This is a genomic window from Pseudolabrys sp. Root1462, from assembly GCF_001426945.1.
Classification (GTDB): domain Bacteria; phylum Pseudomonadota; class Alphaproteobacteria; order Rhizobiales; family Xanthobacteraceae; genus Pseudolabrys.
Genome location: NZ_LMFS01000001.1, coordinates 2,973,835 through 3,029,230 on the forward strand (window position 1 = coordinate 2,973,835; position 55,396 = coordinate 3,029,230).

58 protein-coding genes, 1 tRNA gene and 1 pseudogene (1 of these 60 cut by a window edge) are annotated in these 55,396 nt (G+C 62.2%); 37 read left to right on the top strand and 23 right to left on the bottom strand.

Annotation, left to right across the window (positions count from 1 at the left end):
* The 3 genes from ASD45_RS14410 to ASD45_RS23520 all read left to right on the top strand — a co-directional run.
* Positions 1-1,069 carry the 3' portion of a TIGR04372 family glycosyltransferase gene (locus tag ASD45_RS14410; RefSeq protein ID WP_162249429.1) on the top strand. Its footprint begins 1,052 nt before the window's first position, so 1,069 of the gene's 2,121 nt are visible here — the last part of the coding sequence; its start codon lies off the left edge, out of view; it ends in the stop codon at positions 1,067-1,069.
* Positions 1,070-1,209: 140 nt separating this feature from the next.
* On the top strand, positions 1,210-2,145 hold the full coding sequence (locus ASD45_RS23100) for a sulfotransferase family 2 domain-containing protein (RefSeq protein WP_082540844.1): 936 nt from the start codon (positions 1,210-1,212) through the stop codon (positions 2,143-2,145).
* A gap of 155 nt (positions 2,146-2,300) precedes the next feature.
* Complete coding sequence (locus ASD45_RS23520; protein WP_156380854.1) at positions 2,301-3,332, top strand: hypothetical protein; 1,032 nt, start codon at positions 2,301-2,303, stop codon at positions 3,330-3,332.
* Positions 3,333-3,439: 107 nt separating this feature from the next.
* On the opposite strand, the pseudogene ASD45_RS14425 reads toward ASD45_RS23520, so the two are convergent.
* Both ASD45_RS14425 and ASD45_RS14435 read right to left on the bottom strand, forming a co-directional pair.
* Positions 3,440-4,532 (bottom strand): annotated as a pseudogene (locus ASD45_RS14425) (IS3 family transposase).
* Positions 4,533-4,698: 166 nt separating this feature from the next.
* Entirely contained in the window at positions 4,699-6,039 is a 1,341-nt protein-coding gene (locus ASD45_RS14435) for a hypothetical protein (protein WP_162249430.1), read from the bottom strand.
* Between the two features lie 599 nt (positions 6,040-6,638).
* Here ASD45_RS14435 and ASD45_RS14440 point away from each other — a divergent pair.
* The 4 genes from ASD45_RS14440 to ASD45_RS23525 all read left to right on the top strand — a co-directional run bounded on the left by ASD45_RS14440 (position 6,639) and on the right by ASD45_RS23525 (position 10,054).
* Positions 6,639-7,136: a siphovirus Gp157 family protein gene (locus tag ASD45_RS14440; protein WP_056912115.1), complete on the top strand. Its 498-nt coding sequence runs from the start codon at positions 6,639-6,641 to the stop codon at positions 7,134-7,136.
* Positions 7,136-8,128 (top strand): Rad52/Rad22 family DNA repair protein, encoded by a 993-nt coding sequence (locus ASD45_RS14445; RefSeq protein ID WP_056912116.1) that lies wholly within the window; start codon positions 7,136-7,138, stop codon positions 8,126-8,128. The genes ASD45_RS14440 and ASD45_RS14445 overlap by 1 nt, the downstream gene beginning before the upstream one ends.
* Positions 8,129-8,247: 119 nt before the next feature.
* A complete protein-coding gene (locus ASD45_RS14450) occupies positions 8,248-9,216 on the top strand; it encodes a hypothetical protein (protein WP_156380855.1) in 969 nt (322 codons plus the stop codon).
* 541 nt (positions 9,217-9,757) lie between these two features.
* Complete coding sequence (locus tag ASD45_RS23525) at positions 9,758-10,054, top strand: hypothetical protein (protein WP_156380856.1); 297 nt, start codon at positions 9,758-9,760, stop codon at positions 10,052-10,054.
* A gap of 135 nt (positions 10,055-10,189) precedes the next feature.
* Here the strand turns inward: ASD45_RS23525 and ASD45_RS23530 are convergent, their stop codons facing one another.
* A complete protein-coding gene (locus ASD45_RS23530; protein ID WP_156380857.1) occupies positions 10,190-10,747 on the bottom strand; it encodes a hypothetical protein in 558 nt (185 codons plus the stop codon).
* A gap of 249 nt (positions 10,748-10,996) precedes the next feature.
* Between ASD45_RS23530 and ASD45_RS14460 the strand changes: the two genes are divergently transcribed.
* The gene (locus ASD45_RS14460) at positions 10,997-11,320 is read left to right on the top strand and encodes a hypothetical protein (protein WP_056912119.1); all 324 of its coding nucleotides are present in this window, start codon (positions 10,997-10,999) and stop codon (positions 11,318-11,320) included.
* A 123-nt stretch (positions 11,321-11,443) separates the two neighbouring features.
* Here the strand turns inward: ASD45_RS14460 and ASD45_RS14465 are convergent, their stop codons facing one another.
* Entirely contained in the window at positions 11,444-11,608 is a 165-nt protein-coding gene (locus ASD45_RS14465; protein ID WP_200949677.1) for a hypothetical protein, read from the bottom strand.
* Positions 11,609-11,728: 120 nt separating this feature from the next.
* Between ASD45_RS14465 and ASD45_RS14470 the strand changes: the two genes are divergently transcribed.
* A complete protein-coding gene (locus ASD45_RS14470; protein WP_156380858.1) occupies positions 11,729-12,433 on the top strand; it encodes a hypothetical protein in 705 nt (234 codons plus the stop codon).
* An 11-nt stretch (positions 12,434-12,444) separates the two neighbouring features.
* Here ASD45_RS14470 and ASD45_RS23535 read toward each other — a convergent pair whose 3' ends face one another.
* The 6 genes from ASD45_RS23535 to mnmA all read right to left on the bottom strand — a co-directional run bounded on the left by ASD45_RS23535 (position 12,445) and on the right by mnmA (position 16,394).
* Entirely contained in the window at positions 12,445-12,909 is a 465-nt protein-coding gene (locus ASD45_RS23535) for a hypothetical protein (RefSeq protein ID WP_156380859.1), read from the bottom strand.
* 98 nt (positions 12,910-13,007) lie between these two features.
* Positions 13,008-13,559, bottom strand: coding sequence for a helix-turn-helix domain-containing protein (locus ASD45_RS23540; protein ID WP_156380860.1), 552 nt, complete (start codon positions 13,557-13,559; stop codon positions 13,008-13,010).
* 325 nt (positions 13,560-13,884) lie between these two features.
* Positions 13,885-13,961, bottom strand: a tRNA-Met gene (locus ASD45_RS14485).
* A gap of 114 nt (positions 13,962-14,075) precedes the next feature.
* On the bottom strand, positions 14,076-14,429 hold the full coding sequence (locus ASD45_RS14490) for a hypothetical protein (protein WP_082540847.1): 354 nt from the start codon (positions 14,427-14,429) through the stop codon (positions 14,076-14,078).
* 64 nt (positions 14,430-14,493) lie between these two features.
* Positions 14,494-15,168: a class I SAM-dependent methyltransferase gene (locus ASD45_RS14495; protein WP_056912125.1), complete on the bottom strand. Its 675-nt coding sequence runs from the start codon at positions 15,166-15,168 to the stop codon at positions 14,494-14,496.
* A 41-nt stretch (positions 15,169-15,209) separates the two neighbouring features.
* Positions 15,210-16,394 (bottom strand): tRNA 2-thiouridine(34) synthase MnmA, encoded by a 1,185-nt coding sequence (gene mnmA / locus ASD45_RS14500; protein ID WP_056912126.1) that lies wholly within the window; start codon positions 16,392-16,394, stop codon positions 15,210-15,212.
* Positions 16,395-16,609: 215 nt separating this feature from the next.
* On the opposite strand from mnmA, the gene ASD45_RS14505 reads away from it, so the two are divergent.
* From ASD45_RS14505 to ASD45_RS14550, 10 genes are all read left to right on the top strand, one after another.
* Entirely contained in the window at positions 16,610-18,148 is a 1,539-nt protein-coding gene (locus tag ASD45_RS14505; protein WP_056912127.1) for a flagellar hook-length control protein FliK, read from the top strand.
* A gap of 22 nt (positions 18,149-18,170) precedes the next feature.
* Entirely contained in the window at positions 18,171-18,866 is a 696-nt protein-coding gene (locus tag ASD45_RS14510; protein WP_056912128.1) for a flagellar hook capping FlgD N-terminal domain-containing protein, read from the top strand.
* A gap of 363 nt (positions 18,867-19,229) precedes the next feature.
* The gene (locus ASD45_RS14515) at positions 19,230-19,505 is read left to right on the top strand and encodes a DUF1153 domain-containing protein (protein ID WP_056912129.1); all 276 of its coding nucleotides are present in this window, start codon (positions 19,230-19,232) and stop codon (positions 19,503-19,505) included.
* A gap of 237 nt (positions 19,506-19,742) precedes the next feature.
* Positions 19,743-21,455: a flagellar basal-body MS-ring/collar protein FliF gene (fliF, locus tag ASD45_RS14520; protein ID WP_056912130.1), complete on the top strand. Its 1,713-nt coding sequence runs from the start codon at positions 19,743-19,745 to the stop codon at positions 21,453-21,455.
* Complete coding sequence (fliG, locus tag ASD45_RS14525; RefSeq protein ID WP_056912131.1) at positions 21,455-22,552, top strand: flagellar motor switch protein FliG; 1,098 nt, start codon at positions 21,455-21,457, stop codon at positions 22,550-22,552. The genes fliF and fliG overlap by 1 nt, the downstream gene beginning before the upstream one ends.
* A gap of 10 nt (positions 22,553-22,562) precedes the next feature.
* Positions 22,563-23,180 carry a FliH/SctL family protein gene (locus ASD45_RS14530; RefSeq protein WP_056912132.1) on the top strand — a complete coding sequence of 206 codons (618 nt, stop codon included), beginning with the start codon at positions 22,563-22,565 and terminating at the stop codon, positions 23,178-23,180.
* A 21-nt stretch (positions 23,181-23,201) separates the two neighbouring features.
* Positions 23,202-23,558, top strand: coding sequence for a flagellar motor switch protein FliN (gene fliN, locus ASD45_RS14535; RefSeq protein ID WP_056912133.1), 357 nt, complete (start codon positions 23,202-23,204; stop codon positions 23,556-23,558).
* Between the two features lie 60 nt (positions 23,559-23,618).
* Positions 23,619-24,989, top strand: a complete 1,371-nt coding sequence (locus tag ASD45_RS14540) for a sigma-54 dependent transcriptional regulator (RefSeq protein WP_056912134.1) — start codon at positions 23,619-23,621, stop codon at positions 24,987-24,989.
* 103 nt (positions 24,990-25,092) lie between these two features.
* On the top strand, positions 25,093-26,010 hold the full coding sequence (locus ASD45_RS14545; RefSeq protein WP_056912135.1) for a diacylglycerol kinase family protein: 918 nt from the start codon (positions 25,093-25,095) through the stop codon (positions 26,008-26,010).
* Positions 26,007-26,870, top strand: a complete 864-nt coding sequence (locus ASD45_RS14550; RefSeq protein WP_056912136.1) for an inositol monophosphatase — start codon at positions 26,007-26,009, stop codon at positions 26,868-26,870. The genes ASD45_RS14545 and ASD45_RS14550 overlap by 4 nt, the downstream gene beginning before the upstream one ends.
* Before the next feature lie 62 nt (positions 26,871-26,932).
* Here ASD45_RS14550 and ASD45_RS14555 read toward each other — a convergent pair whose 3' ends face one another.
* A complete protein-coding gene (locus ASD45_RS14555) occupies positions 26,933-27,148 on the bottom strand; it encodes a hypothetical protein (RefSeq protein ID WP_156380861.1) in 216 nt (71 codons plus the stop codon).
* Positions 27,149-27,290: 142 nt separating this feature from the next.
* Between ASD45_RS14555 and ASD45_RS14560 the strand changes: the two genes are divergently transcribed.
* The 6 genes from ASD45_RS14560 to ASD45_RS14585 all read left to right on the top strand — a co-directional run bounded on the left by ASD45_RS14560 (position 27,291) and on the right by ASD45_RS14585 (position 32,978).
* Positions 27,291-27,635, top strand: coding sequence for a DUF952 domain-containing protein (locus tag ASD45_RS14560; protein WP_156380952.1), 345 nt, complete (start codon positions 27,291-27,293; stop codon positions 27,633-27,635).
* Between the two features lie 90 nt (positions 27,636-27,725).
* The gene (locus ASD45_RS14565; protein ID WP_056912138.1) at positions 27,726-27,986 is read left to right on the top strand and encodes a hypothetical protein; all 261 of its coding nucleotides are present in this window, start codon (positions 27,726-27,728) and stop codon (positions 27,984-27,986) included.
* 99 nt (positions 27,987-28,085) lie between these two features.
* The gene (locus tag ASD45_RS14570) at positions 28,086-28,439 is read left to right on the top strand and encodes a hypothetical protein (protein ID WP_056912139.1); all 354 of its coding nucleotides are present in this window, start codon (positions 28,086-28,088) and stop codon (positions 28,437-28,439) included.
* Positions 28,440-28,615: 176 nt separating this feature from the next.
* Positions 28,616-29,194 carry a fasciclin domain-containing protein gene (locus tag ASD45_RS14575; protein WP_056912140.1) on the top strand — a complete coding sequence of 193 codons (579 nt, stop codon included), beginning with the start codon at positions 28,616-28,618 and terminating at the stop codon, positions 29,192-29,194.
* 197 nt (positions 29,195-29,391) lie between these two features.
* Positions 29,392-31,518: a flagellar biosynthesis protein FlhA gene (gene flhA, locus ASD45_RS14580; protein WP_056912141.1), complete on the top strand. Its 2,127-nt coding sequence runs from the start codon at positions 29,392-29,394 to the stop codon at positions 31,516-31,518.
* Between the two features lie 266 nt (positions 31,519-31,784).
* The gene (locus ASD45_RS14585) at positions 31,785-32,978 is read left to right on the top strand and encodes an MFS transporter (protein WP_056912142.1); all 1,194 of its coding nucleotides are present in this window, start codon (positions 31,785-31,787) and stop codon (positions 32,976-32,978) included.
* Positions 32,979-32,996: 18 nt separating this feature from the next.
* On the opposite strand, the gene ASD45_RS14590 is transcribed toward ASD45_RS14585, so the two are convergent.
* Entirely contained in the window at positions 32,997-33,230 is a 234-nt protein-coding gene (locus ASD45_RS14590) for a tautomerase family protein (RefSeq protein ID WP_056912143.1), read from the bottom strand.
* Between the two features lie 196 nt (positions 33,231-33,426).
* Here ASD45_RS14590 and ASD45_RS14595 point away from each other — a divergent pair, with 196 nt between their 5' ends.
* The 3 genes from ASD45_RS14595 (at position 33,427) to ASD45_RS14605 (ending at position 35,670) form a co-directional block, all read left to right on the top strand.
* Positions 33,427-33,675 carry a hypothetical protein gene (locus ASD45_RS14595; RefSeq protein ID WP_056912144.1) on the top strand — a complete coding sequence of 83 codons (249 nt, stop codon included), beginning with the start codon at positions 33,427-33,429 and terminating at the stop codon, positions 33,673-33,675.
* Between the two features lie 413 nt (positions 33,676-34,088).
* Positions 34,089-34,298: a hypothetical protein gene (locus ASD45_RS14600; protein ID WP_056912145.1), complete on the top strand. Its 210-nt coding sequence runs from the start codon at positions 34,089-34,091 to the stop codon at positions 34,296-34,298.
* A gap of 202 nt (positions 34,299-34,500) precedes the next feature.
* Positions 34,501-35,670, top strand: coding sequence for a hypothetical protein (locus ASD45_RS14605; RefSeq protein WP_244485374.1), 1,170 nt, complete (start codon positions 34,501-34,503; stop codon positions 35,668-35,670).
* Between the two features lie 30 nt (positions 35,671-35,700).
* Here ASD45_RS14605 and ASD45_RS14610 read toward each other — a convergent pair whose 3' ends face one another.
* The 3 genes from ASD45_RS14610 to ASD45_RS14620 all read right to left on the bottom strand — a co-directional run bounded on the left by ASD45_RS14610 (position 35,701) and on the right by ASD45_RS14620 (position 38,604).
* On the bottom strand, positions 35,701-36,993 hold the full coding sequence (locus ASD45_RS14610) for a TRAP transporter large permease (RefSeq protein WP_056912146.1): 1,293 nt from the start codon (positions 36,991-36,993) through the stop codon (positions 35,701-35,703).
* A 12-nt stretch (positions 36,994-37,005) separates the two neighbouring features.
* The gene (locus ASD45_RS14615) at positions 37,006-37,515 is read right to left on the bottom strand and encodes a TRAP transporter small permease (RefSeq protein ID WP_056912147.1); all 510 of its coding nucleotides are present in this window, start codon (positions 37,513-37,515) and stop codon (positions 37,006-37,008) included.
* Positions 37,516-37,608: 93 nt separating this feature from the next.
* Complete coding sequence (locus tag ASD45_RS14620; protein ID WP_056912148.1) at positions 37,609-38,604, bottom strand: TRAP transporter substrate-binding protein; 996 nt, start codon at positions 38,602-38,604, stop codon at positions 37,609-37,611.
* Between the two features lie 149 nt (positions 38,605-38,753).
* On the opposite strand from ASD45_RS14620, the gene ASD45_RS14625 reads away from it, so the two are divergent.
* The 8 genes from ASD45_RS14625 to ASD45_RS14660 all read left to right on the top strand — a co-directional run bounded on the left by ASD45_RS14625 (position 38,754) and on the right by ASD45_RS14660 (position 48,004).
* The gene (locus tag ASD45_RS14625) at positions 38,754-39,491 is read left to right on the top strand and encodes a FadR/GntR family transcriptional regulator (protein WP_056912149.1); all 738 of its coding nucleotides are present in this window, start codon (positions 38,754-38,756) and stop codon (positions 39,489-39,491) included.
* 146 nt (positions 39,492-39,637) lie between these two features.
* The gene (locus ASD45_RS14630) at positions 39,638-40,435 is read left to right on the top strand and encodes an NAD(P)-dependent oxidoreductase (RefSeq protein WP_056912150.1); all 798 of its coding nucleotides are present in this window, start codon (positions 39,638-39,640) and stop codon (positions 40,433-40,435) included.
* 90 nt (positions 40,436-40,525) lie between these two features.
* Positions 40,526-42,250, top strand: coding sequence for an NAD-dependent malic enzyme (locus tag ASD45_RS14635; protein ID WP_056912151.1), 1,725 nt, complete (start codon positions 40,526-40,528; stop codon positions 42,248-42,250).
* Positions 42,251-42,426: 176 nt separating this feature from the next.
* Positions 42,427-44,517: an autotransporter domain-containing protein gene (locus ASD45_RS14640; protein ID WP_082540849.1), complete on the top strand. Its 2,091-nt coding sequence runs from the start codon at positions 42,427-42,429 to the stop codon at positions 44,515-44,517.
* A gap of 160 nt (positions 44,518-44,677) precedes the next feature.
* Complete coding sequence (locus ASD45_RS14645) at positions 44,678-45,310, top strand: LysE family transporter (RefSeq protein WP_162249431.1); 633 nt, start codon at positions 44,678-44,680, stop codon at positions 45,308-45,310.
* Complete coding sequence (locus ASD45_RS14650) at positions 45,310-45,723, top strand: thioesterase family protein (RefSeq protein WP_056912154.1); 414 nt, start codon at positions 45,310-45,312, stop codon at positions 45,721-45,723. The genes ASD45_RS14645 and ASD45_RS14650 overlap by 1 nt, the downstream gene beginning before the upstream one ends.
* Positions 45,724-45,877: 154 nt before the next feature.
* Positions 45,878-46,204, top strand: a complete 327-nt coding sequence (locus ASD45_RS14655) for a hypothetical protein (protein WP_056912155.1) — start codon at positions 45,878-45,880, stop codon at positions 46,202-46,204.
* A 9-nt stretch (positions 46,205-46,213) separates the two neighbouring features.
* Positions 46,214-48,004 (top strand): glucan ABC transporter ATP-binding protein/ permease, encoded by a 1,791-nt coding sequence (locus tag ASD45_RS14660; RefSeq protein ID WP_056912156.1) that lies wholly within the window; start codon positions 46,214-46,216, stop codon positions 48,002-48,004.
* Between the two features lie 12 nt (positions 48,005-48,016).
* Here ASD45_RS14660 and ASD45_RS14665 read toward each other — a convergent pair whose 3' ends face one another.
* The 6 genes from ASD45_RS14665 to fliI all read right to left on the bottom strand — a co-directional run bounded on the left by ASD45_RS14665 (position 48,017) and on the right by fliI (position 53,053).
* On the bottom strand, positions 48,017-48,718 hold the full coding sequence (locus ASD45_RS14665) for an outer membrane protein (protein ID WP_056912157.1): 702 nt from the start codon (positions 48,716-48,718) through the stop codon (positions 48,017-48,019).
* A 158-nt stretch (positions 48,719-48,876) separates the two neighbouring features.
* On the bottom strand, positions 48,877-49,533 hold the full coding sequence (locus tag ASD45_RS14670; protein ID WP_056912158.1) for a TetR/AcrR family transcriptional regulator: 657 nt from the start codon (positions 49,531-49,533) through the stop codon (positions 48,877-48,879).
* Entirely contained in the window at positions 49,530-50,684 is a 1,155-nt protein-coding gene (locus ASD45_RS14675) for a 5-methyltetrahydropteroyltriglutamate--homocysteine S-methyltransferase (RefSeq protein WP_056912159.1), read from the bottom strand. The genes ASD45_RS14670 and ASD45_RS14675 overlap by 4 nt, the downstream gene beginning before the upstream one ends.
* Before the next feature lie 108 nt (positions 50,685-50,792).
* The gene (locus ASD45_RS23545; protein ID WP_156380862.1) at positions 50,793-50,945 is read right to left on the bottom strand and encodes a hypothetical protein; all 153 of its coding nucleotides are present in this window, start codon (positions 50,943-50,945) and stop codon (positions 50,793-50,795) included.
* Positions 50,946-51,141: 196 nt separating this feature from the next.
* Positions 51,142-51,564 carry a flagellar export protein FliJ gene (gene fliJ / locus ASD45_RS14680; RefSeq protein ID WP_056912160.1) on the bottom strand — a complete coding sequence of 141 codons (423 nt, stop codon included), beginning with the start codon at positions 51,562-51,564 and terminating at the stop codon, positions 51,142-51,144.
* A 166-nt stretch (positions 51,565-51,730) separates the two neighbouring features.
* A complete protein-coding gene (fliI, locus tag ASD45_RS14685; protein ID WP_056912161.1) occupies positions 51,731-53,053 on the bottom strand; it encodes a flagellar protein export ATPase FliI in 1,323 nt (440 codons plus the stop codon).
* A 568-nt stretch (positions 53,054-53,621) separates the two neighbouring features.
* On the opposite strand from fliI, the gene ASD45_RS14690 reads away from it, so the two are divergent.
* The gene (locus tag ASD45_RS14690) at positions 53,622-54,323 is read left to right on the top strand and encodes a response regulator transcription factor CtrA (RefSeq protein WP_056912162.1); all 702 of its coding nucleotides are present in this window, start codon (positions 53,622-53,624) and stop codon (positions 54,321-54,323) included.
* Between the two features lie 90 nt (positions 54,324-54,413).
* Here ASD45_RS14690 and ASD45_RS14695 read toward each other — a convergent pair whose 3' ends face one another.
* Positions 54,414-54,977: a cytochrome b/b6 domain-containing protein gene (locus ASD45_RS14695; protein ID WP_056912163.1), complete on the bottom strand. Its 564-nt coding sequence runs from the start codon at positions 54,975-54,977 to the stop codon at positions 54,414-54,416.
* A gap of 11 nt (positions 54,978-54,988) precedes the next feature.
* Positions 54,989-55,264 (bottom strand): PepSY domain-containing protein, encoded by a 276-nt coding sequence (locus tag ASD45_RS14700; RefSeq protein WP_056912800.1) that lies wholly within the window; start codon positions 55,262-55,264, stop codon positions 54,989-54,991.
* Between the last annotated feature and the right edge of the window lie 132 nt (positions 55,265-55,396).

Consider the following 55,396-nt stretch of genomic DNA (forward strand, 5'->3'; position numbering starts at 1 on the left):
GACACGCCTTCTCGGCTATGAATGGGTGACCCAGATCGGGCACATTGGCTTTCTCGATCATTATCTGCGCGTCGCGCTGCTGTACCGGCCTCGCGCGAATTTTGTGCTTTTGGCCCCTAGCGATAAAGTAGTCAATGCGCCGATGCTGGATTACTGGCGCGACCATTTCTGCATCATCGAGGACCACAAACTCGTCAATGATCTGCTCCCGTACCAGCGCATGATTGGCGATCAGTTCATCGCCGCGCGCGGCATCCAATCCGGCGTCGTGCCGTGGTCAGAGCTTGCCGCGCAGGCACAATGGCAATGGGCCAAGGAACGGCGAGCGCCCTTGATCGTGCTGAGCGACGACGATCGCCGTCACGGCGCGGCGGCACTCCGCCACGTCGGCATCGGCCCCCATGATTGGTACGTCAGCATTCACGTCCGAGAAGGCGGCTATTACGGCGACGGCCAGGGAACGGTCGCGGAGCATCGTTCTGCGAACATCGACGACTACAAGGCAGCCATCGAGGAGATCACTAGCCAAGGCGGCTGGGTTATCCGCCTTGGCGACAGCAGCATGACCAGGCTGCCTCCCATGCCACAAGTCCTCGATTATGCCCACAGCAGGATCAAATCGTCGCGGCTGGACGTATTCCTGTTCGCAACGAGCCGGTTCGTGATCGGCACGACCTCCGGGCCGACAAATGCCGCGCAGGCATTCGGAACCCCGATGTTGATAACCAATGCCGTCTCGAACGATAGCCAGCCTTGGACCCCAAACACCACCTTCATTCTCAAGCGAATTTATGACAAACGGCATAGACGGTATCTCAGACTCGACGAGGTTTACCGTGAGCCCATCCGGGCCGCATTAATCAATAATGAGCTGCTGCGACGCCACAACCTAGAAGCGCATCCCAATACGGCCGAGGAAATTCGAGCGGGGACGAAAGAAATGCTTGACGGCAAACAATCGGCTTTATGTGAAGCAGACGAACTGCGGCACTATCGTAGTGCAATTATCGCAACGCCCTATCTTTTCGGCGCCGCCAAACCGGCAAAGGTTTTTCTCACCAATGTTTGAAGTGCCTTTTCCATTTTTTGAATCTAAATAGCGCTTTGCTGAGACGACAAGCATGGTTAACATTCCGGCAGTAGCAGCCCCCTAAAATTGAGTTTCGCTGCTTCAGGCAAGAACCGCAGATAACTGAATAAGACGAACTCATGGAAAGACCAATTTCGCTCGAGCGAGTACTGAGGCGCTATGCTGATATATGGCACAGGAAGGCCGACGGTTATCGAAACGCCTACGAGACGGCGTGCGCCGAGACTGCGATACACCGTGACGGAAGAGATAGAATTCTAAGATCACTGCGAAACTTTGAGCAAGCCAAGAAAACTGTTCCGGCCGGCCTTCGTGGACGACAGCTTTGCTTTCTTCACATTGGAAAAACTGCCGGCACGTCGGTGCAACATGCACTACTTGAATTGTATCACGAAGCCGCGGTCTTCCACGAATCGCTGCCAAACTTTGATTTGGTCACGCCAGAGGAGCTTGCGATAAACAACCTCGTCTTGGGTCATTTCATGTTTCAACATGTTGCAAAAATGCCAATCCATCGTTTTCTAATGACGTTTCTTCGCGAGCCGATAGAGCGAGTTGTTTCAAATTACTACTTTCTAAGGAGCGGCTCGCCAATATCTACTTATAGCAAAATTGCAATTGAAGCGGCGAATGACCTTTCGTTGCTTCAATTTCTTTCGTGCGACAACCCGGCAGTCAGAATGATCTCTGAGAACTTTCAGGCTAAAGCCCTCGCATATGACATTCGTCCTGAATTTGATAGCAAAATAGACGACCTCCAAGCGACAGCGGAAAGGAACCTTTCAACATTTGATTTTGTGGGTATCGTGGAACGATTTGATGACAGTATCGCAGCGCTTTCGACAATCCTTGAGGCTGAGATCAAAATTAAAAGGCTTAATGTAAACCAGAGACGCGAGCACGCACCAACAATTTCGGCAGAGGAACTTGAGCTCGCTCGAAAGTTGAACGCCATCGACATCGCTGTCTATTCAAAAGCTAGAGGCGCCTTTCAAGAGAAATTTCACGGAATTCTTGGAAACGCTAAGAATGAAGATCGTTATTTTTTCGGGTAACAGCGGGTTAGAAGCAATCAAATAGCGCAAGCTTGACCGAGATGCCCCTCCGCAACAGCGAGCATATTTCACGCGTGGCCCACGCAAGATTAGATCAAGCGCGACGCCTTAGACACTCGACTGTAAGAATGCATGGATAGAGGCAAGACACCGAAGTGATTTATAGCGACAACACAAAAGATCGCGATGAGCCTCAATTTTCAACCGAGCATCGTTATCTATGGGTAATTGGAGTTGGCTTTATCCTAATCGCGACTGTGTTGACTGCGATAAGCCTCATTTATCAATCATCCTTAACGGCAATCTCTCGTGACGATGACGCAGATTGGTATCGCGACTACAGCGGTCGGGGAACCCCAGAGATCAATGATCAGGATTTCTTCTATCAAAAGATCGGGCCATCGATAGACCAAGCTAGATTGGCCGACATTATCATTCTAGGACCTTCATTCACTGCGCATGCATTTGATCCTAGTCTCCTTCACGATTTCGCAATTGATAATCGACTTCGAATATACAACATGTCTTTTATCGGAATTCGAGGGGGGGAGTTCTCTAGGCTGATAGCTGAACGTTGGTCACTTCGGCCGCGCCTCTGGATCATAAATGTTGACGACCAGCTTGTTCACTTCTTTAGTGATTCAACCGAGCTTACGATTGGACCGAGCAGGATTTCAATCCCGACTCTTGGCGAGAGCAGAATAGAAGCGTTTGTTAAGGTCGTCGGTCGCACTCTCCGCTGGCGCGCGAGGGATTGGCTTGAGGGCCCGCTTAGCGTGGGCGATATGTATCGTAGCGCTTCCAGCGGCGATATGAGCTATGATGCCTTCCCTTATCATTTGGCGGAGAACAATAGCCCACTCCACGTATTGAGGGATCAAAACTGTCACACTTCTCTTAAGGTTGTATCTGCTGGCCAGGAGATGCTTAAGTCTTTGGGAGGAAGAGCAGTATTTATACTTGTTCCGCACAGTCAGTATTGCCCTCAACAGGCGCGCGAATTGGCCCAAGCGCTTCACGTACCGCTAATTCTTTCCGATCCGGACGGATATACATCACCCGATGGGGGAGGACATCTAGATAAGCGAAGCGCAAAAATTTTTACAGCAGCCGTGCTCCATCGACTCCAGCACACAGCGTTATTTTCGCAATTGTTCGACACGACTGAAGGCGGAGAGACCAAATGATCTGCGGCTATGGGTCCCTTCTTTCATTCAGTTGAAAACAGAGTCCGAACATCATTTGCTCTGAGACCGAACTTTGGATCGCCGGAGGCTAGATTCTTCCGGCTTTTTCACGATAGCGGGCTGGTGGCGCCAACGTGATGCATCAATGTAATCGGTGGCTTTTGGCCGATGGCGCCGTGTAGGCGCTCTTCGTTGTAGTACTTGCGCCAATATTCCAACTTTCTCTGGGCGTCTGCAAGGCTCAGGAGCCAATGAGTATTCAGACATTCAGCGCGGAAGCGTCCTTTGAATGCTTCGATAAATGCGTTGTCTGTCGGCTTGCCGGGCCTGGGGAAGTCAAGCGTGACCCCGCGTTGGTATGCCCACTGATCCAGATCGCGAGACACGAACTCAGTGCCTTGATCGACAGGGATCGTTGCCGGCAGCCCGATTTGTCGGCCAACCCTTTCCAGCACCTCGACAACATCGGCGCCACGGAGTGTGAAACCCGGCTCCAACGCAGGTGAGGAAAGTGTGAACGTATCGACGATGGTGAGAGCGTGGAGCTTGCGGCCGGTGGCGAGCTGATCGTGGACGAAATCCTTCGCCCAGGTTGCGTTTGATCGCATCGCCGGCCGACGGTCATCGCGTAGCTTGGCCTTGACCCGACGCTTCGGCGTATTGTTGCGTAATTGTGGGCCCAATTCGCGGTAGATGCGCCGCGTCTTGTTTTGGCCGAGGCGGCAACCCTCACACCGAAGCAGAACATGAATCCGCCGGTAGTCGTAGCGCACCCGCATCTGGCAAATCTCTCTGATCCGCTGTTCAAGGTGGGCCTGTCCGGGGCGACGGGACTTGTAGTGATAGGTCGAGGTGTCGACTACGAACGCGCGACACGCCCTGCGGACCGACACGTTCCATTCGCCCCGCATCTCATCAACCAGCTTTCACTTCCGGACAGGTTTCAGAGTTTTCGGCGAATGGCATCCTGCAGCGTCTACTTGTCCAGCGACAGGTTGGCGACGATCTGCTTCAGTTTGCTGTTCTCGTCCTCGGCCTGCTTCAGCCACCGCGTCTCGCTCGGCAGCCGTCCGTCGTATTTTTTCTTTCAAGTAGGTCGCTGATCCCGGCCTAGCGGCAGACATCGGCCACTGGCATGCCGTCGGCGCTTCGCTTGAGAATAAAGGCCTTCTGGGCTTCCGGAAACCGCGATGGCTTCATGGCGCTGCGCCCCTCCCAGCCGGGAAATCGGCGCCGAAGACACTAGCCAAAAACGATCCAGTTTTGCGGGCTCAGATCATGAGCGTCGCTCCAGATCGAACTGGCTGGAACGGTCCAATCACATGACCCACAGAAAAGAACAGGCAAAATTCAGAAATGATCCAACTTAGTAATGAGTTGGGCGTGCATTTTGTACTGGCTCCACAATCGGCAAGAAATAGGCAAGCCAAATGCTCATTATACTAGCCCGCCCGGCACCGATTAAGCCGAGCAAAGCAATAGCGAGGACCGGATCATCATGCCACACGGTCAGTATCAGGCCTGCAATGGTCATTGCCACGAGGTTCGCCGACAAGAGCGCGCCCTGGCGCCCTGCCACTGTCGCGATATCGATCAAGGGGGCTGTTGCGGCAATGCTCGCTTGGAAAAAAGCGACAACGGGTAGGACCGTTAGGGCGAAATGCCAAGCGGGAACCAGTCGCGTTACGTTTAAGGTCAGGCCACCAATGGATATGGAGCCGAAAACCACGAGCGCAATTATCGCGGGCAGGATGAATGTTCTACCTCTCAATCCGTTGCCACCGTGCTTTCTATGATCAGCTACTTCTTTCATAATGATGGGGCCGATTGACGAACTCGTCATCGCGGTAGGCATGTCAAGTATGCGAAAGAGGAGCGCGAGCGTGCCCGATAGCGTGGGGTTCGCAAAAGTCGGCAGCAGTAGTATTGGAGCAATCGCAAATAGAAAGGCGGAACTTGCTGCCGCCATGTTGAGTGTTGGTAGTCTGGAGTTGGCAAGGGCCAACCGTGCAATTCTCCTTGGTTCCATCAATTGCAGGGTGTCCGCAAAGGCGCGCCGCTCGCACCAAGCAACGCCGGCCGCCGCCACTAGCTGGCCGACCAGATCCGACGCTGCGAATGCAATGAAGGGATCGGTTTCTCGTTGTAGTAAGAAGACTAGAGTGAACGGTTGTGCGACCGCATGCGGAATGAGAAATTTAATGACTCTGTTGTAGCCGTTCTGAGTTGCAAATGTGAGCCCGAGGCGCAGCCATGCCCTCGCGAATAGAGAAGCCGGAAATAGGATCAGGGCCAGCTTGGTGGACTCCGACCAGAGTAGGCAGCCAGCCGTGAATGCAATTGTAATGGCACAAGCCGCAGCACAGACTGCCAAATGGACGGCATCTTTGCGTGCGCCTCTATCGGCGGCTGTCAATATCAAAAACTCGTAGCGACCGAACACGCAAATGGAGGCTATGCTCAGCAAAGCAAGATATGCACCAACATTGGCAAAAAGCTGAACTGGACAGAGCCACAGTGCGGTCAAGAGGCCAGCCGCTGAGAGTGCTCGAAGAAGTAGCAACTGCCACGCCACCCAAGAAATTCTCCCGAGCAGACCAGTAAGAGTGGACAGCCCATCGTCTAATGGCTTGTCTACGATCAGGTCAAATTGTGAGGCGTATGCTGCGCGTTTCATATATGCCCATACGTGGCTGATAAAACGCACCAACAGTTCGGCAGAGCTGACAGATAATCGGTTAATAAGCGGTTAACGATTTCGTTGGCGTCTTTGTGACCCACCCAGATTTTTTTGAATTGGATGTTCTGAAACCGAACATGCATCGTCGGCGAGCGGAGTTTCTCGGCTCTTAACCTTCGATCACCGGTCAACCGAAACGGAAATCGCCAACTTAGTCCGTTCAGAAACGCTTGGCAGGTCATTTCCTAGTTCGCACCCCCGCTCCGCCGCCATTCTCCGCGATAAATTCGACTCCAGACGCCTCGAGCGTTCGGCGCAGAGCGTCGACTGTGACTTTTGAAACCGGACGTCGCGTCTTTTCAAAATCGACCACAGTTGAAAGGCCCAAACCGGCTTTCTGAGCGAGCGACGGCTGGGTCATGCCCAGCAGCGCCCTAGCCGCACGGCATTGTCCCGGCGTGATAAGATCAACATTTTTTGTTGACATGAGCTATCAATATAATATGTTGAAGACGATTTTTACGTGCCCGCTTCAATAACTGCAATGGCGTGGGCCGTATTGCCAAATCAAGCGACCCTCCACAGGCGGCACTATTTTGACGCCACTAATTTCGAACGGGCCTCCTATGAACCTCCAATTCGCCTCGATCCACTACCGAGTTATCCGCGACCGGGTCCGGGAACTCGACCCTGCCATCGATGAGCAGACCTTGGCCGACACCGTCGAAGGCCTCACCGACCTCCACGAGATCGTCCAGGCGGTGATCCGCTCGGCCTTGTCTGACGAGGCCCTGGCGCGCGGCTTGAAAAGCCGGATCGCCGAGATGGAAGATCGCCTCGACCGGCTGCAAGACCGGGCCTCCAAAAGGCGCCAGATCGCCAAGGACGTCATGGTCGAGCTCGATCTTAAGAAGATCACGGCACCCGATTTTACGGTCTCGGTTCGCCCCGGAATGCCGGCCCTCATGGTCATCGACGAGACCGCCGTGCCGAAGACCTATTGGGAGCCCGGCCCACCGCGCCTGAAGCGCCAGGACCTGGCGCAGGACCTCAAGAATGGCGAGGAAGTGGCTGGGGCCACCCTGAGCAACCCCGAGCCAATCCTGACGGTGAGGACCAAGTGATGGCGTTCTCGGTCAAGCAGCTCCAGGAGCTCAAGAAGGACGTCGACCCCCGGCACCTGCGCAGCCGGGAGGTCAATGGCCGCGAGCTGACCTATATCGAAGGCTGGCACGCTATGGCGGAGGCCAACCGGATCTTCGGCTATGACGGCTGGAACCGGGAGACAGTCGACTCCAAATGCGTCCTGAGCCGCGAGAACCGCGGCCCAAGCCATGTAACTGTTTACACGGCTAAGGTCCGTATCACGGTGCGGGCAAAGGACCAGGTCATCGTGCGTGAGGGCCATGGCACCGGCGAAGGCCGGGGCTCCAGTCTTGGGGAAGCTCACGATTTTGGGCTCAAGGCGGCCGAGACGGATGCCACCAAACGCGCTCTGGCGACCTTCGGCAAGCCGTTCGGTCTCGGCCTTTACAGCGGCCTGACAACGCCGGCCCGCCAAAAGACGCCCGCCACGATCGGCGCCGAGGGGCCACTGAACCCATCTGCGGCCCTCCCCCCGGACGACACAACGCCCATTCCCCGGCCCTCGCGCTACTACGGCCGCTCCCAGGACGTGGTCACCCGTGATCGCCGGCATGCGAGCCGTCAGCCCAGCGGCATGCCCGCCACTGACACGCCGTTAGCACCGGCGGATGCCGAGCCACCTGAGGCAACTCCGGGCAAGATCGACAAAAACGTCCTGACGATCGGCGCCCCGCGTCGGCACCGCGATAAGGGCCACCTACGATTTGTCGCCTCGCATCCTTGCCTGATCTGCGGCCGCCAGCCTGCCGACGCCCATCACATCCAGTTCGCCCAGCCGCGAGCTCTCGGACTTAAAGTCAGCGATGAATACACCGTGCCGTTGTGCCGCCTTCACCACCGCGAACTGCATCAGGCTGGCAACGAAAAGGCTTGGTGGGAGAGGCGCAACTTGCAGCCACTTGAGACAGCAGAACAGCTCTGGAAGGAAAGCCGAGCGAAAGTTTTCCCGGCCATCGGCGGAGGCTCCTAAAGCCATCCAGCCTTTGCAGCCCCTAACCCGAAAACGGTCTTCAGCCCTATCCGAGCAGGCCTGAGCTTAATAGGCAGCAGTCTTAGCCGCCGACAGTCTCGCACAAAGCCACCCAAGTCATGAGCGACCAAGAAATTTCCTGGCTAACCCTTGCTCTGCGCAGTCGCGAAACATCGAAATGGAAGCTGGATTTGGCATTCCTCCTATCACGCGACGAGGTCCGCGCAACCATCGCTGCGCGAATACGAGACAATGCCGAAGCCCGCTGGATCGCACGTTCGGTTCATGCTTCGGGGCGCACATTTAGAGAGAAAGACATGGAGCACTACGCGCTTCAAAGAGGCTGGCACCCTCAAGGTAAATTCTGGGTACCGATCGAAGAGCCGCTATCTCTACCTTCGCCTAACGGCGTCAAGAATGCCGAGGTCACCTTCAAACTCAAAAGCATCTTGTTTGGGTCAATTGCTATCGAGGTGACAGCAGGCGGCGCGCGCCTAGATCTAGTTCTTGATGATGTCCGCGACTATCCGATCACCTTTGCGCGGTTCGTCCAAGTCTTGACGGCGGGTGGCCTGCCACATGCTGCAATGACCGACGAGACGTGGTGCGACATCGTGATCAACGATGGCCCAGAGCCCGATCAATGCCGGCTCTTGATCGATAATACGTATCCGGGGCGAGAAGCGTGTATCGACACATTTACCGACAGGAAGAGACTGGTTGACGCGTTCCGCAAGCTCGCCTGGGAAATAGGTGACCACCCCTATTTTGCACACCATTTCCTGTACCACGGCTTGCCGATCGACGAGTACACGCGGGTGGCAGAAGCTCATGACAAAGACTGGGCAGCCGGCCTCCAGCAGGGCATCTATCCAGACGATATCGACGTCGAAGATGCGCTCCTTGCCTCTCGAATTGTGGAAGGCCTCACATTACCAGCCGACTGGGACGACGAAACGGCAAGATTTCGTAAGATGATGCGATCACTCGAAATCCCACCGGACTGGCAACTTAGGTTCGGATTACGTGCAATCGTCACAATAGAGGAGGTCGCTTACCTCATTGAACCGCCGAATCGTGCCGCTTAGAATGCACAATTACTCGGAGGTTTGCGCTGCAAGCCGGCGAGTTGGGCATGCGCGCCGGGCCTTAGCGACCGCCCCATTAGGCTTCGCGCGCCGTAGGCCGCCGCCTACTCATTTTGAGCGACCGTGGCACGGTCAATTGGAGAGGTACCAATCGACGCACCGCCAAGCCCTCACTGGCAAGGCCGCTGCCGCGGTCCGATCTTGACCCACATCAGAGCCATCCGGCATTGAAGGCTCGCGTTGAGATGCCCTAATATTATCGTATGGAAGAGCAAAGGCGAGTTTCACGGCAAAAAACAATAAAGGGCGCAACCATCTTTTGTGATGGTGTCGGAAACATCGACTGCGTGGTACGCAACCTGTCTAAGGTCGGCGCATGCCTTGAGATCAGTGGTCCTACACGTCCCCAAAGCCCGTTCTCGCTAATAATTCGTCCCGAAGCAATTCGCCGCACCTGTGAGATTGTGTGGCAAAAAGGCGACCGGATAGGCGTCAAATTTGTGCAGACGGCAACCCATTAATCACCTGCGAGTCAAACACCATGCAGACAAGCCAACCGATCGGACCGCCAGCCGTTTCCGATCCACATAAAATAGCAGAGACGTTCGTCAATGGGCCTATCAGCCTCAATATTGTAAATGGGCTGGCTACGCTCACGCTCACCACAATACGTCCAGATCTCCATCAGGCGATGAGTGGCTCCCAAGTCAGCAATTACGACGCCATCGTATCGGCGCGACTTGTAATGCCACTCAATATGCTGGTCGAGATTAAGCAGCTGTTGGCGCGCTCGTTGCAAGAGCAACATCTTGCGACAGGTTCGGCGCGCACCCAGTGAGGACCGCCGCCGAGTCGAAATCCGGAACGACCTACTCACGACCATCGCGCCAACTCAGAATCCTTAAGCGAGAAGCCAAGATTCGAGCCGCTCCGCAGGGATCCCACAACTGGAAGCGCGCCCGCGCATTGCGTTCTACTTTGGCCAGTCCTCCAATGTTTTTTCTTCGCCCGGCCGGAGAGGCACCGGGCGGAAACGATGTGTCCGCATTTCACCCATCTGACGAAGCAGCGCGGCCAAATCGGTTTCCTGCATTTGCTGGCCGGACAGGATGTACTTGATGGCTTCCAAACTGGGAGGCATTTCCGTTTTCGTGGTGATTTTCTTTCGTTTGCCGCCTTCAATGACGATCTTTTGTTCCGTCCGAACGTAACCATTTGCCAGTTCAAACAAGTGGTCCCTAAGACGCCTCATTCGGGCGGCCTCATTATCTGCACACGCCTGCGCAAATTCCTTGAACTGGTTCTGCCAGACCGCCAAAGTTTCCAGCGATACTTCAAGTGCCGCACAAAGCGCTCCGTCGGTCGCACCGCGGGACCGCAGGGCTCGCGCGAGCTCGGCGCATTTCGGGGAGTAGGTATCGCTCGGATACAGCGAAGCGGTGGCTGCCTGAGGATTGCTCGTAACAGGGACCGTATCAGCCGGCGTCTCAGTTTTAATTTTAGGGCCTGCTTCCGCGCCAGACCGACTCATAGTGCGCTCCTAAAAGGGGATCGCACGTCTTGCGCGATGGGCTACGACGCGAAGTCGCTTATCGAGATTAAAGAACGTTATAGCCGAGCAAAACGGCTTCGATTGTAAACTATTGCAAATTCCACAGGTCATTCACGAGCAATTCACGCGCACATATTGGAGTTTGTTGCCGTGACGACCCCCTCTACAAGGAAGGGTACATTTCAGTGGAATGCCCGCTAGAGGCTACGAAAGGACCGGCACCATACTATGGCAGATCCTAAGACCCTGAAAATCGAGCAGGAATTGTTGACCGCACGGGCCATTGCCGGAGGTCTGTTTGCCGTGCTGACAGATCTAATGATCGCCCACGCGAGAGTGATCGGAACTTGTGCCGACGACGGCATCCTTCACGTCAGGGCGATAGCGGACGAAAGCCTCGCAAAGCTGGAAGCAGAGGTCCTTGAGCCGTCCGGTGACTTCGTCGATGCCGGCTCATCAATCCGCGCGAAGGTGAGCACCATTCTGGACGCCGCCGAGGCGAACGCAAGGCATGCGCTAGCCCTTCCCCCCACGTCCAACACTACGAATTAAGCCGATCAAATCATCGGCTCTGTCGCGCTTGGCTGCGCCGTGTGTGGCGGCCAACAGTCGATCGTGCACAATCAATGCAGTGAGTCATGTTCCCGTTCAAACAAGTGAAATTGATCGGCCGATTTACTTCGGTCGCCAACGGAGCGCTTTACGAGCGTAGCGCTTAGCCGGCGTAACCAGCGTAACCAGCGTAACCAGCGTAACCAGCGCGACCAGCGCGACCAGCGCGACCAGCGTAACCAGCGTAACCAGCGTAACCAGCGTAACCAGCGTAACCAGTTTATTCACAGCCTCTGTGGACAATAGGGAAAAGGCAAGCGCCAGGTCACAATTATTCGACTCAGTGATTTTCAACGTTTCCGAATCCGTTACGCCTTGAGATCCTCGATGATCAAAAGGAGAAAAGATTTGGCTGGCTCGAAGCGACGGTCCCGCAAGAAGACGGCCATCAAGGACAACACCTTCGGCATGCCCACTCTCTTGAGAGGTGAGGATGCCAAGGCTCTCCACAAGCTCTCCGAGCGGATCAACAAAACGGTCAAACCGGCCGATGCCCTCGAAGAAATGTGGGTTGCGGACGTTGTCCACCTGCAGTGGGAACTGCAGCGCCTGCAGGAGAGCAAGGCTCAGCTCATCCACTTGAAGCACGAAGAAGGCATACGGGAGGTGCTGACTGCGCTCATCGGCGGGGTAAAAGCCGCAGGTCTCTTGGCCGGTCGTAAAGTGGGCCTGGACGATGCGCAACAGGATATCGAAAGACTCTTCAATGCTGGCGAGGTGACCACGAAGACGATCGTCGCACAGACGATGGTCCTCTATCTGGATGAGATCGAACGTCTCGAGCGCATGATCTTGTCAGCTGAAGTTCGGCGCAACAACGCGATCCGTGAAGTTCGCTTCCATCGCGACGCTTTGGCGCGCAACCTGCGCCGCGCCTGCGAGGAAGTGGAAGACGGAGAGTTCACGGAGATCCCGGCCTCCCCCGAAGCTCATCCGACGACAGCGGCCGCCCAGAAGCAGATCGAGACGAAAGTCAGCTCCGGTAGTGTGAACGACCAGGGTCGCGAAGAGGATAGTGCCTCTGAGGCCGTCGAAAGCCGCGAGGACGATTAGTGGCCGAGCGATCAGAGACCAACCGGACTAATGCCCAGGCCAGCACGGGCCCAAAGTCCGAATCCGGAAAGGTACGTGCCGCTCGCAATGCGCGGCAGCACGGTCTTTCGGTGCCGGCGGTTCTGGATCCCACCCTTGCGGACGAAATCAAAGAGCTTGCTCGCAAGTTCGCGGGACCCGACGCCAGCCCAGATCGGCATGAACTTGCCATAACGATTGCGGCCGCGCAGGTCGACCTCCTGCGCGTCCGGCAGATCCGCCACCAGATGGTCTCGCTCGTTTTGAACGATCCCGACTATCAGACACCGACCAAGGCGATGTTGCGTCGCCAGTGGCTCGCCCGGCAGACGCCGACGCGCCACTCCGGCGAAATCCAGCCTCGCGACCAGATCGACGGTATCTGCGATCCGACTCGGTTCGTTCGCACCCTCGGCGACCTCTCGTTGCGCCTGCGGACGCTCGATCGATATGAACAACGAGCGTTGTCCCGGCGGAAGCGGGCAGTTCGCGCCTTCGACGCTTGCCGCTAGAACCAAGGAAGCAATCAGGCATTAGACTTACGCGCGCACGAATTTCACTTTGATGCATTTGAGGCTGCGCCGCCATTTGTTCTCCGAATCTCCCGAAGCTGCCTCAGCAGTGTCGCCATATCGGTTTCGGTGCTAGCGGGCATTGCCTTTCCACCTTTGAGCGACCATTTGTCGGGACGACGCGCGGCCAACCAATAAATCGCGGCTTTCACATCGGGCACGACATGCACCCGGTAGGGTGCGTAGATGGTTCGCCCGCGACGGCGGAATACTCTAACGTCAGTTCGATCATAGCCGAGGGCCCTTTGCAGAAGGCTGCGCTCGACGCTTGCATCCGCCGCATCAATGCCAAACCGGCATGCTTCGCGAAACTCGGCGTGCTCTTGTACCCACTTTTCGATGGTCCCCTCGTCCACGCCCAATGCATCGGCCAGATCAAGGTCCGAGCCTCCAAGACGGCAAATGGCTCTAGCCACGCGCGCAAAACTCGCTTCGTATACCGGCGTGGGCGAGCGCCCGCCGTCCGCGGAAGCCCCCGCAGCACGTTCAGACTTAACTTTGGCCTCGGAAGATATTTTTGAAGATTTGGCGCGCATGCTGATCCTGCCCCGGATCGCACGTCTTGCGCGACATGGTTACGACGATGTGTTGATCGAGAATAGCGACGATTTGCGCCGAGCAGAGCCCCCTTGATTGTAAACTGTTGCAAACTCCACAACATAACGCGGCGCATTTACTGGGATATAAATCCTATAGCGCCAACGTGCCACCCCAATTAGCAGAACGAACCCAATTTTTTCAGCGTAAACAGCGACTTGAGAAAACGCGCTGGCTCAAAGCCGATATAGACTACGCTCCGCGCCAATGCGCGGCGGTCGGCTCGCAAATACAAAGGTTGATTTGTCGATTATTTCGGATGTTTGGTAGCGGGGGAGGGACTTGAACCCCCGACCTACGGATTATGATTCCGCCGCTCTAACCAGCTGAGCTACCCCGCCACTACCACGCCGATCGCAACCAGCGTGGGCGCGATATAGGAAAGCCCGGCGAAGCCTGTCAAGCAAGCTTCCCGGAAAACCCTGATCCACCGGCCACTTCAGCGAAAATCGCGTCTATTTCGGCTGGACGTTCGGATCGCCGCCGGGGCTGCCGGGCGGCGGGATCACCGGCATCCGCCCGCCCTCCGGGGCCGGCGCATGGATCTCCGGGTCGACCTGGGTCGGCGGACAGATGATGCCGTCCGATTGCGCCAGTTTCGAACTCAGATTCTCGTCCTTGGGCTTCTGCACCACGACGTCATTGCCCTGCCCCACCGTCGCGTGTGTGCCATTCGGCCCGCAGGCGGTGGCGTCACGCGTTTCCGCTTTGGGCGTCGCCGGAGCCTTGTCCGCCGGTGGCGACTGCGCCGCGGCCGAGCCTGCCGTCAGCATGGCCACCGACGCGAGCATCATCCAGATTGGTCGCATGACGTCCTCCTGTACCGGAGGACAACGGTCGAGCGGGCGGGCCTGTTCCCGGCGGCAAAGCGCCTCAGGCGTTGCGCGTCTCGGTGGTGTCTAGCCTTGCAAACCGGATCAGCGCGAAATGGCCGAGCGGCGCCAGTGGCCTGCGCTCGACAATGCGCACGCCGCCATGGCCTGCCGCCCAGTCGGCCAGCCGCGCAAACGAAAATTCCGGGCGCCAGCCGAGCTTGCGCGCCAGCGGCGCAAAGCACCGTTCGAACAGCCACCGAGCTCCGCTCTCGGCACCGATGTGATTGACCAGGATGATCTCGCCGCCCGGCTTGAGGACGCGCGCGAACTCGTCGAGCGTCGCCTCAGGGTGCGGCACCGCGGTGATCACGAACTGCGCGACCACGGCGTCGAACGAGCGATCGGGCAGCGCCATCGCCGCGGCATCCATCACCGCCAGGCCTTCGACGTTGTCGAGGCTCTGGTCAGCGACGCGTTGATGCGCCTTGCGCAGCATCGGCTCGGAGAGATCGATGCCGAGAATACGGATGTTGCGCGGATAGTCCGGCAAGGACAAACCGGTGCCAACGCCAACTTCGAGAAGATGACCGCCTTGCGGTCCGCACGCCGCCGCCGCTGCATGGACCGCGGCGCTGCGCCCGGGCGCGAACACCTTGCCGAAAACGAAATCGTAGACCGGCGCCCACAACGCATAGGCGCGCGCGACGCCGACTTTGTTGATATCGCCCCCCATGGCCTTCTTCTAAATCGTTTTCTTCTTTTGGATTCGTGGGGTCAGGCGACAGATGCCCGCGCCTTGTTCGCCACTTGCGGCACATCCACCATGCCGACCGCGCTCTTGATGAAGCCGCCGCCGAGCACACGCGCCTGCCCTTCCGCCGTATCGTAGAATACGCAAGCCTGCCCCGGCGAAACGCCGTGCTCGCCGTCGACCAGATCGATTTCGTAATTAAGCGCCCCGCGGCGCAGCCAGGCCGCCTGCGGCGGCCGCGACGAGCGCACCTTCACGTACACCTCGAGGCGGCCATCGCCGAGCACATCGTCAATGTCGTTGTCGCCGAGCCAGTTGACGTCGCGCAGCAGGATGCTGCGCGTCTTGAGCGCCTCGCGCGGGCCGACGATGACGCGGCGGTGTTCGGCGTCGAGCCGCACCACGTAAAGCGGCGAACCGGCCGCAACGCCGAGGCCGCGCCGCTGGCCCACCGTGAAATGAATGATGCCGGCATGCTTGCCGAGCACGTTGCCGTCGATATCGACGATATCGCCTTCTTCGGCCGCGCCCGGCTTCAGGCGTTCGATCATATCGGCATAGCGGCCGTTCGGTACGAAGCAGATATCCTGGCTGTCGTGCTTGTCGGCGATCGCCAGACCGTACTGACGCGCGAGCTCGCGCGTTTCGGCCTTGGTGCGCTCACCAAGCGGGAAGCGCAGGATTTCGAGTTGCTCCTGCGTGGTGCCGAACAGGAAGTAGCTCTGGTCGCGCTCTTCCTCGCGCGCGCGGTAGAGACCGCGACGGCCCGACGGCAGCACGCGCGACGCCACGTAATGTCCGGTCGCCAGCACGTCGGCGCCGAGATCGCGCGCGGTGTGCAGCAGATCGTGAAACTTGATCGACATGTTGCAGGCGACGCAAGGCACCGGCGTCTCGCCGGCGATGTAGCTTTCGGCGAAGCGGTCGATCACTGCTTCCTTGAAGCGGCTCTCATAGTCGAGCACGTAATGCGGAATGCCGATCCGCTCGGCTACCGCCCGCGCGTCGTAGATGTCCTGGCCGGCGCAGCAGGCGCCCTTGCGATGGACCGCAGCGCCGTGGTCGTAAAGCTGCAGGGTGACGCCAACCACGTCATAGCCCTCGGCCTTCATCAGGGCGGCCGTCACCGAACTGTCGACGCCGCCGGACATGGCGACGACGACACGGGTATCCTGCGGGCGCTTGGCGAGATCGAGCGTATTGGGCATGGCTTTCTCTTACACCATATGGCGGACCGCGGTGGCGAATGAAAGCACCCCGGTCATAACGGCAAATTCTGCCGCCCGGCCAGTTTGACCTGCTCTCAAGCGGCCACCGGCCGCGGCGCGGCCGGATCAACCCTCTGAATTATAAAAGGTTTCCGTCGCCGGTCGGCTGGCCTGCGGCTTGCAACCGGATGACAGGGAAATCCGGAGGTTCGCCAGTGTCTTACGTCGCGTCCGATTCTACCGCGTCCAACGCCGTGTTCCAGCAGGCGAGCCGGCAGGGCTTTGCCTCCGACCGCGCGTCGTCACGCTCCAGCGGAACCTTCGACGACCTTCTGAATGCGATCCCCGACGCGCCGCCGGAACCGCCGGCCCCGAGCCGCGCCGATGCCCCTGCCCCGGACCGTAACCCGGCGCCGGAATCTCGCGCCGCCTCGCGCAACGATCGTCAGGACCCGCCGGCGCGCGCCGATCGGCCCGATCGCACCGACAACCGCACCCAATCGGACGACCAGCCGGCGAAATCGGCGAGCGATGCCTCGGCCCAGGCTCCGGCCAAGAGCGACAAGACCGCCACCGACGCGGCCGGCGACAAGAAGGCCGCCAAGGACGATGGCGCCGACAAGCCGGCCGGCGACGCCCAGGCCTCGGCTGCGGCTCAGCAAGCCGTCACCGCCGCCGCTCAACAGGTCGCGACCCCGGCGTCCGCCATCGTGCCGCAGGCCGTCGTGATAGATCCGGCCGCTACCGCAGCGACGGCCACGGCTTCGGCCACTGCCGGCGATGCCGCGACCGGTGGCAAGGCCGCCACCGCCGCTCTGGTCGCCGCAGCCACGGCGACCCCGGGCAAGACAGCCGAACAGCCGGCCGCGGCGACCGCCGCTGCTACCGAACTTACGCCCGACGATGCCGATGCGCTGAGCGCGCTCGCAGCCAAGGCCCAGCAGGGTCTCAAGGAGGCGCAAGGCGCCAAAACCGACAAGTCCGGCAAGAAAGCAACGGGCGACAAGCCGGCCGAGGCCGGCAAGACGACCGACACTCCCCTCGCGACGCTGGATCCAAATGCGCCACAGCAGGCCTCCGGCGACGGCAAGGATGCCTCGGCGGCCAAGCCCGCGCAGGGCGATGCTATCGGGAAGCTCGCCGGCGACAGCCATCAGAGCGGAGAGAAGAAGCCGGCCGCTGACGCCGCCGCGCTGACACCAGCGGCCGCGGCGAAGACGCCGGATATCGCTCTGCCCCAGACGCTGGCGCCGGCCGCCCACACCGCTCAAGCTGCGGCCGCCGCCGCGCCCACCGGCGCGGCCAGGTCGTCGGCCGACGACGCGCCCGTTTCGATCGGTAATGTCGCGGTCGAGGTCACCAGCAAGATCGCGTCAGGCAAGAACCAGTTCGACATCCGTCTCGATCCGCCCGATCTCGGCAAGATCCACGTCAAGGTCAACGTTGATCGCGACGGCAACGTCATCACCCACATGGTCGCCGACCGCAGCGATACGCTCGACCTGCTGCGCCGCGACACCTCCGACCTGCAGCGCGCGCTTCAGGACGCCGGTTTGAAGACGTCCGATAACAGCCTGCAATTCTCGCTGCGCGACCAGACTGCCAACCAGCAGCAGGGGCAGCAGCAGCAGAACGGCCAGGCCAGCCGCCTGGTCGCCGACGACGATCAATCGACGACCAACACTGCGACCATCATTGCCCGCGATTACGGCGCCTACGGTTCACGGACCGGCGGCCTCGACATCCGGGTCTGATCATCTCCAAGAGGACCGCGCCATGAGCGTCATCCCTACAGGTACAAGCACGACCGGAAGCTCGTCGTCCTCGTCGAGCAGCTCGTCGACCGCGACCAACGATCAGATGATCGCCAGCAACTTCACGACCTTCCTGCAGTTGCTGACGACCCAGTTGCAGAACCAGAACCCGCTCGAGCCGCTCGATACCAACCAGTTCACCCAGCAACTGGTGCAGTTCGCGCAGGTCGAACAGCAGATGAAATCGAACGATCAGCTGGCGAGCCTGCTGGCGCTGGAAAAAGGCGCGCAGCAGACCACCGCGCTCGCTTATGTCGGACAGACCGTCGTCGTGGACGGCTCCACTACCGCGCTCACCTCCACCGGGGCGACCTGGAGCTTCAACGCCACGAAGGTCGCGACAGCGTCGGTCACGATCAAGGATTCGACGGGCCAGACCGCCTACACCGGCACCTTCCCGGTCAATCCGGGGGCGCAGAAGTTCACCTGGGACGGCCACGGCACCGACGGCAAGACCTGGCCGGCGGGCAACTACACCATGTCCATCACCGCGACCGATGCCAACGCCCAGTCGGTCGGCATCTCGACCGAAGTCCAGGCCGTCGTCGACTCCGTGGACCTGACGCAGGATCCGCCGACACTGTCGCTGAATGGCGCCGACTACACGATGGACAAGATCAAGCGCATCGTGCGCCCCACGGCCGCGTCTGCGGCGTAATAACGAGACGGCCGCCGGACCGGCGGCTGTCTCTCGCCCCACGGGGCGGTTGGCCTTGCGCTTCCGCGGCGGATCGATCCGCAGTTCTTAATAAACAAACACGTTTTCAACTGCGGCCGCGCCGTCGGCGCACATCGAGCCCACTTCCACGACGGCTGCAAAGTACTAAATTCGCCCTATATCTATGGATAGCTTGGGCTCGGCGGTGCGATTATCCCGTCGCCAATCCGTAACCAAAAGGTTAGCGCGATCAGGCCAATGATTTCCTTATCGCCCGTTCTGGCTTAGGCAAATTTTAAGCCGGGCTGTGTAGCTTTTGACGCTGTGAGTAACAGTTAGTCCCGAGTCTTTGTGAGTACACCAATGACCGAACCCCACCGCCCGAGGGTCAAATACGTCATCGGGCCCGATGGCAGTCCGCTCACCATTGCGGATTTGCCGCCGCCGACGACGAAACGCTGGGTCATCCGCCGCAAGGCCGAGGTGGTCGCTGCGGTGCGTGGCGGTCTCTTGTCTCTCGAAGAGGCCTGCGCCCGTTACACGCTGACCGTCGAGGAGTTCCTGTCCTGGCAGTACTCCATCGACCAACACGGCCTGGCCGGTCTGCGGACCACGCGCATCCAGCAATATCGCCAATAACGAGCGCGACCTGAATTTCGTAAAACGCCGGCCCTGGAGGCCGGCGTTTTCCATTTCGCCCGGGTCCCTGTGCTGTCAGGTAGCGAGACGGCGCGGCCGGGCATGACCTTTTCCGGTTGCGCGGGCATTCCACAACGGCCCCTGCGGGAACTCGTTAACCGGGCGCTAACCATCTACTGGGCAAAACTTGCCGGGTCAGGCGTTCGATCGCGCCGCCCCGCTCGTTAGGGATGCCCCGTGCAAGGTCTGCTCGATTTTCTTAAGTCGCTTGGCGCCGCCCGTCTCGCCGCGATGGGCGCCGTCACGTTCGCCATGATCGGCTTTTTCGCCTTTCTGATGATGCAGATGACGGCGCCGGTCATGGTGCCGCTGTTCACCGACCTCTCGGTCGAAGACTCCAGCGCCATCCTCAAGGATCTCGAACGTCAGGCCATCGACTACAAGATCAAGAACGACGGCGCGATCATCATGGTGCCGAAGGACAAGGTGGCGCGGCTGCGCATGAAGCTGGCCGAAAGCGGCCTGCCCAAGGGCGGCGGCGTCGGCTACGAGATCTTCGACAAGTCGGATGCCCTCGGCGCCACCTCGTTCATCCAGAACATCAATCATCTGCGCGCGCTGGAAGGCGAACTCGCCCGCACCATCCGCTCCATCGATCGGGTGCAGGCGGCCCGCGTGCACCTGGTGCTGCCGGAGCGCCCCCTGTTCTCCCGCGACAAGGTCGAGGCCACGGCCTCGATCGTGCTGAAGGTGCGCGGCCAGCTCGAACAGACGCAGGTCCGGGCCATTCGTCACCTGGTGGCAAGCGCCGTCAACGGCCTGAAGCCGGAGCGCGTCTCGGTCGTCGATGAGACCGGTCGTCTGCTGGCCGACGGCGCGACGCCGGACAATCCCATCGGCGGCGTCGGCGCCGACGAGCGCAAGGTCGCCTTCGAGAACCGGATGCGCAACGAGGTCGAGAACATCGTGACCTCGGTGGTCGGTCCGGGCAAGGCGCGGGTGCAGGTCAGCGCCGACTTCGACCTCAACCGCGTCACCCAGACCCAGGACAAGTTCGATCCGGACAGCCGCGTGCTGCGCTCGAGCCAGACCCGCGAAGAGCAGAACTCGTCCAGTGAAGGCAAGGAAGGCGGCCAGGTCTCGGCCTCCAACGAATTGCCGGGCTCGAACAAGGACGGCACCAATAACGGTCCGAACTCCAAGGACCAGAGCAAGAAGACCGAGGAAATCGTCAATTACGAGATCTCGCGCACCACCAAGACCGAGGTGATCGAAGCCGGACGGCTCAACCGCATCTCCGCCGCAGTGCTGGTCGACGGCCGCTACACCAAGAACGACAAGGGCGAGATGGTGTACGAGCCGCGCTCGAAGGACGAGATCGACCGCATCTCGGCTCTGGTGCGCACCGCCATCGGTTTCGACGCCAAGCGCGGCGACCAGGTCGAGGTCGTCAATCTGCGCTTCGCCGACACCGCGCCGGTCTCGGTCGGCGGCGACGATGCCGGCTGGATGAAGTACTTCCAGTTCACCAAGGACGACATCATGGGCATCGCCGAGAAGGGCGTCATGGCGCTGCTCGGCCTGATCGTCGTCCTCATGGTCGTGCGTCCGCTGGTGCGCCGGGTGATCGCGCCCGACGCCGCCGAGAAGGCGCGATTGGCCGGTCTTGCCGGCGTCGCCGGCGCCATCGCCGGTCCCAGCGCCGTCGAGATCGGGCCCGACGGCAAGCCCCTCCCCTCGATCACCGACACCAGCGGCGCCAACATCGCCATCGTCAGCGGCGAAGAGCAGGTCGCCATCTCCAACCGCACCTCGGCGATGATCGACGTCGCCAAGGTGCAGGGCCAGGTGCACGCCCAGTCGGTGCAGAAGGTCGGGGAGCTCGCCGAAAAAAACCCTCATGAGGCGGTGGCTATCATCCGCAGCTGGCTGCATGAGGATGCCGCCTGATGGCCGCCGCCGCAAAAAACGATCCGGACGCCATCCGCAACGACATCGGCGACCTGATGGCCGAGCTCGCCAGCCGTCCGAAGGGCGCCAAGCCGCAGCGCAAGCTGTCCGGCCCGGAGCGCGCCGCGGTGCTGATGCTGTCGCTCGGCGAACAATACGGCGGCAAGATCTTTTCGCTGCTCGACGACGATGAATTGCGCGAGATTTCCATCGTCATGTCGTCGCTCGGCACCGTCGAGGCCGAGCAGGTCGAATCCCTGCTGCTCGAATTCGTCGGCCGGCTGTCTGCGTCCGGCGCGCTGCTCGGCAACTACGACGCCACCGAGCGGCTGCTGTCGCAATTCCTGCCCAAGGACCGCATCGCCGGCATCATGGACGAAATTCGCGGGCCCGCCGGCCGCAACATGTGGGAGAAGCTCGCCAACGTTCAGGAAGAGGTGCTGGCGAACTATCTCAAGAACGAATACCCGCAGACCGTCGCGGTGGTGCTGTCGAAGCTGCGGCCGGAGCACGCCGCGCGCGTGCTGGCCATCCTGCCGGAGGAATTGTCGCTCGACTGCGTCAACCGCATGCTGAAGATGGAAGCGGTGCAAAAGGAAGTCATCGAGCGCGTCGAGCAGACCCTGCGCACCGAATTCATGTCCAACATCTCGCAGACCCGGCGCCGCGACGCCCACGAGGTGATGGCCGAGATCTTCAACAACTTCGACCGTCAGACCGAAACCCGCTTCCTGACCGCGCTCGAAGACGACAACCGCGACGCCGCCGAGCGCATCAAGGCGCTGATGTTCACCTTCGACGACCTCATCAAGCTCGATGCCGCGTCGGCGCAGACGCTCATGCGCTCGATCGACAAGGACAAGCTCGCCGTCGCGCTCAAGGGCGCCGGCGAGAACGTCCGCGAATTCTTCTTCGCCAACATGTCCTCGCGCGCCGCCAAGATGCTGGTCGACGACATGCAGGCCATGGGCGCCGTGCGCCTGCGCGACGTCGATGAAGCGCAGACTTTGCTGGTCAATATCGCCAAGGACCTTGCCGCCAAGGGAGAAATCCTGATCGCCAAGAACCGCGGCGGCGACGACGAACTCGTGTACTAAGGCAATCAATATGGCTGCTGCCGCCAAATTCCTGTTCGACGAGGACTTCGCCACCGGCGAAAAGCCGACCATCACCGTCGTCGAGGCGGAACGCCGGCGCGTCGACGCCGAGTCGGTCGCGCACCGCCAGGGCTTCGAGCAGGGCCAGGCGCAGGCCCGGGGCGAGCAGAACGAACGTATCGCCCGCGCGCTCACCACGATGGCCGAGCAGATGAGCCGGCTCGACGCGCAACTCAATGCAATCGAAGCGCGGCTCGAGAGCGAGGCCGTGCAGGTCGCTTTCTCCGTCGCCAGCAAGCTAGCGCCCGAGCTGATCGCACGCGAACCCTTCGCTGAAATCGAAGTGCTTGCCGCCGACTGCTTCCGCCAGCTCGTTGCGACGCCGCAGATCACCGTCTTCATCGGCGCCGACATCTATGACAGCGCCAAGGCGAAACTCGAAGAGATCGCGCACGCGCGCGGACTGGAAGCACGTCTAAATATCCTGTCCGACGCCGCGATGGCGCCGGGCAATTGCCGCATCGAGTGGGCCGAAGGCGGTGTCGTGCGCGACCGCGACGCCACCCTCAGAGCGATCGAAGAAGCGGTGAACCGTTACATCGCGGCGCGCGGCGCCCCGCGCTCGTAAGCAAGGTTTTGGAGACCGACCATGAGTGACAATGACAGCAAAGTACCGCTCCCGGATCTCGAAGGCGGCGCCGTTCCGCCCGAGGTGGTGGATGCCGGACCGCTGGCGCCCGACGAATCGGTGCATCGCGGCGCCGCCGATCTCGAGGCGGTATTCGACGTCCCGGTGCAGGTCTCCGCGGTGCTGGGCCGGACCCGGATGGAGGTCGGCGATTTGTTGAAGCTCGGGCCCGGCGCCGTTCTCGAACTCGATCGTAAGGTTGGCGAAGCGATCGATATTTACGTGAACAACCGCCTGGTCGCACGCGGCGAAGTCGTGCTGGTCGAGGAAAAGCTTGGCGTGACCATGACGGAAATTATCAAGGCGGATACCAACTAGCGAAAAGGCAGTAGCGAACCGAAGACTCGCTACTAGATCGGCGACACAAGGACACTGAACATGCGGCTACTTATCATCGGAACGCTGGGCGGCCAGCTCACAGTCGCGAGCAAGATCGCGATGGACAACGGCGCCTCGGTTACGCACGCCGCTTCCATCGATCAGGGCCTTGCGGTGCTGCGCTCGGGGCGCGGCGCCGACCTGCTGATGGTCGATGTCGCCATCGATATCCAGGACCTGGTAACGAAGTTGGAGATCGAACGCATCCACGTGCCGATCGTGGCTTGCGGCGTCACCAACGACGCCCGCGCCGCCGTTCGCGCCATCCACGCGGGCGCCAAAGAATACATCCCGCTGCCGCCCGATCCGGAACTGATCGCCGCGGTGCTTGCGGCGGTGACGCAAGACAACCGCGACATGATCTATCGCGACGACGCGATGGCCGCGGTGGTCAAGCTCGCCCAGCAGGTCGCCGGCTCGGAAGCCTCGGTGCTCATCACCGGCGAAAGCGGCACCGGCAAGGAAGTGCTGGCGCGCTTCGTGCATTCGCGCTCGCAACGCGCCAAGAAGCCGTTCATTTCGGTGAACTGCGCGGCGATCCCCGAGCACCTGCTGGAATCCGAATTGTTCGGTCATGAGAAGGGCTCTTTCACCGGCGCTCTCGCGCGTCGCATCGGCAAGTTCGAGGAAGCCGACGGCGGCACACTGCTGCTGGATGAAATCTCGGAAATGGACGTGCGCTTGCAGGCGAAACTCCTGCGCGCCATCCAGGAACGCGTCATCGATCGCGTCGGCGGCAACAAGCCGGTGCCGGTGGATATCCGCATTATCGCGACATCGAACCGCAATCTGGCGGAAGCGGTGCGTGCCGGCACCTTCCGAGAAGATCTGATGTTCCGCCTCAACGTCGTGAATCTGAAGATCCCGCCGCTGCGCGAACGCCCGGCGGACATCCCCGAGCTCGCAAACTACTTCATCAAGAAGTATTCGGACACCAACGGCCTGCCGGTTCGTCCGCTGTCGGTCGAGGCGCGCCGCGCGCTCAACGCCAATCGCTGGCCCGGCAACGTGCGCGAGCTTGAGAATACCCTGCACCGCGCCGTCATCTTGTCGACCGGAGCGGAAATCGGCGTTGACGGCATCCTGTCGCCGGACGGCGCGCGGCTCGATGCCTCGCGCGGCACCGGCGTCGCCGAACAGGCGGTGATGGCGGCGGAGCAGGTCACCCGCAATCTCGTCGGCCGCACCGTCGCCGAGGTCGAGCGCGACCTAATTCTGGAGACGCTCAAGCATTGCCTCGGCAACCGCACCCATGCAGCGAACATCCTCGGCATCTCGATCCGCACGCTGCGCAACAAGCTCAACGAATACTCCGCCGACGGTGCGCCGATCCCGCCGCCGCATGGCGGCGAGATGAAGGGCGCGGCGTAACCGCACATCGTGAAAATGCGAACGGCCGGTGGTTTATCCCCACCGGCCGTTTTGCGTTGTAGAGCTCATGGAACCCCCGCCCCACCTTCGCGGTTAGGCGAGGATGGTAAAAGTCCTGCTCTGCCACAATCCAAATGCCGGCAACAAAGGCCACGATCGCGATAGCCTCGAGGCCGCGCTCAAGCTAGCCGGCCATGACGTTCGCTACGCCTCGGTCAAGGACGGCGAATTCGTCAAGGCCTTCGAAAAGTCCGTGGACCTGATCGTCGCAGCCGGCGGCGATGGCACCATCGCGCGAGTGCTGACGGTGATTCCGGACCGACGCGTTCCGGTCGCCATCTTGCCGCTCGGCACCGCCAACAATTTTGCGCGTTCATTGGGCATCGCCGGCACGCCCCAGGAATTGGTGGAGATGTGGAATCCGGAGCACACCTGCCCGGTGTCCATCGGCTCGGTCACCGGTCACTGGGGCACCAGCCTTTTTCTCGAGGCTTACGGCGTTGGTGTATTTCCGCAATTTCTGCTCGATGCCCGAAAAGGCAAGAAGCCGGAAGGCGCGGACAATCTGCGGCAAGGCCGAGCGTTGTTTCAGAAAGCGATCAAGCGCGCCAAGCCGATCGAGGCGGTCCTGACCATTGACGGCAAGAAGCACGAGCGTGAGCTGCTCGGCGTCGAGATCTGCAATATCGCATTTACCGGCCCCGGCCTGCCGCTCGCATCCACCGCCGATGTCAGCGACGACAAACTCGATATCGTTTTGATCGAGCCGGACGACCGCAAGGCGCTGATCGAGTGGATCGAGTCTCCGATGGAAGACCAGCCGCCTGTAACCAGCCGCAAAGGTTCGAAAATCGAAGTGACCTTCCGTGACGCGCCGACGCGGCTCGATGACGAATCATACGAGGCCACCGGCGGCAAGCACAGCATCGACCTCGCTTGTGAGGACCGGCAGTTGCGCGTCGTCATCCCGGTCAAGCATCCGGTGCAAAAAACTCCGGAAAAGAAGGCGGCCGTCGCATGACCGACACCTCGACCGCCACTCCCCCGCTCGTCGAAGGCGTCTCTCGCGACACTTTGCGGGACATCGAACACCTGGCGGTCGAATTGGCCAGTATCGCGGGCACCGAAATCGCCAAGGCGCTCGGCGGCCTGCTCGCGGTCAAATACAAGACCGCGGTGAAGGAAGACGTATGGCGAGACCCTGTGTCCGAGGTGGACGGCAACGTCGAGCGCATGATCCGCAAACGTCTCGCCGAGAACTTCCCCGATCATGACATCATCGGCGAGGAAATGGACGAGCGGCCGGCGCGCGGTAACGACTTCGTCTGGTCGGTCGATCCGATCGACGGCACCGCCAACTTCATTAACGGATTCCCGTTGTTCGCGGCGTCTATCGGCGTGCTGCACAAGGGCGTGCCGGTGGTCGGCGCGCTCTGGTGTCCGGTGAGTCATGCGCTGCGCGCTGGCGTTTATCACTGCACCAAGGGCGGCAAGGTACGCTTCGACGGTGCCGACGTAACGCCGAAGATCAATCCTGCGGTGCGCCGCCGGTTGATCGGCGTGCCTGTCGCTACTGTCAGCGACGGGTTTTGGGAAACCCGCAAGACCGGCTCCGCCGCGCTCGAATGCGCCATGGTCGCGGCCGGGCTATTACAGGCAGCCCGTTTTGCCACGCCCAACATCTGGGATGTCGCCGGCGGTCTCGCCCTGATTTTCGCCGGCGGCGGCGTCGCGCGGCGCCGCGATGGCAACCGATGGGTGCCAATGGCGCATTTCGAGGCTCCCGGCGACAAGGCCGATCTGCGGTTCTGGCGCGGCGAACTCATCGTCGGCGAGCGCAGCGCCGTCGAGCGAATGTGCGAGGCGCACGAGTCAGACTAAAGTTCAACAAAAAGCCCGGCGCGAAGGCCGGGCTTTCGTTACGCTGATGAACCTATCGGCTGTCAGACTTTCCGCTTCGCCGGCGGCCGTATCTGTTCATCTTTGGCAAGATTATCCTCGCTGTGTCGATCCTTACTCTGTCGATCGCGCGCCGAATCGAGTTCGACAGCTTTGGCCATCAGATCGTTACTGATAGCTTCCAGGCTGTTCGCCATTTCCCGTCCCGCACGCGCCAGCTGGATGCAGCGATCCGCTGTATCGATCAGATACTGTTCCATGTTGCGCATCTAAACCCCGTACTGTTGGTGTGCAAATAGAACCGAATCCCGGCAGCTTCAAGGTTGCAGTGCGGTTTTGATTGTCGTTATGCCCGGCCGGTCTGAAATTTTCTGACGGTAATGGGGCCCATCAGGGTTGTTTATTATGTTCATATACAAAGTGTGTACGCAGGCGCAGTGGCGCGAAGCTGAAGCTGCCGGTGCATTCAAAGGCGCGCCGGTCGATCTGCAGGACGGCTATATTCATCTCTCGACGCAGGACCAGCTTGCCGAAACGTTGAAGCGGCATTTCGCCGGCCAAGCCGGGCTGCTGCTGATCCAGGTCGATGCCGCTCGGCTGGACGATCGGCTGAAGTGGGAGCCGTCACGGGGCGGCGCGCTATTCCCTCATCTGTATGGCGATCTCGACGTCACCGCCGCCACCGCGGTTGAACCGCTGCCGCTCGGCGCGAACGGGCTTCATCGACTGCCGCCGCTGCCGCTCTGAGCCCGGGTTGTGGTGGGGCAACCCTCGTATGCAACGGGAACCACGCCCGCTGCCGGCCGTTATTGCACTGCAACAGGGCGCAATCGGGTCATGACCATTTTTAATGCAACGCCGAATTTCATCCACCCGTCGGTATTTCACCGCATCGCCGGGCCGGTCGAGGAAGCGATTGCCGCGCCGCGTCGGGGCGGTGCCATCCGGTATTGCTGTCCGGAATCCGGCAGCTTCGTGCTGCTGACCGATTCCGAGAGCCTCGCCGGCTTCACCAGCGGCGACCACACGGTACGCCATCGCTGCGGCGCCTGCGGCGAGATGCATCTGTTGCGCATCGAAGAGACCTCGGCCGCTTAGCGGTCCCTGTTGTTTATTCCCCCGTAATTGGCGGCCGCCACAGGCTCGCCTAATCTGCGTCATCCGGCGCGGACCTGCGCCGACTCCGGGGGGGACAAAATGCGCATTCTCATTTCCACCGTGGTGGCCCTGCTGATCGGCGCTTCGGCCGCCTTGGCTGCCGATCCGGTCGGCACCTACGCCATCAAAGGCACCAACCCGGGCAATAACGGCGCATATTCCGGGACCGTTACGGTCACGCGGACCGGCGAGACTTACAGCGTCGTCTGGGTCGTCGGCGGCACGAAGTACATTGGTACCGGCATCGGCGACAAGAACTTCATTGCCGTGTCCTACAAATCGGCCGACGGGACGGGGCTGGCTCTCTACGGTGCGGATGGCGGCAACTGGGCCGGTGTCTGGACTTATGCGGGCGGCCGCCAGGTCGGCAGTGAAGTCTGGAGCCGCGATTAATCCAGCCTGATCCTTCGACGTAATTTCGACGCGGTGAGACCTTCCGCCGCGGCCGATGGCGCTCGTCACGCGTCCGTGATGAGCGAACCGACATCCACCTCACCATCGCTTCCGTACTTGAGAGCATCTCCAGCAACCCGCGTCGGAGACAGCAACAAAAGAACGGAAATCGATCCATGAATTTCGCTTGCAAGTCTGCCCTCGCCGGCGCCGCGCTGGCACTCGGCGTCGCCATGACCGCCGCATCGTTCGTCCCGAGCTTTGCTCAGGATACCAAGACAGTTGGCGGCGCGCCGATGTATGCGTCGAAGAACATCATCCAGAACGCGATGAACTCGAAGGACCACACCACGCTGGTCGCAGCGGTCAAGGCGGCGGGCCTAGTGGACACGCTCGAAGGCAAGGGACCTTTCACGGTGTTCGCTCCGACCAACGAAGCCTTCGCCAAGCTCCCCAAGGGCACGGTCGATACATTGCTGAAGCCCGAGAACAAGGCTCAGCTGACCAAGATTCTGACCTGCCATGTCGTCGCCGCGGACGCGATGTCCTCCGCCATCAACAAGATGATCAAGGACGACGGCGGCGCCCATAAGGTGAAAACCGTCGGCGGCTGCATGCTGACCGTGAAGAACTCCAGCGGCACCATCGCGATCACGGATGAAAAGGGTCAGACCGCGAAGGTCACCATCGCTGACGTCAAGCAGTCGAACGGCGTCATCCATGTCATCGACACCGTCCTGCTGCCGGCGAGCTGACCCGACAGCCGGCTCGTCTTTCCAAGCCGGACACCCCCGTCCCTCTCCCGCCCCGCGGGAGAGGTTTTTCGCTCTGCCACAGCCTCCTGCTGCCTTCGTTAACCACTCGCTAACCATAAACTGGGCAATCTTTGCCGGGTTGCCGGCGTTCGCGCCGGGCGCCTCTTCAGACGTCCGGACCGCGAGCGCCTACCCTTATGACCGACACGACCGCCGCCGCTCCCGCCAAGTCCTCGGCGCTTGGGAATATTCCTAGCCTGGCGGACATCTCGGGCTTTGTCAGGCGCGGTGACATCGGCCTCGCCGTCGGCGTGCTGACCATCCTGGTCGTGCTGATCCTGCCCTTGCCGGCAGTGCTGCTTGACGCCTTTCTTGCCATCTCGATCATCCTGTCGGTGCTGATCCTGATGACGGCGCTGTTCATCCAAACGCCGCTCGAATTCTCCGCCTTCCCGACCGTGCTGCTGATCTCGACGATGCTGAGGTTGTCGCTGAACCTCGCTTCGACGCGCCTGATCCTGTCCCACGGTCATGAAGGCACCGACGCCGCTGGCCACGTCATCCAAGCCTTCGGCAACTTCGTGATGGGCGGCAATTTCGTCATCGGCATCATCGTTTTCGTCATCCTGGTGATCGTCAACTTCGTGGTCATCACCAAGGGTTCGGGCCGCATCGCGGAAGTCGCCGCCCGCTTCCACCTCGACGCCATGCCCGGTAAGCAGATGGCGATCGACGCCGACCTGTCGGCCGGCCTGATCGACGAGAAGGAAGCCCGCCGCCGCCGCCAGGTCCTCGAGGACGAAGGCGGTTTCTTCGGCGCCATGGACGGTGCCTCGAAGTTCGTACGCGGCGACGCCATTGCCGGCCTGCTCGTCGTGTTCATCAACGTCATCGGTGGCATGATCATCGGCATCGCGCAGCAGGGCCTGTCGTTCGGCGACGCCGTGCATTCCTACACCCTGCTCACTGTCGGCGACGGCCTCGTCACCCAGGTGCCGGCGCTGATCGTCTCGACCGCGGCCGGCCTGCTCGTCTCCAAGGCCGGCATCTCCGGGTCCGCCGACAAGGCGCTGATGCAGCAGCTCTCCGGCTATCCGAAGGCGCTCGGCATGTCGGGCGGCGTCATGATGATCATGGCGCTGCTGCCCGGCATCCCGTTCCTGCCTTTCACCCTGCTCGGCGGCGGCGCTGTCAGCCTCGCCTGGATCGTTCACCACCGCGCCAAGGATCTGATAGCGCGCGAGACAAGCAAAAAGGAAACCGAGACCAAGGCGGCGCAGGTCGCGGACGAGCCGATCTCGTCGGCGCTCAAGATCGACGATCTCAAGGTCGAACTCGGCTACGCGTTGTTGCCGCTGGTCAACGCGCCAGACGGCACCGACCGCCTGACCGAGCAGATCAAGGCGTTGCGCCGCTCGCTCGCCGGCGAAATGGGCTTCGTCATGCCCGCCGTGCGTATCCTCGACAACGTGCACCTCGACGCCAACACCTACGTCATCAAGATCAAGGAAGTGGATGCGGGCTCCGGCAAGGTCTGGGCCGGCCAGTTCATGGTCATGGATCCGGCCGGCGGTCAGGTGCGGCTGCCCGGCAACCACACCACCGAGCCGACCTTCGGCCTGCCCGCCACCTGGGTCGATGCCGCGATCAAGGACGAAGCGGCGATGCAGGGCTACACGGTGGTCGACGCGGCGACTGTGCTCTCGACCCACCTTACCGAACTGCTCAAGGGCAACATGGCGGAGCTGTTGTCCTACGGCGAGGTGCAGAAGCTGCTCAAGGAACTGCCGAAGGAACAGGCCGAACTGCTCAAGGACCTGGTGCCGAGCCAGATCACGCCGTCCGGCATACAGCGCGTGTTGCAAATGCTGCTCACCGAGCGCGTCTCGATCCGCGATCTCTCGACCATCCTGGAAGGCCTCGCCGAGGGCCTCGCCTCGACGCGCAATCCGACGGCGCTTACCGAACATGTGCGCATGCGCCTGTCGCGCCAGATCTGCGCGCAATACACCAGTCCGAACGGCTACCTGCCGCTGATCGCGCTGTCGGCGAAGTGGGAGCAGGCCTTTGCGGAATCGCTTATCGGCACCGGCGACGACCGCCAGCTCGCCATGCAGCCGTCCAAGCTCACCGAATTCATCACCCTCATTCGCCAGAGCTACGAGGCGGCGGCGCGCGAAGGCGAAGCCCCGGTGCTCGTCACCTCGGCGGGCATCCGTCCCTTCGTGCGCGGCATCGTCGAGCGCTTCCGGGCGCAGACGCCGGTGATCTCGCAGTCCGAGATCCATCCGCGGGCACGGCTGAAGACCGTGGGAAGCATCTGAGCGGTCCCCGTGAGGTCGTGCACGTCAGGTCAAACTCGCTGGCCTGATCCGACCGCCTGATGTGGTGACCGGCGGTCAACTTGCGTCGTCTCCTTGGCTAGTCTAAATCTTCTCGCGGGCGCCCGCTCGCGCCCGGTGCCGCCGGTCCCAACCGGCCGTAAGCGTCTAACGTCATTCAACGCAATCAACGACCGTCGCCGGTCGGATTGCGTTTTTTGTTGCCCGCAACGCGGGGCCGTTGGCGACGCGCACCATCAGGGAATGCCATGACGTCCTCAGCGACACGAAACCCGGCCGACAGCCAACTGCTGTTGCTGACCGCGGTCCTCTTCATCTCCTATCTTTGCGTTGCCATGCCACTGCCCATTGTGCCGGTCTTCGTGACCGCGCAACTGGGCATGAGCAATCTTTTCGCCGGGCTCGGCGTCGGCATCGCTTTCCTGGCCACCATCCTGTCGCGCGGCGTCGTCGGCACGCTCACCGACCGCCGCGGCGCGCAGATCGCCGCGCGACGCGGGCTGGTGCTCTATGCCGTCGGCGCCGTCGTCGCGCTGGCGGCCGGCCTGCTCGCCGCCACGCCGATCTTCGCCTTCGCCGTGTTGCTGGGCGGCCGCCTGCTCGTCGGCCTCGGCGAAAGCCTGATCACCGTGAGCGTCGTCTCGTGGGGCGTCGGCATTGTCGGCCCTGCACGGTCGTCGCGTGTACTCGCGGTGATGGGCGCGGCGATATACGGCGCGCTCGCGATCGGCGGCCCGCTCGGCGTCGTGCTGCTCGATCGCATCGGATTTGCCGGCACGATGGCGATCAGCGCGGTGCTGCCCTGTATCGGCTTCGTGATGACGTTGTGGCTGCCGGCGGTCGCCGCGCATCCGGACGCCGAGCGGCCGTCATTTATCAGCATTATCGGCCGCATTTTCTGGCATGGCGCCATCGTCTGCCTGCAGGGAATCGGCTTTGCCGCCATTGGCGCGTTCTTCGTGCTGTATTTCCGCGATCAGCACTGGAGCTATGCCGGGCTGGGTCTCACTGCCTTCGGCGCCGGCTTCGTTCTGGTGCGGGTGCTGTTCGGCCATATGCCGGATCGCGTCGGCGGCCTACCGGTGGCGATTGCCTCGCTCGCCGTCGAGTTGATCGGCCAGATCCTGATCTGGATGGCGCCGCACCCGGCCTTCGCCCTCGCCGGGGCCTTCCTCACGGGGCTCGGTTGCTCGATGGTGTTTCCATCGATGGGCCGCGAAGTGATTCGCCTGGTCGAGCCGCACTTGCGCGGCACCGCGCTCGGCGGCTTCGCCGCGTTCCAGGATATCGCTTATGGGCTGACGGGCCCGCTGGCCGGTCTGCTCGCCGACCGGGCCGGCTACAGTCGCGTGTACCTGATCGGCGCACTGGGCGCGGCAGCGGGTCTCGTCATCGCGCTCGGACTTAATCGCAGGCAGCGGCGCCGAACACGGACGCCGTAAGGCTTTGCCTGGGGCCGCTCACTTCGGCGGGTCATAGCCCGGCGCCTTGAAGATGGTGTCGAGCTTCGCCGCGATGTCGGGACGGTACACCGTGGCGCCCCAATCGTCGGGCGCCACGTCTTCGATGCCGACCGAGATCGACTTCTCGCTGCTGCCGAGCGTGTCGATGAGGGTCTTGGTGAGCGCGTGAGCGAGTTGCTGCTTGACCTCGTCGGATCGACCAGCGAACATTTTGACGATAATGTGCGGCATGACGGAGCTCCAGTTCCTGCGCCTGGCAATCCAGACTAATCCCTTTGGTCGCAAGACGTTAACGATACCACCAGCGGTAAACCCTCGGGGGATCGAATGCCCCGAACGGCCACTGGATTGCCTCAGTTTTATGACTATATAGAGGGAGCAAATCCATGCCGGTTTTGCCGTGTGGCCCGGCCGCTCTGGAGACATCATGAAGACTATCGACTATTCCGCGCCGGCGGAGCTTTTTCCGTCGCGTAACCGCAAGGTCGCGAGCAAGGTTCGCTATCGCCGTTTTGACAAGGCCTCCGAGGCGATCCGTTTCGCGGTCGAGGAACTGCCGGAAGCCCAGCTTCTCGGCGCCTATATCGAGATCAATGAGGCTCGCCTGAGCCACCAGGATATTCGGGCGCTCTACGAGAGCGACGCCTACCCGCTGAAGCGCGCGGCGAACGCCTGACGCCAAGACTGCTTTATAAATAAGCAAGAAAACGCCCGGCCCCAGTGCCGGGCGTTTTCTTTTTGGCGATCTGCTCCGGCCACCTTCATTGCCTGCGCCGCGCCCGTGCGCCGTCGCACCCCGCACAATTAAAAACAAACCATCCGGGCCGCGCAGGTTGCGCGGGGGCCGCGGCGTTGAATGACCGAGGGCCAGACAGCTGGTGTCTGGACGGCTCAAGCCGGCGCCCCGATCACAGGGTTTCACTGTTCCGTGAAAGGGGCAGCGGAACCACCCGACGCTCCCCACGTTGTTTGTACGAAGCAGCGCCGGAACCTTCGCTTAACGTGAATATACGCCTGTTTAGTGTACCGAACGCCGCAACCATTTACGCCATAGGTCATCCCGAAGCGGGACGCCTGGAGGACACTGAGATGAACTGGTCGATGTACACGGCCGATCGCACCACCCACCTCAAGATAGTGGTGGTCGGCCTTTTCGCCGCGCTGGTGATCGCTGTCATCGGCATCTCGGCAACGCAGATGAACCTTGGCGTCGACGTGATGTCGGCGCAGGGACCGCAAGTTTACAAGGCCGGCCAGCCCATGGCGGTTTCGGTGCGCCAAGACACCGTGATCCGCTAATCGGCCACGAGTTCTGACTGGACGAAGCTGACTGACGCTGAAGATTGAATTGAACTGACGGGACTGAACCTCCCCCAAGACTTGGCGCGCCGGTGTTTCGGCGCGCTTATTTTTTGCCGCGACCATAGCGCGCGGCTCGGCCGCCGGGCCTTGCGTCGCCGCGCAAATGCCGCAGGGTGGTGCGAAAGCCGAATCACCTGGAGTGACCTTTCCCTTCATGCTGCGCCGCGCCGTCCTCACCGCTTTCATGGCTCCGTTTGTCGTCACGCTGTCGGCCTGCGCGCCCGGGCTGCCGGCCGGTTCGACATTTGCCGCTGCCGGTGATTACGAGAGCAAGCTCGCGGCCTATGAGGCGGCGCGGCGTCCCTATGAGGCCGCGGCCGAGAGCTATTGGGACGCTGTCAGCGACAAGCGCCGCATCCGCAACGCCAAGCGACGCAACAACGAACAGATTCTGCTCGAGGACTACGTGCTCGAGCAGCCGCCGGTCTATACCGGGCCGCCGCGGCCGCGGGATCCCAATGCGCCACCCGGGCCACAGCCCGGCGAGCGGGCGCCGGTTCCGGTGATCGCCGACTTCCTCGCCAATGCCAAAAGCCAGTTCGGCTTCGCGCCCGATCTGCCGGCGAGCGACAGCGACTTCAAGCGCGCCTATGCCCGCGTTGCGCTCGCCGAAGGATTGACGCGCGAGCAGATCGTCGGCGTCTATGCCTTCGAGACCGGCGGCAACGGCACCTTCGACACGCAGGCCGGCGTGACGCCGAAGCGCGCCACCGCGATCTCGCCGGCCGTCGGTTACAACCAGTTGTTGTCGACCAATTCGGTCTCGATGCTGGCCGAGCACGCCCCGCTGATCCTCAATGCCTTGCGGCAGAAAGAGCGCGCGCTGCAGGGCGAGGCGAAGCGCGCCATGACGCGCAAGATCGAAGCGGTGCGGCGCATGATCGCCTACGCCAAATCGGTGCCCGGCAAGTGGAGCGAATATGATCGCCTCGCCAAGCAGACCGCCGGCGGCATCGGCATCCACGCCATCGTGCTCGACATCGACATCGGCCCGCTGGTGCAGACGCAGAAACTGCTCAACTCGGTGCACTTCGCCCGCATGAAGGGCTACCACACGCCGCTGACCGCGCCGGAGTTGGAGCTGATGAACCTGACCGGCGACTCGACAGGTCTCGACATGGTGACGATGCCGGCCGACTTCCGCAGCCGTGTGCCGACGGCCAACTTCTTCCAGCAGATCGGCTACGAGCGCAATCCGGTGGCGCGCCGCACCGGCGTGGTCGGCAACCTCATCGCCGACATCGACGGCCAGATGCAGCGCGGCGCGCAGAATCCCGGCGCCCGGGAACTGGCGGCGGCAGCACAGTGAGCGCTGCCGCGATACGGTTTCCTCCGCCGCTCAGTAGGCGCCGACGAACTTCGGCAGCCACAGCGACAGCGCCGGCACGAAGGTGACCAGCATCAGGACCGCGAACATCACGCCGTAGAACGGCCAGATGCCCTTCATCACGTCCTCGAGCTTGACCTTGCCGACCGCGCAGCCGACGAACAGCACTGAGCCGACCGGCGGCGTCAACAGGCCGATGCCGAGGTTGAGCAGCATGATCATGCCGAAGTGAACAGGATCGACGCCGAGCTTCACCACCACGGGCAGCAGGATCGGCGTACAGATCAGGATCAGCGGCGCCATGTCCATCAGGCAGCCGAGCACCAGCAGCATGCAGTTGATCAACATCAGGATGACGTATTTGCTGTCCGACACCGACAGGAAGAACGCCGTGATCTTGGACGGCATCTGCATCAATGCCATGACGTAGCCGAAGCTCGAGGCCATCGCGATCAGCGTCATCACCATCGCCACGGTCTTGAGCGTGCGATGCACGAGGCCGGGCAGGTCCTTCCACTTGTAGTCGCGGTAGATGAACATAGTGACGCAAAACGCCCAGACGCAGGCAACGGCGCCGGCTTCGATCGCGGTGAAGATGCCGAGCAGGATGCCGGCGATGATGATGAACACCGTGATGAGGCCCCACAGCGCCTCGATGCTCATCTTCATGGCTTCCTGGAACGGCACGCGGTCGCCCGTCGGGTGGCCGTCGCGATAGGCGATGAAGATGACCAACGCGATCAGCGATACGCCGAGCAGCAGGCCCGGCACCACGCCGGCCATAAACAGACTGATGATTGAGATGGTGCCGCCGGTCGCCAGCGAGTAAATCACCGCATTATGGCTCGGTGGCACCAAGATCGCCTGCAGCGAGGCGCTGATCGTGACGTTGGTGGCGAAAACGCGCGGATAGCCGACCTTCTCCATTTGCGGGATCAGCACAGAACCGATCGCCGAAGTATCGGCGACTGACGAGCCGGAAATGCCGGACAGGAAAGTAGTGGCGAGAATGTTCACCGCGGAGAGACCGCCGCGGACGCGCACCAGGCCGACAATGACGTTGGCGAGCGCCACCAGGCGCCGCGCCATGCCGCCCTCGGCCATGATGGCGCCGGCCAGCACGAAGAAGGGAATCGTCAGCATCGCAACCTTGCTGACGCCGTTCGAGATCTGCAGCATCACCGCTTCCGGCGGGATGCCGATCCATAGCGCGCCGGCCAGCGCACCGATGCCCAGCGAATAGGAGATCGGCATGCCGATGGCGAAGCAGAGGAACAGGGTTCCGAGAAGAATGAAAAGGTCCATGGCGGGCGGCTCTTACTCGACGGGCAAATGCGGATCGGTGCCGGCGGACGCCGGACGACCGATGGTCAAGTGCTCGATGATGAACAGCAGCGTGAAGAAGCCGCCGATCGGGATCGGGGAATAGACGATGCCGACACTCAGCCAGGGAAACTCGGGGATCGTATTCTGCGACGTGGCAATGCAGAGCTTGACGCCATACACGATCATGAAGACCGCCATGACCCCCATCAGAACCTCGACGAGAAAATCGGCGACGGCGCGCACTTTCGGCGGCAACAGGTCGGCGGCTACCGTCACGCTCATATGCAGGCCGAGCCGGTAGCAGGCTGCGGCTCCGAAGAACGTCACGACGATAATGAGCAGAACCGCGGCCATTTCCGGCCAGGAGGCGGCGCTGTTGAGCACGTAGCGGGTGAATACCGCCCACGGCATGATCAGGGAGACCGCCACCATCGCGATTCCGGCGATGACGGCACAGACAAAATAGGCCTTGTCCATTGCCGACCGGTAGAGATTGGCCATGTGTTTTCCTGCCGCGCCGCGCACGGCCCTCGACGTGAACGCGCCACGCCTTGTCCCGCTGTAGGGACGAGGCGTGGCGGCGAACGCTTCAGTTTAGTTGGTGCCCTGGATGCGCTTGATCATATCGGCGTATTTCGGACCGTACTTGTCCCACACCGGCTTGACCGCGTCCTGGAAGGCCTTCTTGTCGGCATCGGACACCTGGGTGATGGTCACGCCCGAGGCCTTGGCCTTTTCCATGGCCTTCTTCTCGTATTCGTCCCACAGCTTGCGCTCTTCGAGTTGCGCCTCGCGGGCGAACTTCTTGACGTCGGCCTGCTCTTCCTTCGACAGCGAGTCGAAGATCTTCTGCGACATCACCACCATTTCCGGCACGATCAGGTGTTCGTCGATCGTGTAGAACTTGGCGACGGTGTAGTGATTGTCGAACACGTAGCTCGGCGGGTTGTTTTCGGCGCCGTCGATGACGCCGGTTTGCAGCGACGAGAACACCTGGTCGTAGCCCATGGCGATGCCGTTGGCGCCCATCGCGTTCGCCATGTCGACGAAGATCGGGTTGCCGATGACGCGAACCTTGAGGCCCTTGAGGTCGGCCAGAGTCTTGATCGGCTTCTTGGTGTCGTAGAAGTTGCGCGCACCGGCATCCATCCACGCGAGGCCGACGAGGCCCTTGCCGCTCTTGGTCACGGCATCGAGCAACTCCTGGCCGATCGGGCCGTCGATGACGTGACGCATGTGCTCGGTGTTCTTGAACACGTAAGGCAGGTTGACGACGTTGAGCGCATCGACCACCGGGCCGAGAGCGCCGACCGAGACACGCGCGAAAGCGATGGCGCCGACCTGGGCCTGCTCGATCGCTTCCTTTTCGCCGCCCAATTGCATCGACGGGAACATCTGCACGCTCAGGCGGCCGTTGGTCGCCTTCTCGAGCTTCTTGCCCATGTTCTCGACGGCTTCCACCGTCGGATAGCCGGTCGGGTGAACGTCGGATGCCTTCAGCACCAGCTTGTCGGCGGCGAAGGTGCTGCCGGCAAACATAGTCGAAGCCGCCAGAACACCGGCGGCCAGAATTGCTCTGCGTGTAGTCATGATGGATACTCCTCCCCAATTAAATTGCTGCATTGCTCTGCGTCGTCGGGCCGCGCGGCCGCGGATTGATCGACGGAGCACCGCGTGTTAGTTATCAGGTCATATGATGACCAGACCGGCGCGACCCGGTCAAGGTCGAGGGACGGCGTTTGACGAAAAATCTTTCTCTCCTAAGACCGATCCAGGCGCCGCGCGGGCTCACCGGCGAGATCGTCGCGCGGCTCACCGCCGACATCATGAGCGGCAAGCTGCTGCCCGGCTCGCGATTGCCGACCGAGCAGGAAATGATCGCGGCCACCGGCGTTTCACGAACCGTGATCCGCGAAGCCGTGGCGGCGCTGCGCGCCGACAAACTGGTGGTCAGCCGTCAGGGCATCGGCACCTTCGTTGCGGAAAAAGTGCGCCGGCCGTTCCGCGTCGAGTTCGACGAACATTCCACCTTGCGTGACGTGCTCAATGTCATGGAATTGCGCACCGGCGTCGAAGTCGAGGGCGCGGGGCTCGCCGCCGAGCGCGCCACGCCGGCCCAGATCAAGAAGATCACCGAGCGCTTCGACGCCATTCAAGCCGCGATCGACGCCGGCGCCAACGCAGTGGAGGAAGACTTCGCCTTCCACTGTGCCATCGCCGAGGCCACCAACAATCAGCAGTTCAAGGGTTTCCTCGAATATCTCGGCAGCGTCGTCATTCCGCGCCAGACCGTATGGGGGAGCACTGCGCCGCTCCTGAGCCGTAACAACCTCACGCTTTTCCAGCGCGAGCATGCCAAGATCCTCGCCGCCATCCGCACCCACGATGTGCAGAAAGCGCGCGCCGCCATGCACGCGCATCTCGGCAACAGCCGTGATCGCCACCAGAAACTTGCCGCCGAGTTGGGGATTAAGTAATTCGCCTTCTGCCTCGGCAGATCAGCTCATCACCGTCATGCCCGGCCTTGTGCCGGGCATCCACGCCTTCCTTTCTTGAGAGGGCAAGGATGGCCGGGACAAGCCCGGCGGTGACGAAGGACTAGGTCAACTGGGAAGAGACTAGCATGAAACTCCTCGTCACCGGCGCTGCCGGAGGGATCGGCACGCGCCTGCGCCAAATGCTGCCGGCCATTTATGATGACATTCGCTGGAGCGACATCACCAAGCCGGCCGACCTCGCGCCTGGCGCGGAGTTCGTTGCCGCCGATCTGGCCAAGATGAATGAGGTCGAGAAGATCGTCGCCGGCGTCGATGGTATCGTCCACCTCGGCGGCTTCTCGGTCGAAGGCCCGTGGGAAACCATCCTGCAGGCCAACATCATCGGCTGCTACAATCTGTTCGAGGCCGCCTATCGCGCGAACGTCAAACGCGTGATCTTCGCCACCTCGAACCACGCCGTCGGTATGTATCCGCGCGACCAGAAGATCGGCGTCAACGTCACGGTACGTCCGGACTCGCGCTACGGTATCTCCAAGTGCTTCGGCGAATCCGTCGGCGCCTTCTATGCCGACAAGCACGGTATGCGCGTCACATGCATCCGTATCGGCAACTTCGCCGACACGCCAATCGACAAGCGCCGGCTGTCGATCTACCTGCACCCGGAAGATCTGGTGCAGCTCCTGCGCATCGGCCTGGAGCATCCGGAGATCAAATACGAGATCTTCTACGGCGCCTCGGACAACGCCGCCGCCTGGTGGGACAATTCCAACGCCCACAAATTCGGTTACCGGCCGAAGCACAAGTCCGAGGATTTCCGCGCCGAGGCCCTGGCGGCCCAGGAAAAATTGCCTGCCGACCCGATCGGCGACTATTTCCAGGGCGGCAGCTTTTCCAGCGCCGAGTACGACGCCGACAAGCGCTAAAGCTAACCACGCGTGCGAAAACGTCATGCGGCAACGGCCGGCCCTATGCTATAGGGTCGGCATTGGGATCACGTTGCCGGGACTTGCGTTTTGCTCACCACCTCGCCCACTCGACCAGACACGATCACCCTGCCGGCCGACCTCTTCGGATACCGCCTTCTGGCCGACCCGCGCCTCAACAAGGGCACGGCGTTCACCGAGGAAGAGCGGTCCGCCTTCCTGCTCCATGGCCTGTTGCCGCCGACCGTGGTCTCGATCGAGGAGCAGGCGAACCGCCGTCTCCGGGCCTTCCGCGAATTCCATACTGATCTGGAGCGCTATGCTTTCCTGCGCGACCTCCAGGACACCAACGAGACCCTGTATTACGCCCTGCTCGGCCAGAACGTCGAAGAGCTGCTGCCCATCGTCTATACGCCGACCGTCGGCGCCGGCTGCGCCTCATTCAGCCGGCTGTTCCGCAAGCCGCGTGGCGTGTTCCTGTCGATCCCGCACCGCAAACAAATCCGCCAGATCCTGTCCAATCCGCAATTCGACAAGACCGAGGTCATTGTCGTCACCGACGGCGAGCGCATTCTCGGCCTCGGCGACCAGGGCGCCGGCGGCATGGGCATCCCGATCGGCAAGCTGGCGCTGTACACCGCCTGCGGCGGCGTCGACCCGGCCACCGCGCTGCCGATCCTGCTCGACGTCGGCACCGACAACGAGACCAACCTCAACGATCCGCTCTATATCGGCTGGCGGCACAAGCGCGTGCGCGGCGAGGAATATGATTCATTCGTCGCGGAATTCATCGCCGCGGTGACCGAGCGCTGGCCGCATGTCCTGCTGCAATGGGAAGACTTCGCCAAGGCGAATGCCACCCGGCTTCTCGACACCTATCGCGACCGGCTTTGCAGCTTCAATGACGACATTCAGGGCACCGCCGCGGTCGCGACCGGGACGCTGCTCGCGGCGATCAATGTCACCGGCGAGCCGCTGACGCAGCAGCGCATCGCGATCCTGGGCGGCGGCTCGGCCGGCTGCGGCATCGCCAACCTACTGATGGCGGCGATGATCGACGCGGGGCTCGACCGGCAGGAAGCGGCGAGTCGCTTCTATCTCGTGGACAAGGACGGCCTGCTCACCGAAGGCATGAACGATCTGGCGGCGTTCCAGCAGCCTTTCGTGCAGAAGCGCGAAGCGCTGGCGCACTGGAATCTCGGCAATCCGAGCCGCATCACCTTGCTCGACGTCATCTACAACGCCAAGCCGACGGCGCTGATCGGCGTCTCGGCGCAGGCCGGCGCGTTCACCGAAAGCGTGGTGCGCGGCATGGCCCGCCACAACAAACGGCCGATCGTGTTTCCGCTGTCGAACCCGGTGTCCTGTGCCGAGGCGACGCCGGCCGATGTCGAGATCTGGAGCGAAGGCCGCGCCTTGATCGGCGCCGGCTCGCCCTTCCCGCCGCTCAAGCGTAACGGCCAGCCTTTCGCAGTCGATCAGACCAACAATTCCTACATCTTCCCGGGCGTCGGCCTGGGCGCCATCGCGACGCGGGCGCGGCGCATCACCGACACCATGTTCATGGCCGCCGCCAAGGCGCTGGCCGAGATGTCGCCGGCGCGGCACGATCCGAACGCCAATCTCTTGCCGCGCGTCACGCAGTTGCGCGAGGTCGCCATCGATGTCGCCATCGCCGTCGGCAAGCAGGCTTATGCCGAGGGTCTGACCGAGGGCATCGACAGCGAAGCCGACATCGAAGAAGCCGTGCGCAATAAAATATGGGTCCCGCGCTATCTGTCTTATCAGCGCTCCATGGCCGGCCCCTATGTCTGACGGGGCGTAACGGGATGATGGCGGCCGGCGACGTCGAGGAGTTTGACATGACGTCCCAATACTTGCCGTCACGTCTCAAATCGTAATCCAGACAACGTTTGCTACTTCAATCCTGAAATCTCCGAATGTATGACGCGAGATGCCGGTAACGGCGCGTCAATCGCTCGGGGGTTGCGATGAACATTTGTCGTGTTGCAGGAACCGTTGGCATAAAAGGGCTCGCGCTCTCGACGCTCTGCTGCGGTGTGCTTGTGTCTTCTCCGTCGTTTGCGCAGTCGTCGAGTTTTCAGGGCGTGGGATTTCTGCCCGGCGGCACATACAGCCGGATGTCAGGTGTCAGCGCCGACGGTTCGATTGTTATCGGCTATGGCAGCAGCGCCGCAGCTGCAGGCAACGATGAAGCCTTTCGCTGGACGTCCGCCACCGGCATTGCGGGGCTGGGTCTCCTGCCGGGAGCCACTTACAGCTATTCGAATGGCATCAGCGCCGATGGCCTGACGATCGTGGGCGAAAGCGACAGCGCGGCGTCGGGCAACTCGAGCGAGGCATTCCGCTGGACGCAGGCAACCGGAATGGTCGGCCTCGGCTTCCTCACTGGCGGGACACAGAGCAATGCCAGAGCCGCGAGTGCCGATGGCTCGGTCATTGTCGGCGCTGGCGACAGCGCGGCTGCAGGCGGCAACTACGAAGCCTACCGCTGGACGCAAGGCACCGGCATGGTCGGCCTGGGCTTCCTGGCAGGCGGCTCCGAAAGCTACGCCACCGGCGTGAGTGCAGACGGATCTGTGGTGGTCGGCGGCAGTGCCAGCACGGTCGCGGGGGGCAATTACGAAGCGTTCCGCTGGACGCAAGGCACCGGGATGGTCGGCCTCGGTCTGTTGGCGGGCGGCACGCAAAGCAACGCCTCCGCCGTCAGCGCCGATGGCAACGTCGTGGTCGGCTTCGGGACCAGCGCCGCGGCGGGCGGCAATTACGAAGCGTTTCGCTGGACGCAAGGGACCGGCATTGTCGGACTGGGTTTTCTGCCCGGCGGCACGAGTAGCTCTGCCAACGCCACGAACGCTACTGGTTCAGTCGTGGTCGGCCACAGCAGCACGGCGTTCGTCGCCCAGGAGGCGTTCCGCTGGACGCAAGCGAACGGCATGCAGTCGGTGAACGCGCTGCTCGTCGCAGCCGGCGTCAATACGACCGGCTGGTCGCTCGAGAGGGCAGACGGCGTCTCGTCGGCCGGCAATATCATTGTCGGTTCCGGCGTCAATCCCGGCGGGCAAGCCGAAGCATGGATCGCGCGCCTGTGCGACTTTCCGGCGAACGCATGCGCGGCGCCCAGCCTGATCACGCTCTCCAATCAATTGCAGTCACTGTCCAGTCTCGGCGCCGTCGGCCAAACGGCAAGCGCCTCCCTTGCCGGCAATTTCGGCACGGTTACCAGCGAGGTGATGCAGAACGGGAACGCAACGAAGAATGGTTCGCGCTTCTCGATGTTCACCGCGTTCGGTTACGACAGCGATCCGACAGTCTCGGGCACGCTTGGCGGCACCGCCAAGCTCAACGATCGCGGCCTTTTGGCCGGCGCGACCGTGGGCGCCGACAACATTCACACGACCAACATGAGCGACGGCGGCTCGGCGCGCATGAACGCAGGCACCGCCGGCCTCTTCATTGCGCAGGTGCCGGAGGAAGGCCTGCAATGGCTGATCGGCGCCAATGCGATCTATCTCAGCGGCAGAATTACACGCGGCTATATCAATGGAGCCAGTCAGGTCAATTCGACCGGATCGACGCATGGCACGGGCTATGGCCTCGCCGGTCGGATCGGCTACACCTTCGCCGATCTGTTGCCGCGCACGCGAGTGACGCCTTTCGTGTCCTACGCCTACACCCGTGTTGGATTCTCGGGCTACACGGAGAGCGACGGCCCGGTACCCGCGATGATGGATTCCTTCCATGACATTCAGCAGGTATCGCGTGTCGGCGCCGATCTACGCTACACGTTCAGGCCCGGCCTCTGGTCCTGGGGCACATTGGCTTGGGGTCACCGGCTCGACGGCGGTCAGGGGCCGGACGTCTCCGGCACGCTGATCGGCTTGTTCCCGCTGTCCGCCAGCGGTGGGACAACCACCCAGCGAGACTGGCTTGAGGCCACCGCCGGCGTGCGTTTCGGACTGTGGACGAACGGCGCGATGACCGCGTCCCTGACCGCCAATGTGCCGACACAAGCGCCGACGACTTACTTCGCCCGCATCGGCCTGTCGCAGGCCTTCTAGAATTCTTCTGACATTACTGGTGACGAGAGGACGGCGTGGGGCCGCCCGAAACGCGTCGGCTGCCCCCTTCGTCGGTCGCGTTGATTTGTGCTACGAGTGGTGCCCGGTGCCGCAAGGCGAACCGATCGGCTCGCGGCGCAAACACGCTCTGAAAAAGCCCATGTCCCTCACCGCCACCCTGCTCCAGCTCTCCCTCCTCCACATCCTCATGGCCATGATCCCCGGCCCGAACACGGTAGTCGTCAGCTACGTGTCGGCACGGGTGTCGCGCCGCGCCGGGATGATGGCGGTCGGCGGCGTCGTGCTCGGCTCGGCCATCTGGGTAACATTGTCGATGTTCGGCGTCGGCGTGCTGCTGCTGGAGGCTGGCTTCCTCTATCGCGCGCTGCGCTGGCTCGGCGCCGCTTATCTCGTCTATGTCGGCATCCGCATGCTGCGCGCCGGCATAATGCCGATCGACGCGCAGCGGCCGCCGCAAGCGGCGCGCGCGCCGCTGCTTGCCGGCCTCTTGACGACATTATCCAATCCAAAGTCCGCGGTGTTCTGGACAAGCGTCTTCGTCGTCGTGGTGCCGGCGCATGCGCCGGCGTGGTTCTATGCCGCGGTGGTGGCGCTGATCGTCGTGCAATCCTTCGCCTGGTACGCTTTCGTCGCGCTGGCGCTATCGACCAATTTCGCCCGCCGGCACTATCTGCGCTTCGCGCAATGGCTCGACCGCCTCGCCGGCGTCATCATGATCGGGCTCGGGCTGCGGCTCGCTTACGAACTGCGCAACGAACTGGTCGGACGCTGATGCAGCACGGCGATTATCCCCACTGGTCCCGCGACACCATCCGTTACGGCGACACCGACAGGCAGGGCCACGTCAACAACGCGGTGTTCTCGACCTTCCTGGAAACCGGCCGCGTCCAGTTTCTGATGAATTCCGGCCGGCCGATCCGCGCGCCGGGAACGAACTTCGTCATTGCCCGCCTGGTCCTCGACTTCAAGGCCGAGATGCTGTGGCCCGGCGAAGCCAGCATCGGCACCCGCGTCAAGAGCATCGGCAGGTCGTCGTTCACGCTGGAGCAGATCGTGATGCAAGGCGATACCGTCACCGCCGCCGGCGAAACTGTTATGGTGATGGTCGATGAAAGCACGCGCAAATCGTGCCCATTGCCCGAGGCGTCGATCGCGGCGCTGAAGGAGATGCAGGTCGCGCCCTGAAGTCGTTTAGAACTCCGCTCGTCGCCTGCGCATGGCCGTCCGACGGACGGCGCTGTTCAGAACGGTTGTGAGCGGGACCCGGTCGTTGTCATCGATTATGTGTTAAAAAGGTACTGGGGCCCCCCGCTTTCGCGGAGGCGATCGGAGATAGTGGATGCGGTACGACACACAACTGGGCGCGACGACATCGATATTCGTCGTGCTGCTCCTCGCCTCCCCCTCCGCCGCCCAGGACATCCGCGGCCTCGAAGTCTGCACCGCCGAGAAGCAGATGGAGCGCCGCACCTCCTGCCTGCAGGCCAATACCGACTTCCTGCAGCAGGCACTGGAGCGCAGCCGCCGCGACACGCAGAAAAAGCAGGCCGCCGCGGATGCCGAGATCGCGGCGTTGAAAACGCGCATCGCCAAGCTCGAGGACGACCTCGCCGGGCTGATGAAGGCCGCGGCCGACGCCAAGAATCCCGCCACGCCCAAGAAGTAACCGGCTGCCATGGCGCTCATCCGTCTCTACACACGCGTGCTGGCTCTGCTTGGTTCAGAGGCCCGTCTCGCCTGGGCCATTGCCTTCGGCAATCTCGCGCTCGCCGTAGCGCAATTCGCCGAGCCGGTGCTACTCGGCCGCATCATCGACACGCTAAGCGTGGGCCAAGCCTCCGGCACGCCACCATCGTGGCAGAAGCTCTCGGCGCTGATGTCGGCCTGGGCCGGCTTCGGCATCTTTACGATCGTCGCCGGCACGCTGATCGCGCTGTATGCCGACCGCCTCGCCCATCGCCGCCGCCAGGTGGTGCTGACACGCTATTTCGAGCACGTGCTCGAACTGCCTTTGTCCTACCACGGCAACACCCATTCCGGCCGCCTGATGAAGGTGATGCTGGAAGGCACCGACGCGCTGTGGGGCCTGTGGCTCGGCTTCTTCCGCGAGCACTTTGCCGCCATGATCGGCCTCCTGGTGCTGCTGCCGGTGTCGCTCATCATCAACTGGCGGCTGGCGAGCCTCTTGATCTTGCTCTGCGCTGTCTTCGCGTTCCTGACCGCGATCATCGTGCGCAAGACCGGCAGCATGCAGGAAGAGGTCAATCAGCATTACTCCGACCTCGCCGAACGCGCCTCCGATACGCTCGGCAACATCGCGCTGGTGCAGAGCTTTTCGCGGCTCGAGCAGGAGGTGACCGAGCTCAGGCAGATCGTGGAGAAGCTGCTGGCGGCGCAGATGCCGGTGCTGTCATGGTGGGCGCTCGCCACCGTGCTGACGCGCACCGCGACGACACTCGCCGTGCTGGCGATCATCGTCGTCGGCACCTGGCTCACGTTGCGCGGCGAAGCCTCGATCGGCGAGATGGTCACCTTCATGAGCTTCGCGGGCCTGATCATCTCCCGCATGGAGCATACGGTTGCCTTCGTCGATGATCTGGTCAGCCATGCCGGCCAGCTGATCGAGTTCTTCCAGGTCTGGGACACCGTCCCGGACATTCGCGACCGGCCAGGCGCCATCGATCCGGGACGTCTCACCGGCAATATTCGCTTCAACGATGTGTCGTTTTCTTATGACGGCCGCCGGCAGGCCGCCGATCATCTGAACTTTTCGGTCAATCCGGGCGAGACCATCGCGCTGGTCGGCGCCACCGGCGCCGGCAAATCGACCGCGATCGCGCTGCTGCACCGCGCCTTCGACCCGCAATCCGGCAGCATTGAAGCCGACGGCCGCGATATCCGCGACATCAAGCTCGCGGCACTCCGCCGCAACATCGGCGTCGTGTTTCAGGAGGCGCTGTTGTTCAACCGCTCGATTGCCGAGAATTTGCGCGTCGGCAAGCCGGATGCCAGCGACGACGAGATTCGCGACGCCGCCCGGCGCGCGCAAGCGCTGGAGTTCATCGATCGCAAGTTCCATGGCTTCAAGGAAGTGGTCGGCGAACGCGGCCGCTCATTGTCCGGCGGCGAGCGCCAGCGCCTGTCGATCGCGCGGGCGCTGTTGAAGAACCCGCCTATCCTCATTCTCGACGAGGCGACCAGCGCGCTCGATGCGGCCACCGAGAGCAAAGTCATGGCGGCGCTCGACGAGGTGATGAAGGACCGCACCACCTTCGTCATCGCGCACCGGCTGTCCACCGTGCGCAACGCCACGCGCATTCTGGTGTTCGAGCACGGCCGCATCATCGAAAGCGGCACGTTCGACGAACTGGTGGCGCAGGGCGGCCGCTTTACTGAACTGGCAAAAGCGCAGTTCATGGTGGCGGGAGATAAAGCGCGGGCGTTCCAAACGCCTTCGCCGGGGTGAGCGCAGCTCGGCTTACCAGTGATAGTTCAAGCCGGCGCGCACGATGTCTTCGGTGATCGGCGTCTTCAGCGTGTTGGTGCCGGAGGCCGCGCCCATGAAGGTCGCCGTGCCGAGGTCGATGTGCAGATACTCGGCCTTGGCGCTCCAGTTCTTGGTGAAGCCGTATTCGACGCCGGCGCCCGCGGTCCACCCTGCCTTGGTGTCGCGTGACGTCACGCCCGGCTGCACCGCCTTGATGTCGCCGTAGGCCAGACCGCCGGTGACGTAAGGCAGGAAATTGCCGAAGGCATAGCCGAGCCGCCCGCGCGTGGTCCCGAACCAGCTCTGCTCGGTGCGGCACTGGCCGCCGCCGTCGGTGGCGCAGACGCCGCCGCTCGCGGTCGAGCCGGAGAGCTTGGCCCAATCGATATCGCTTTCGAGACCGAACACGGTATTTCCGAGTTGCCAGTTGTAGCCAATCTGGCCACCGAGCAATCCGCCGTTGGTGCTGAACTTGCCCGAGCCGGTGCCAAGCGCCGGGTCGTCCCAGCTCGAACGGCCCATGCCGTAGCCGCCGTTGACGCCGAGATAGAAGCCACGCCAGTCGAACGCCTGTGGCGGCGCCTGATAGACCGGGGCGGCCTGCGGCGCGCGCGGCGGCACGTCAGCCGCCAGCGCCGGCGCGCTCAGCACCGCCGCAAAAACTCCGGTCAGCAGGATCGTCGAAAGCTTCATACCAATACTCGTTCCAACGCCGATAACGCACAAAACGCGTTGGCGTTGCGTGCCACGCGTCCTGGAATTTAGGTAGTTACAACTTGGTCATGGAAAAAGGCCCGGCCATGACGGTGGCCGGCACGGAGCGCCGCGGTTCCGCCGCCGATTGGCCGCAATCAGCGGCCGCGGCCGCCATCCGCTTCGTCTTTCGACAGAAAATGCGGTGCCAGGTCGCGCCATTCGCGCAACGCCGCGTGGAAGTCGGCCTGTGGCACCTGCCACACCGAGGTCAGCGCCATGCCGCGAAGCAGATATTGTGTCGCCCGCACGAAAGCCCGCACGCGGTTGCCGGCGTAGCCCTCCTTCACCAGCGCATCGATCCAGATGTCGTCATGGCTCTGGCGATACTCGTCGTAGAGGTCGTGAAATATTTTCGACAGCGTTCTGTCGGTGCGCGCAGCCATCTGCAGTTCGAGCAGCGCCAGATAGACGCGGCTCAGGAAAAACGACTCCGAGTCGCTGAGGAAGCGGTCGATGGTGGAACTGCCGTCGAGGCCGCGCGCCAGTTCGCGCGCGTGTTCCTGCGCCCGGATCAGCGCGGCGCGCCAGGCCGCCGCGATCAGATCGTATTTCGACGGAAAATAGTTCTCGCGCGCGCCGCGCGACACCTTGGCGCGCTTGGCCACGGCGATGGTGGAGAAGCGGGCATAGCCCTCATCGACCAGCAGATCGATGGCCGCGTGCAGGATGGCATCCTGCGTGGCGCGGCGGCGTTCCTCCTGCGTGCGCCGCGCCGGCTTCGATGCCGGCGCGACGCCACGTTTCGTCGTCATCGGCCGCCCCAGACCTCGTTCGCCACCTCGACCACCAGCGCCAGTTTGTGCCGTTCGATCTCCTCGGTGATCTTGTTGCCGTGATGGCTGGAGGCAAAGCCGCATTGCGGGCTGAGGCAGAGATCCTCGAGGCGGACATATTTCGTCGCCTCGTCGATGCGGCGCTTGAGGCCGTCCTTGGTTTCCAGTTCCGGCGTCTTGCTGCTGACCAGACCCAGCACGATCTTCCTGCCCTTCGGCACGAAGCGCAGCGGCTCGAATCCGCCGGCGCGCTCGGTGTCGTATTCGAGGAAGAAGCCATCGACGTCGGCGCGGTTGAACAGAACTTCCGCCACCGGATCGTAGCCGCCTTCCGCCATCCACATGCTCGTGGCATTGCCGCGGCAGGTGTGCATGGTCACGGCATGCGATGGCTCGCGGCCCTTGGTGATCGCGTTGACGATGTCGGTGTACAGCACCGCCAGCGAGGCCGGATCCTCGCCATCCTGCGCCACCTGGCTGCGGATTGTCGGATCGCACATCGTCGCGAATGACACGTCGTCGAGCTGCAGATAGTCGCAGCCGGCAGCGCGCAGATCGGCGATCTCGGCGCGGTAGGCGCCGACGACATCGGCCCAGAACTCGGCCATGTCCGGATAGGCAGTCTTGTCCACGACCTTGCGGCCGCCGCGCATGTGCATGTAGGTCGGCGACGGAATGCAGAACTTCGGCGTGCGGCTCGTCACCGACTTCAGATAGGCGAAATGGTCGACCATGATCGGCCGGCTGCGCTTCACCTTGCCGGCGACCACCAGCATCGACGAGGTCTGCGCGGTGACGCCGCCCTCGCCCTTGAAGTTGACCGCGTAGTTGCCGTGCGTCCATTTGATGCCATCGAAGCCTGACAGGAAATCGACGTGCCAGAAGGCGCGGCGGAATTCGCCATCGGTGACCGATTGCAGGCCGACCTCTTCCTGCAGTTTCACCACCTCGCGGATGGCGCGGTCCTCGACGGCGCGCAACTGCTCTCTGGTCATCTCACCGCGTTCGGCCTGCTCGCGTGCTTCCTTGAGATAGACCGGCCGCAGCAAACTGCCGACGTGATCGGCGCGGAATGGCGGCCGGTGCTGAGTGGCGGCTGGGCTCGCAGCTTGGCTGGCTTGCGCGGACATCGAATTCCTCCCGGCTGTGGTGGCGCGGCGCAACGAAACGCGCGCGTCATCGGTTGGCCACAGCCTAAGGCGGCCGGGAGCGGCAATCAATAATATAAGCTGTGCAGCTTATTTATCCGGAGCCAGGCCGGCCTCGCTGGCGTGGCTTGGCGCCGTCGGTGCCGTCCCCGCCAGCAGGTGCTCGGTCACGGCACGGCTGGCGGCAAGCGATACAATGACGACCCCGGAGACGACGACGATAGCGAGGATGTGCGCTCGCATTTCAATTCCCGCGACAACTAGAAATTGTATCGCGTAAAGGTAGCGCACAATCGCTTCCGAGACAATTAAAGGTTGTATCCGCAGAGAATTAAAACGCGTTGGCGATAGTTCGGCCGTCACCTCGCGCATGCCGATAAGAAAACGGCGCCCTCGTCGGGGCGCCGCTTACGAGACGTGATGCCGTCTGCCGAAATGGTTATGCGTGCGCGCCGCCGGCGGTAAAGCGCATGGTGGCGATGCGGTCGAGTTCCTGCTGCTCGCGCGCATTCTGCTCGGCGCGGTCGCGTTCCTTGTCGCGCTCGTCGAGCATCTCGACTTTCTTGAGCTCCTCGAAGGCTTCGCCGAGTGCCGCCTTGGCGTCGTCGAGCTGACCTTTGAGCTCCTCGGCCGAGCGCTTGAGGTTCTCGCGGCGAGTCATCGCCGCCTTGGCATAGGTCGGATAGGCGAAATGACCGGGATCGTGGATACCGGCGCGGTCCTGCTCGAGACGGATTTCGCGGTCGAGTTCTCCGGCAATCCGGTCGAACTCGGCCATCATCGCCTCGATCTGCGCGACCTTGCGCCGCTTCTCGTCGACCTGAAACTTCTTCAGGCGGATAAGGGTTTCGCGTGACTTCATCGACTCAATACTCCCCCGAAGCCCCGATCGGCGCTCCAAAGCCGGCCATACGCGCCGCCTGTCCGGAACGCCCCGGACCGTCAGTAGAGGGACTCTGGGCCAATATCGTTAGTTTTCGGTTTCCAGAATCGATCATTTGCAATGCATCCCGGCTAAATCGGCCTTTTCAGCCAGCCGCAGGCCGCCCGACGATCTGTTCGAGCATCTGATAGCCCTCGATGAGGCTGGTGGCGTCGTCCTTGCCCTGGGTCAGAAAGGCCTCGAGCGGCTTGTGCAGCCCGATCGCCTCATCGACATCGGCCGACGAGCCGGGCCGGTAGGCGCCGAGCCGGATCAGCTCTTCCATGTCGGAATAGGTCGCCATCACCGAGCGCGCCCGCTTGATCACCGGCAGAAAATTCGGATCGGCCGAACGCGGCATGGTGCGCGACACCGACTTGAGGACATTGATGGCCGGATAGCGCCCGCGCTCGGCGATCGCTCGCTCCATGACGATGTGGCCGTCGAGAATGCCGCGCACCGCGTCGGCCACTGGCTCATTGTGATCGTCGCCGTCCACCAGCACCGTGAAGATGCCGGTGATGGTGCCCTGGTCGTTGGTGCCGGGACCGGCGCGCTCGAGGAGTCGCGGCAGCTCGGTGAACACCGTCGGCGTGTAGCCCTTGGCGGTCGGCGGCTCGCCGGCCGACAGACCGATCTCGCGCTGCGCCATGGCAAAGCGCGTCACCGAGTCCATCATGGCGAGGACGTCCTGGCCTTCGTCGCGGAAATATTCGGCGATCGACATCGTGAGATAGGCCGCCTGCCGCCGCATCAGCGCCGGTTCATCCGAGGTCGATACCACGACCACCGAGCGCTTGAGCCCGGTCTCGCCGAGATCGTCCTGCAGAAACTCCTGCACCTCGCGGCCGCGTTCGCCGATCAGGCCAATGACCGACACGTCGGCCGACACGTTCTTCGCCAGCATCGACAGCAGCACCGACTTGCCGACGCCGGAGCCGGCGAAGATACCCATGCGCTGGCCGCGGCAAACGGTGAGAAACGTGTTGAGCACGCGAACGCCGAGATCGAGCGGCGCGCCAACCCGGTTGCGCGAGTGCGCCGCCGGCGGCGCGTTGCGGAACGGATAAGGCGCTGCGCCCGCGCGCAGCGGGCCCTTGCCGTCGATCGGCTCGCCCAAGGCATTGACGACGCGGCCAAGCCAGGCGTCCGACGGCCGCACGGTCATCGCCGAGGACGACACCAGCGCCCGGCAGCCGCGGCGCACGCCTTCGAGCGGCGCAAACGGCATCGCCAGCGCCAGTTTGCCGGAGAAGCCGACGATCTCGCACGGCACCGGGCCGTTGCCGCCCTCGATGGTCAGCCGCGAGCCGACCGACATGGCGTAAAGCGGCCCGGCCACTTCGACCATCAGGCCGCGCACGCCGACGACGCGGCCGTAGATCTCAACGCCGTCGATATCGCCGATCTGTTCAGCGAGAGCTTTCATCCCAATCCTCGGTCATTCCACGGCGCGAACGAGTGAGCGAACCCGGAATCAAGATGCATGAGGGCCCTTTCCGGATTCCGATCCGGCCCTTCGGGCCCCGGAATGACCCGTCCAGCGCCCTCTTCACCTTTTGGGCAGTTGGAACCCGCCGGAGCAGCGCGCCAAAAACGCCGTAAACCTGCCCTTAGGCTTACCGGAGAACCCCACGTATTAACTCCGTGTTTACCCGGGTCGTTAATCATTGGGTCATCGTCCACCCGGACGAACCTTGGGACTTTTTGCGACGATTCGCCCAGCGAAATGCGACACGGGCGCCATCGTCAGTGTCGGCTCGAACCGACAGATGAACCGGAGCATGAAACGGGTCGTGGCTAAAAAACCACTCGGCAGCAAGACTTTAGGTCGATTCGGCGCGTCGGCGCCAGCTTCCGCTTGCGTGCCGGAATCAGGTTTTGTTAACCATGTCCGAATAGTGTCGAATCGGTTTGTCCCACCGCGTTTTTTTCAAGAGCTCGCCGCCCAAGCGGCGCTGACCCATAGCCCGGAAGCGGCGAGATAGGGGACTACAATGCGCGTTCTACTCATAGAAGATGACAGCGCGACCGCTCAATCCATTGAGCTGATGCTGAAATCCGAGAGTTTCAACGTCTATACCACCGACCTGGGTGAGGAAGGCGTCGACCTCGGCAAGCTCTACGATTACGACATTATCCTGCTCGACCTGAACCTCCCCGACATGTCGGGCTTCGAGGTGCTGCGATCGCTCCGGGTGTCCAAGGTCAAGACGCCGATCCTCATCCTGTCCGGCCTCGCCGGCATCGAAGACAAGGTGAAGGGTCTCGGCTTCGGCGCCGACGACTACATGACCAAGCCGTTCCACAAGGACGAGCTGATCGCCCGCATCCACGCCATCGTCCGTCGGTCAAAGGGCCACGCCCAGTCGGTCATCAACACCGGCGACCTGGTGGTCAACCTCGACACCAAGACCGTCGAAGTCACCGGCCAGCGCGTGCACCTCACGGGCAAGGAATACCAGATGCTCGAGCTGCTCTCCCTGCGCAAAGGGACAACGCTCACCAAGGAGATGTTCCTCAACCATCTCTACGGCGGCATGGACGAGCCGGAACTCAAGATCATCGACGTCTTCATCTGCAAGCTGCGCAAGAAGCTCGCGAATGCGTCGGACGGCAAGAACTACATCGAGACCGTCTGGGGCCGCGGCTATGTGCTGCGCGAGCCGACGGAAGCCGACGAGCGGATCCCCGCTTAAGCCTTCCCCCTCAAGAGGGCGACATAAAAAACCCCGCCAGCGATGGCGGGGTTTTTGTTTGGCGATCGCGCGGGCGGTTCGCTGTCCGCGTCACTTGGCCCGCTTGCGGCCGGTGAACATCGCTTTGACGAGGTTCTCCCGGTGCTCGAAGCTGGCGATCAGCACGCCGAGCACATGGAAGGCGACCAGGCCGATGGTGAGGTTGGCGAAGGCCTCGTGCACCTCCTCGAGGGCCTTGGAGCCCCAATAGGCGTCGGTCGTCATCATGTAGCCAGTGATGCAGCTCCCAGTGATCATGATGAGCAACGCCACGATCATCGCGCCGCCCGCCGGATTGTGGCCGATATAGCGCGGCGCCCTGAACATCGCGACGTCGCGCAGATAGACAAACGTCGCCGCCGGCGAGCGCAGGAAGTTCGAGAACCGCGCATGCTGTGGTCCGATGAGACCCCAGATCACGCGGAAGGCCACCAGGCCGGCGATCGTATAACCGGCCGCTATATGGACCTTCTCGATGTCGTCGCCGGTCGCATAAGCGACGAGAAACAGCGTCGCCAGCGACCAGTGAAACACCCGCACCAGCGGGTCCCAGACTTTGACCATCGCCGGCGGCGTCGCGCCGCCGGCTTGCACCAGTTGATTGGTTGCGCTCATGGCCCGGTGCCTTAGTTCTGGCCGACGATCTGGCCGTTGGTGGGATCGAGGAAGAGCTCCACCTGGTTGCCGTTCTTGTCGATCGAGTAGAATTCACCGCAGGCCTTGGCGAGCTTGGCCTTGCGCACCTTGTAGCCTTGCGCCTCGAGCTTGGACTGCAGTTGCTGCATCGACAGCCACTGGTTCTCCGGCGCATTGGTGCAGGGCCGGCCCAGGCTGCCGGCGTAAGCGGCGCCCGAAGTGCTCAGGATCGCGGCGGCGGTGGTGAGAATGACGAACTTGCGCATCAGGATCTCCATCCGTTTAGACGGGACCACACCATGTGGTCGACGATGGGCCCACCTTGCATGAGAGCCGCTGACCGCCGCCTGTTGCGCGATGTCAGCGAGCTGTCAGCATCGGACCGGGCAGGTTCGACA

What these genes read in the sequence shown, in the direction of transcription:
- ASD45_RS23100 (WP_082540844.1), top strand. Translation starts at nt 1,210, where the DNA reads ATGGAAAGACCAATTTCGCTCGAGCGAGTACTGAGGCGCTATGCTGAT.
- ASD45_RS14440 (WP_056912115.1), top strand. Translation starts at nt 6,639, where the DNA reads ATGAACCTCCAATTCGCCTCGATCCACTACCGAGTTATCCGCGACCGG.
- ASD45_RS14445 (WP_056912116.1), top strand. Translation starts at nt 7,136, where the DNA reads ATGGCGTTCTCGGTCAAGCAGCTCCAGGAGCTCAAGAAGGACGTCGAC.
- ASD45_RS14450 (WP_156380855.1), top strand. Translation starts at nt 8,248, where the DNA reads ATGAGCGACCAAGAAATTTCCTGGCTAACCCTTGCTCTGCGCAGTCGC.
- ASD45_RS23525 (WP_156380856.1), top strand. Translation starts at nt 9,758, where the DNA reads ATGCAGACAAGCCAACCGATCGGACCGCCAGCCGTTTCCGATCCACAT.
- ASD45_RS23530 (WP_156380857.1), bottom strand. Translation starts at nt 10,747, where the DNA reads ATGAGTCGGTCTGGCGCGGAAGCAGGCCCTAAAATTAAAACTGAGACG.
- ASD45_RS14460 (WP_056912119.1), top strand. Translation starts at nt 10,997, where the DNA reads ATGGCAGATCCTAAGACCCTGAAAATCGAGCAGGAATTGTTGACCGCA.
- ASD45_RS23540 (WP_156380860.1), bottom strand. Translation starts at nt 13,559, where the DNA reads ATGCGCGCCAAATCTTCAAAAATATCTTCCGAGGCCAAAGTTAAGTCT.
- ASD45_RS14490 (WP_082540847.1), bottom strand. Translation starts at nt 14,429, where the DNA reads ATGCGACCAATCTGGATGATGCTCGCGTCGGTGGCCATGCTGACGGCA.
- ASD45_RS14495 (WP_056912125.1), bottom strand. Translation starts at nt 15,168, where the DNA reads ATGGGGGGCGATATCAACAAAGTCGGCGTCGCGCGCGCCTATGCGTTG.
- mnmA (WP_056912126.1), bottom strand. Translation starts at nt 16,394, where the DNA reads ATGCCCAATACGCTCGATCTCGCCAAGCGCCCGCAGGATACCCGTGTC.
- ASD45_RS14510 (WP_056912128.1), top strand. Translation starts at nt 18,171, where the DNA reads ATGAGCGTCATCCCTACAGGTACAAGCACGACCGGAAGCTCGTCGTCC.
- ASD45_RS14515 (WP_056912129.1), top strand. Translation starts at nt 19,230, where the DNA reads ATGACCGAACCCCACCGCCCGAGGGTCAAATACGTCATCGGGCCCGAT.
- fliG (WP_056912131.1), top strand. Translation starts at nt 21,455, where the DNA reads ATGGCCGCCGCCGCAAAAAACGATCCGGACGCCATCCGCAACGACATC.
- ASD45_RS14530 (WP_056912132.1), top strand. Translation starts at nt 22,563, where the DNA reads ATGGCTGCTGCCGCCAAATTCCTGTTCGACGAGGACTTCGCCACCGGC.
- fliN (WP_056912133.1), top strand. Translation starts at nt 23,202, where the DNA reads ATGAGTGACAATGACAGCAAAGTACCGCTCCCGGATCTCGAAGGCGGC.
- ASD45_RS14540 (WP_056912134.1), top strand. Translation starts at nt 23,619, where the DNA reads ATGCGGCTACTTATCATCGGAACGCTGGGCGGCCAGCTCACAGTCGCG.
- ASD45_RS14545 (WP_056912135.1), top strand. Translation starts at nt 25,093, where the DNA reads ATGGTAAAAGTCCTGCTCTGCCACAATCCAAATGCCGGCAACAAAGGC.
- ASD45_RS14550 (WP_056912136.1), top strand. Translation starts at nt 26,007, where the DNA reads ATGACCGACACCTCGACCGCCACTCCCCCGCTCGTCGAAGGCGTCTCT.
- ASD45_RS14555 (WP_156380861.1), bottom strand. Translation starts at nt 27,148, where the DNA reads ATGGAACAGTATCTGATCGATACAGCGGATCGCTGCATCCAGCTGGCG.
- ASD45_RS14565 (WP_056912138.1), top strand. Translation starts at nt 27,726, where the DNA reads ATGACCATTTTTAATGCAACGCCGAATTTCATCCACCCGTCGGTATTT.
- ASD45_RS14570 (WP_056912139.1), top strand. Translation starts at nt 28,086, where the DNA reads ATGCGCATTCTCATTTCCACCGTGGTGGCCCTGCTGATCGGCGCTTCG.
- ASD45_RS14575 (WP_056912140.1), top strand. Translation starts at nt 28,616, where the DNA reads ATGAATTTCGCTTGCAAGTCTGCCCTCGCCGGCGCCGCGCTGGCACTC.
- flhA (WP_056912141.1), top strand. Translation starts at nt 29,392, where the DNA reads ATGACCGACACGACCGCCGCCGCTCCCGCCAAGTCCTCGGCGCTTGGG.
- ASD45_RS14585 (WP_056912142.1), top strand. Translation starts at nt 31,785, where the DNA reads ATGACGTCCTCAGCGACACGAAACCCGGCCGACAGCCAACTGCTGTTG.
- ASD45_RS14590 (WP_056912143.1), bottom strand. Translation starts at nt 33,230, where the DNA reads ATGCCGCACATTATCGTCAAAATGTTCGCTGGTCGATCCGACGAGGTC.
- ASD45_RS14595 (WP_056912144.1), top strand. Translation starts at nt 33,427, where the DNA reads ATGAAGACTATCGACTATTCCGCGCCGGCGGAGCTTTTTCCGTCGCGT.
- ASD45_RS14600 (WP_056912145.1), top strand. Translation starts at nt 34,089, where the DNA reads ATGAACTGGTCGATGTACACGGCCGATCGCACCACCCACCTCAAGATA.
- ASD45_RS14610 (WP_056912146.1), bottom strand. Translation starts at nt 36,993, where the DNA reads ATGGACCTTTTCATTCTTCTCGGAACCCTGTTCCTCTGCTTCGCCATC.
- ASD45_RS14615 (WP_056912147.1), bottom strand. Translation starts at nt 37,515, where the DNA reads ATGGCCAATCTCTACCGGTCGGCAATGGACAAGGCCTATTTTGTCTGT.
- ASD45_RS14620 (WP_056912148.1), bottom strand. Translation starts at nt 38,604, where the DNA reads ATGACTACACGCAGAGCAATTCTGGCCGCCGGTGTTCTGGCGGCTTCG.
- ASD45_RS14630 (WP_056912150.1), top strand. Translation starts at nt 39,638, where the DNA reads ATGAAACTCCTCGTCACCGGCGCTGCCGGAGGGATCGGCACGCGCCTG.
- ASD45_RS14640 (WP_082540849.1), top strand. Translation starts at nt 42,427, where the DNA reads ATGAACATTTGTCGTGTTGCAGGAACCGTTGGCATAAAAGGGCTCGCG.
- ASD45_RS14645 (WP_162249431.1), top strand. Translation starts at nt 44,678, where the DNA reads ATGTCCCTCACCGCCACCCTGCTCCAGCTCTCCCTCCTCCACATCCTC.
- ASD45_RS14650 (WP_056912154.1), top strand. Translation starts at nt 45,310, where the DNA reads ATGCAGCACGGCGATTATCCCCACTGGTCCCGCGACACCATCCGTTAC.
- ASD45_RS14655 (WP_056912155.1), top strand. Translation starts at nt 45,878, where the DNA reads ATGCGGTACGACACACAACTGGGCGCGACGACATCGATATTCGTCGTG.
- ASD45_RS14660 (WP_056912156.1), top strand. Translation starts at nt 46,214, where the DNA reads ATGGCGCTCATCCGTCTCTACACACGCGTGCTGGCTCTGCTTGGTTCA.
- ASD45_RS14665 (WP_056912157.1), bottom strand. Translation starts at nt 48,718, where the DNA reads ATGAAGCTTTCGACGATCCTGCTGACCGGAGTTTTTGCGGCGGTGCTG.
- ASD45_RS14670 (WP_056912158.1), bottom strand. Translation starts at nt 49,533, where the DNA reads ATGACGACGAAACGTGGCGTCGCGCCGGCATCGAAGCCGGCGCGGCGC.
- ASD45_RS14675 (WP_056912159.1), bottom strand. Translation starts at nt 50,684, where the DNA reads ATGTCCGCGCAAGCCAGCCAAGCTGCGAGCCCAGCCGCCACTCAGCAC.
- ASD45_RS23545 (WP_156380862.1), bottom strand. Translation starts at nt 50,945, where the DNA reads ATGCGAGCGCACATCCTCGCTATCGTCGTCGTCTCCGGGGTCGTCATT.
- fliJ (WP_056912160.1), bottom strand. Translation starts at nt 51,564, where the DNA reads ATGAAGTCACGCGAAACCCTTATCCGCCTGAAGAAGTTTCAGGTCGAC.
- fliI (WP_056912161.1), bottom strand. Translation starts at nt 53,053, where the DNA reads ATGAAAGCTCTCGCTGAACAGATCGGCGATATCGACGGCGTTGAGATC.
- ASD45_RS14690 (WP_056912162.1), top strand. Translation starts at nt 53,622, where the DNA reads ATGCGCGTTCTACTCATAGAAGATGACAGCGCGACCGCTCAATCCATT.
- ASD45_RS14695 (WP_056912163.1), bottom strand. Translation starts at nt 54,977, where the DNA reads ATGAGCGCAACCAATCAACTGGTGCAAGCCGGCGGCGCGACGCCGCCG.
- ASD45_RS14700 (WP_056912800.1), bottom strand. Translation starts at nt 55,264, where the DNA reads ATGCGCAAGTTCGTCATTCTCACCACCGCCGCCGCGATCCTGAGCACT.